Raw genomic sequence first — 57,017 nt, forward strand, 5'->3', positions numbered from 1 at the left:
CTCCCGCCATGGCATGTCGGCCTCCTCCGCCTATCCATGCCAAAACTGTCAACCATCTCCCCGAACGCTGTAAGCCATCTCCCCGGGACATACACTTGACCCGGGATGACGCCTGAGCGGGGCGTGAGGCGGCGAGCCCAACCGATGCCGTGAAGCGTCGCAAGGCCAACCGGCCGCCGGCGCTCATGCGCCGCCCCCGCGGAGCCGGCGAACGCAGTGAGCTCGGCGTGAGCGAAACATCGAGCCCGCAGGGCTCGCAAGGCCGACCGGCCGTCGGCGCCGATGCGCCGCCCCCGCGGAGCCGGCGAACGCAGTGAACTCGGCGTGAGCGAAACATCGGGCCCGACGGGCTCGCAAGGCCGACCGGCCGCCGGCGCTCATGCGCCGCCCCGTCGGAGGCTAGCGAGCGATAGCGAGCGCTCAGCCGCGAGACAGAAAAAAACCTACAACCAGGGATGCCGTTCGGCCGTCTTGGCCTCAAAGGCCGAAATGCTGTCGGCCTTTTCCAGCGTCAGGCCGATGTCGTCGAGGCCGTTGAGCAGGCAGTGCTTGCGGAACGGGTCGATCTGGAAATGGATGACGCCGCCGTCCGGGCCGCGGATTTCCTGGGCTTCCAGGTCGACGGTAACCGTCGCGTTGGCGCCGCGCTCGGCGTCCTCAAAGAGCTTGTCGAGTTCTTCCTGGCTGACCCGGATCGGCAGGATGCCGTTCTTGAAGCAGTTGTTGTAGAAGATGTCGGCGAAGCTGGTGGAGATCACGCAGCGGATGCCGTAGTCGAGCAGCGCCCAGGGCGCGTGCTCGCGGCTCGACCCGCAGCCGAAATTGTTGCCGGCGACCAGGATCTCGGCGTTCTTGTAGGCCGGCTGGTTGAGCACGAAGGACGGATCCTCGTTGCCATCGGCGTCCGTGCGCAGCTCGTGGAACAGCGCGGCGCCGAGGCCGGTGCGCTTGATCGTCTTCAGGAACTGCTTGGGAATGATCATGTCGGTGTCGACATTGATCATCTTCAGGGGCGCCGCAACGGACGTCAGGGTCGTGAACTTTTCCATCGATCGCTCATCAATTCGGGGTTCGCGGCGCCAGGGCGCGCGCCGGACGAAAGTTTGTCTACCGGATCGGCAGGCGCGGTCAAGTGCCGGGCCCCGGAATCGGTCGAATTGCGCGAGTTTTGCCGCGAGCCGTCAGCGCCGCTGCAATTCCAGGATGTCGAAACGGGATTCATAGCGCGGCAGCGGGAATTCCAGCCTGAGGCGCTTGGCGTCCGGGCGCACCAGGACGGCGACCTCGTCGCGGTCGGCGTCGGCACCGTGCGCCTTCGGCTTTTCGTCCGAATAGTGGCCGGCACCGAGATAGATCCTGCGGCCGCCGCCGTCGTCGAAAAAGCGGCCGGAGGTGCGCTGGGAGCCCGAGGTCTTTGTGAGCGTCAGCGCGCCCTTTTTCGCATCGATGCGGCACGCGAACCAGCCATAGACGACGAGCGGCAGGTTGCCGCCGAGCTTTGCCGTGCGGCAGCGCCAGCGGCCGGTGAGCCCGGCGTCGTCGAGCGGCAGGCTGCCGCCGGCAAGGATGCCGTCGAGGACGGCCACCTCGGCCGCATCGCCGCCCTTGCGGGCCTCGGCGATCGCGCTCGCCCGGGCTTCGTCGAAGGCGGCGAGCCGCTCGCGGTCGCGCTTGGTGAGCGCGTCGACCAGCCCGTCGGCGGCCCGCACCGCCGGCAGGACTGCCGAAACCGCAAGAAGGACGGCCGTAACAAAGGCAAGTGCGACTGCACGAGCGCCCCGCATCCGGCTACTCCGCCGCCGGAACGGCAAGGCTTCCAGCCTCGCTCGCCGCGGCCCCGACCGATTGTTCAGCCGCGTCGGTAGCCGTCTTCAGGCTCTCCAGCCGGGCGGCGAAGGCGGCAAGCTCGGCCGTGACCTCCGCCGGCGGCGTCTCGGCCGGCCGGGCGTCGTTGGCGCCGAGCTTGGAGAGCGCCCCGGTGAGGGCGTTGAGGGCGGCTTCTGCCTCCGCCTGCGCCTTGACGAGGTCGGCGAGCGCCCGCTGGTTGGCGAGCGCCAGGCCGCGGGCGGCGGCATCGGCCGCCGGCTCCTTCTTGACCAGCGGCTTTACCGGCAGGAAGGAGGGCACGATGATCGGCGCGGCCGTCATCGCGGCGCCGAGAATGAGGGCCAGCAGTGCGGCCCAGGTGAAGCCCCTGAGGAGGCTGACGAGAATGGTGGCGACGACGATGAAAATGCCGATGGCGACCACCGCCAGCCATTTCCATTCACCGGTTTCCAGTAATCCGACAAAATAGTTTTCCATGCCGATCTCCCGACGGCTGACAACAACTTTGCAAAGACCTTAACCGCTTACCGCCTCCACATGAAGCGGCCATGTTGTCCCGCCCGAAGCCGGCAGAAACCGTGGCGAAAACCACACAAACCCCTGCCGGTACGGATCGCCCGTCAACGCGCCTGCGCGTGGTATTCCGGGTTCGGCCGCATGTCGGTCGCCGCCGCCACCCGGTTGGTCATGTTGAAGAAGGCGGCCACCGCGGCGATGTCCCAGATGTCCCGTTCCGAAAAGCCGGCATCGCGCAGGCCCTCCCGGTCGGCATCGTCGACGTCGTCGGGCCGCTCGGTGAGGAGCACGGCGAAATCGAGCATCGCCCGGTGGCGTTCCGAAAGCTCCGCCGCCCGGTAGTTCATCACCATCTGCTCGCCGAGTTCCGGTGAGCCGGACAGCTCGCGCACCGTCGCGCCATGCGCCGTCAGGCAGTAGTAGCAGTGGTTCTGGGAGGAGACGGCGACCGCGATCATCTCCCGCTCCAGCTTGGAAAGGCCGGACGGGCCCAGCATCAGGTCGTTGTAGAAGGTGGAAAAGGCCTTCAGTTTCGCCTCGTCGAAGGCATAGGCCTTGAGGACGTTCGGGATCAGCCCGAGCTTTTCCTGGCACTTGTCGAAATAGGCTTTGGTGTCGTCGCCGAGCTCTGCCATCGGCAGGTCGAGGGCGATGACGGATTCGTCTTCCGCGTTGGTCTTGTCCATGGTCCCGTCTCCTTGCGGCGTTTCCCGAAAACTGGCTTTTTGGAGCGCTTCGAAACAGGCGAAACGCCCTAAGCCGCGGTTATATCACCTGTATCCACCCCCGATCAGTGGAAATCGCCCCGTGCGGTACTGTGCGATGCTTCATCATTCGGTTAGGGTCTTTCCCTGACAGTGGGCGTTCGTTTGGGGAAAATGCCGGTTAAAACGGCAGCATAGGAGGAAATGCGATGCCCGACAGGCGGGACAGGGAAAAGGTCGCGCGGATCGACGAGGCCTATGCGCTGCTTGCCAAGCGCAAGAAGTCCGGCGCCGAGCTTGCCGCCTTCTGTGAGGCGCTGTTCGAGCACGGCGCCGCCGAGGACGTCGTTGCCTATTCCGCTGAGGAACTGATCGACTTCACGCTGGAAAGCTGGAAATTCTCCGCCTCGCGAAAGGCCGGCGAGCACAAGGTCCAGGTCTACAATCCCGATTTCGGCGATGCCGGCTCCGCCGCGCGCAAGGTCACCGTCGTCGAGCTCGTCAACGACAACATGCCGTTCCTGGTCGATTCGGTGATGGGCGAGTTGAAGGACTCCGGCGTCGACCTGCACCTGGTCCTCCATCCGATCCTCGACGTCTCCCGCGACGGCAAGGGCAAGCTCACCGCCTTCAACGGGCCGGTCACCGCCGGCGGCTCGGTCAAGGCGATGCAGGAGAGCCACATCCAGGTCCATGTGGCGCGCATCGATTCGCGCAACGAGCGCGACGAGCTGGTGCAGAAGCTCGACACGCTGCTCGCCGAGGTGCGCCGCTCCGTCGAGGACTGGCAGAAGATGCTGGCGCGGCTGGAGACGACCATCGCCGCCTATAAGGAGACGCCGCCGCCGATCCCGGTCGACGACCTCGCCGAGGCGATCCAGTTCCTGGAATGGCTGCGCGACGACAACTTCACCTTCCTCGGCATGCGCGACTACGTCTATTCCGACGAGACGGAAGCCGGCGAGATGGCCAGCGCCGAGGTGCCCGGCCTCGGGCTCCTGCGCGACCCCAACGTCTTCGTCCTCCGGCGCGGCACCGAGATGGTGACGATGACGCCGGAAATCCGCGACTTCCTGATGCGGCCGGAAGCCCTCATCATCACCAAGGCCAATGTGCGCTCGCGCATCCACCGCCGCGTCCACATGGACTATATCGGCATCAAGACCTTCCACGACGACGGCTCGCTCGCCGGCGAACTGCGCGTCGTCGGCCTCTTCACCTCCACCGCCTATATCCGCTCCACGCGCCGCATTCCGTATCTGAGGCGCAAGGTCGACCAGATCCTGTCGCGCGCCGGCTACGGGGAAGCGAGCCATTCCGGCAAGGCGCTGCTCAACGTGCTGGAATTCTATCCGCGCGACGAGCTGTTCCAGATCGACCTTGAAACCCTTTACGACAACGCCGTCGATATCCTGGAGCTCTACGAGCGGCCGCGGGTGCGCCTCCTTGTCCGGCTCGACAAGTTCGACCGCTTCGTCTCCATCCTGATCTATACGCCGCGCGACCACTACACGACCGAAGTGCGCCGCAAGATGTCGGCGATGCTCTGCGAGGCCTATGACGGCCGGCTCTCGGCGTGGAACGTCACCTTCCTGGAAAACGGCCTTGCCCGCGTCCACATGATTGTCGGGCGCTATTCGGGCGAGACCCCGAACCCGCCGCGCGAGGAGCTGGAAGCGGCGATCACCGAGCTGGTGCGCACCTGGGCCGACAAGTTCCGCAGCGCCATCCGCGAGACCCACGATCCCGAAGCGACCCTGGAGCTGACGCGCAAATATATGGACGCGTTCTCCGCCGGCTATCGCGAGACCTATTCGATCACCGCGGCCGAACGCGACATCGAGATCATCGAGACCCTCTACGGCAAGCGCCGCACCGGCGTCGACTTCTACCGCCGCGAGGGAACGGCCGCCAACCGCATCGGCCTCAAGCTCTACAATGCGGAAAAGCCGATCCCGCTGTCGGAGCGGGTGCCGATCCTGGAGGCCATGGGCTTCCGGGTCATCAACGAGCGCACCCACGAGATCACGCCCGGCAACGGCGTGCCGGCGATCTATCTCCACGACATGATGCTGGAGCGCCGCGGCGGCGCCGACATCCACTTCACCGATGAGCTGGACGACCGGCTGGAGGCGATGTTCCTCGCCGTCTGGAACCAGGAGGCGGAAAGCGACGGCTACAACGCGCTCGTCCTCAACGCCGACCTCAACTGGCGCGACATCGCCATGCTGCGGACCCTGTCGCGCTATCTGCGCCAGGTCCGCATCCCCTATTCGCAAGGCTATATGTGGGGCGCCTTCAACCGCTATCCGGAGCTTACCCGGCGCATCGTCGAGCTGTTCCACCATCGCTTCGACCCGGAGATGGAGGATTCCGACCGCTCCCTCGGCTCGCTCCGCATCGAGCAGGAGATTACCTCGTCGCTGGAGGATGTCGCCAGCCTCGACGACGACCGCATCCTGCGCCGCTTCGTCAACCTGATCGGCGCGTGTCTGAGGACCAGCTTCTTCCAGACCGACAGCCACGGCGCGCCGAAGCCGACGATCTCCATCAAGCTCAATCCGCGCCAGCTCGAAGAGGTTCCCGAGCCGCGGCCGTTCCGCGAGATCTTCGTCTATTCGCCGCGCATCGAGGGCGTCCACCTGCGCTTCGGCCTCGTCGCCCGGGGCGGCCTCAGATGGTCCGACCGGCCGCAGGACTTCCGCACCGAGGTGCTCGGCCTCGTCAAGGCCCAGCAGGTCAAGAACGCGGTCATCGTGCCGGTCGGCTCCAAGGGCGGCTTCGTGCCGAAGATGCTGCCGGAGACGGGCAACCGCGACGAGATCTTCAAGGAAGGCACCGCCGCCTACAAGATCTTCGTCTCAAGCCTCCTCGACATCACCGACAACCTCGACGGCGACGTCGTCGTGCCGCCCTACCGGGTGGTGCGCCATGACGGCGACGATCCCTATCTGGTGGTCGCCGCCGACAAGGGCACGGCGACCTTTTCCGACACCGCCAACGCCATCGCCGACGCCAAGAATTTCTGGCTCAGCGATGCCTTTGCCTCCGGCGGCTCGGCCGGCTACGACCACAAGAAGATGGGCATCACCGCCCGCGGCGCCTGGGAGGCCGTCAAGCGGCACTTCCGCGAGATGGACATCGACATCCAGACGACACCGGTCACGGTCGCCGGCGTCGGCGACATGTCCGGCGACGTCTTCGGCAACGGCATGCTTCTGTCGCGTGCCCTCAAGGTCGTCGCCGCCTTCGACCACCGCGACATCTTCATCGATCCGAGCCCCGATCCGGAGACAAGCTTCACGGAGCGCGAACGCCTCTTCAAGCTCGGCCGATCGAGCTGGCAGGACTACGACACCAGCCTCATCTCCAAGGGCGGCGGCGTGTTCTCCCGGCAACTGAAGTCGATCACGCTGTCGAAGGAAATCCAGGACCTTCTCGGGCTCGCCAAGACCAAGGCGACGCCGCAGGAGGTCCTCAACGCCATCCTTCGGGCGCCGGTCGACCTGTTCTGGTTCGGCGGCATCGGCACCTATGTCCGCGGCTCCGGCGAGAGCGATGCGGAGGTCGGCGACCGCGCCAACGACGCCATCCGCGTCACCGCGCGCCAGTTCGGCTGCAAGGTGGTCGGCGAGGGCGCCAATCTCGGCATGACCCAGAAGGCCCGCATCGAGTTCGGCATGCGGGGCGGGCGCTGCAACTCCGACGCCATCGACAATTCCGGCGGCGTCAATTCCTCCGACGTGGAGGTCAACATCAAGATCGCGTTCCGGGCGGCGATGCGCGCCGGCAAGCTCGATTTGAGGAAGCGCAACCGGCTGCTGGTCACCATGACCGAGGAGGTCGCCGCCCTCGTCCTGCGCAACAACTACCTGCAGACCCTCTCCCTGTCGCTTGCCGAACGCCGGCGCTTCGAGGACTTTGGCTTCCAGCGCCGGCTGATGCAGCAGCTCGAATCCCGCGGCCTCCTCGACCGCGACGTGGAGCAACTGCCCGACGATGCCGCGCTTGCCGAGCGGGAAAAGGACGGCCGGCCGCTGACCCGGGCCGAGATCGCCGTGCTGATCGCCTATGCCAAGATCACCCTGTTCGACGATCTGGTGCAGAGCCGGGTGCCGGACGACGAGTACCTCGCGCGCGAGCTCGTCCGCTATTTCCCGCAGCTCATGCAGGACGACTACCGCGAGGAAATCGCCGGCCACCGGCTGCGCCGCGAGATCATCGCGACGGTACTCGCCAACTCCATGATCAACCGCGGCGGGCCGACCTTCATGGTCCGCATCGGCGACCAGACCGGCGCCGCGCCGGGCGAGATCGCCCAGAGCTTTGCCGCCGTGCGCGATGCCTTCGACGTCGGCGGCCTGATCGAGGCGATCGACGCCCTCGACAACGAGGTGCCGGGCGCCGTGCAGCTCTCGCTCTACATGGCCGTGCAGGACCTCCTCCTGGAAGAGACCGTCTGGTTCCTGCGCAACGTCGCCTGCAAGGACGGCATCGCCGCCGTCGTCGAACGCTTCTCCTCCGGCCTGAAGGCCCTGTCCGGCGAGATCGACGGCGTGCTGCCGGAGGGCGCCCTGGAAAGCGTCACCGCACAGGCGGCCGAATGGACCGATGCCGGCGTGCCGGAAGAGCTTGCCGTCAGGCTGTCGCGCCTGCCGGCGATCGCCACCGTGCCGGACATCATCCTCGTCGCCGAGGCGACGGACGAGACGTTGAAGGATGCCGCGGCGGTCTATTTCCGCGTCGGCGGCTATTTCCGCATCGGCCGGCTGGAGGAGCTGTCCCGCACCCTCGACATCCGCGACTACTATGACGGCCTTGCCCTCGACCGGGCGCGCCAGACCCTCGGTCGCGCCCACCGCAGGATCGCGGAAGGGGTGTTGACCGCAAGCGGCACCGGCGATCCCTTCGACAGTTGGGTCGGCGAGCGCCGCCACGAGGTGGAGCGCACCAACCAGACCGTCACCAGCATCACCGAAAGCGGCGACCTGACCGTTTCGCGCTTTGCCGTCGCCGCAAGCCTTTTGGCCGACCTGGCCGAACTGTGAGGATCATGGAATGAAGCCGGGACGGGGGGCGAGTCTTGCCGCGGCGCCTGTTGGCACCGCGAGCCGTCCGGCGATTGCCGGCTGGCTGTTGTTCGATCTCGCCGCCCAGCCCTGGTTCACGCTGGTCACGACCTTCGTCTACGGGCCCTATTTCGTCTCCGCGATCGCCGCGACCCCGGCCGACGGCCAGGCCTGGTGGGGACTGGCGACCGGCATTGCAGGCGCCATCATCGCGGTCCTGTCGCCCGTCCTTGGCGCGGTGGCGGACGCCGGCGGGCGGCGAAAGCCCTGGATCTTCGGCTTCTCGCTCGCCGTCGTCATCGGCGCCCTGATGCTGTGGTGGGGAAGGCCGGGCGACGAGGCCGCCGTCCTCATCGTGCTCACCGCCTTCGTCATCGGCACGGTCGGCGTGGAGTTCGCCACCGTCTTCACCAACGCCATGATGCCGGACCTGGTGCCGACCGAAAAACTCGGCCGACTGTCCGGCACCGGATGGGCCGTCGGCTATGTCGGCGGGCTCATCACCCTCGTCATCGTACTCGGCTTCATCGCCGCACGGCCGGAGAGCGGCGAGACCCTTTTCGGCCTGACCCCGATCCTCGGCCTCGACCCGGCAACCCACGAGGGCGACCGCGCCTCCGGCCCGTTCACGGCGATCTGGTACGTCGTCTTCATCCTGCCGCTCTTTCTTTTCACGCCCGACGGCAGCCGGAAGGCGGGTTTTCGGGCCTCCATCGGCATCGGCTTTCGCGAGCTGATCGGCACCGTCCGCGACCTGAAGCACTACCGCAACGCCTTCACCTACCTCATCGCCCACATGACCTACACGGACGGCCTCGTCGCGCTGTTCGCCTTCGGCGGCATCTACGGCACCGGCGTCTTCGGCTGGTCGACCATCGAGATCGGCATCTTCGGCATCTGGCTGACCATCGCCGGCACCATAGGCGCGGTCATCGGCGGGCGGTTCGACGACCTCATCGGGCCGAAGCCCGTGGTGCTGACCGCGATCGCGCTCCTCATCGTCAGCGCGATCGGCATCCTCTCCGTCGACCGCAGCCATATTCTTTTCGTGGTGGAGACCGTGCCGTCCGACGCCGTCGACGGGCTTTTCGCGAGCGTCCCGGAGATGGCCTACATGCTGCTCGGCGGGCTGATCGGGGCTGCGGCCGGACCGCTGCAGTCGGCCTCGCGCACGCTGCTGGTCCGTGTCGCGCCGCGCGAGCGGCTGACCCAGTTCTTCGGGCTCTTTGCGCTCTCCGGCAAGCTGACGAGCTTCATGGGGCCGTTCGCCGTCGGAGCGCTCACGGCGCTCTCCGGCAGCCAGCGCATCGGCATTTCCGTGCTGGTGGCGTTCTTTATCGTCGGCGCCGTGCTGCTTGTTATGGTCAGGACCGAGCCGACGGAGTAGGCCGAGGCCGGGGGCACAGCCCGCATTCAAGCGGGCCGGCCGATCTTTGCTTAGCGCGAAACCGAAATGGCGCTGCCGCCGACGGTCTGGCCGTTAAAGCGTTCGGCGCCGTTGGAATAGAGCGTGGCGATGCGCTCGCCGCCCTTGTCCTTCAGGATCACCTGCTTGCCGTTGAGGTCCCAGGCCGAGATCGTCTTCAGCGTCTCGCTGCCGCAGCCGCGGGTGCTGGCGCGGTAGCCGCCGGACCAGGTGGTCAGCGTCATGAAGAGCTGGCAGCGGTCGCCGCCGGAGGCAACGGACCAGCCGCCGAGCATGTCGGTGCGGCCGACCTCCTGGCTGCCGGCCGGCTCGGCCGGGACGACGGGGCCGGCGGAGGCGACGTCGGTGCCCTCGGCGGGCATGCCGTCCGCGGTTTCGCCGTCGACGGGCGGCAGGGGCTGGCCATTGGCGTCGGTGGCGCGATCCGGCGGCACGAGGTCGACGGGCGCGAGCGCCCCGGAGGACACCGGCTGGGTCGGGCTTGCCGGCAGCGGATCGACGCTGGAGCCCCAGCCGAGACGCTGGCAGGCGCCCAGCGAAAGGGCGAGGGCGAGAAGGACGAAAACCGGGCGCCGCATCATATTGCTCCCAAGGGCAGTCTGTGAATGACAAGTGTAGACCGCTTTACGCCGATTAAGGCAAATTTGCGGTTAACCGGAACCGGCCCGCACAATTTCCGGTCCAATCGACCGGCGACCGTTGCCCGGAGGCAACAGCCTTTCGCCTGACTTACAGCGCTGCCCGCAGACGGCAAGTGCTCCGCCGGAGGGTGCCGCCGGCGATCAACCGGGCAAAAGGACGTCGGGCGGAATCAGCTTTTGCGACCCCTGCCACGCGATCGGCCGGCCCGGAACACGGCGTTACGCAGTGTATACACCGGTGCCAATCGCAAACATTACAGCAGATCACATATGGATTTTTCGGCGCCGACCTTGCGCACCGTCCGGACCGGATCGGACCCGCGCGTGGGCCACGGGGACCGTCCGGGAGAGTCGCGCCGCGGCCGGAGGGCGTTCGTCGAGGGAACGATTCCGGTCGTTAAAACAAACGAATAGCGAATCACTCCTGTTCTCAAAGCTATCTGGCAGGGATTTCGAGGGTACCGACCGCGCAGCTTTTCGATGTTCCATTTCGAAACATGAATGCATTGAATACATAATATGCAGAAAATAAATCAGATACAATTTTTGGCGATTTTTACGGGAAAAGGTAGTTCACGATCCACAATGCGCCCATGCCGACGGCGAGCGTGCCGAAAACGCTCCTCGTGGCGACCGCGGCGATGAGCGCGAAGGCGCCGGCGATCAGGCGGTGGTTGTCGAGGGAAAAATCGATCGGCCCGTCCGGTCTCAGGATTGCCGGGACGACCAGCGCGGCCAGCACCGCCGGCGGCACGTAGCGTAGCAGCCGCATCAGCGTCGGCGGGATCTCCCGGCCGCCGAGTGCATGGATGAACGACCAGCGCAGGCCGAAGGTGAGCGCGCCGCTGGCGAGAATCACGGCCCACAGGACCGGCCCGTTATCCATTTCGCGCCTCCCTCAGCCGTTCCATGAGGTAGCCGGTGGCAATGCCGGTGAGCGCGCCGAGGCCTAGGCCGAGATTGTAGGGCAGCCCGCCGGCGATCACCGCGACGGTGCCGCCGACGGCCGCGGCCGCCACCGTCGGCCGGTCCTTCAGGGTCGGCACGAGCAGCGCCATGAACGAGAGCGGCACGGCAAAGCCGAGCCCCCAGCTCGGCGGAATGCCGGCGCCGATGACGTAGCCGGCAATGCTTGCCGGCAGCCAGGTCAGCCAGACCATCAGCCCGCAGGCGAACAGGAAAAGATGGCCGCGCTCCTCGTCGCCATGCTCCGCGGAGGTCATGCGGATGATGCTGAGGGCGTAGGCCTGGTCGGAGAGGATGTAGGCGAGCCCGGCACGCTTGGGCGCTGGCAAATGCTTCAGGTGCGGCGCCAGCGAGGCGCTGTACATGGCAAAGCGCAGATTGATGACGAAGGCCGTGGCGACGATGACCACCGGCAGGGCGTCCTGGCTGATCAGCTGGGCGATCGCGAGCTGCGCCGCACCGGCGAAGATGACGACAGCCATGGCCATCGCGGCGGCAAAGGAGACGCCGGCATCGGCCGCGGCAACACCGGAGATCATGCCGAAGGCGAACATCGGCGGCACCAGCGGCGCAATGGCCTTGATGCCGGCAAGGAACGGCCTCGATCGGAAGGCGGAAGGGAGCATGGGCAGCCGGAGAACGGGTCGAAGCAAGCGGACGCCGCGGCGACACCTGGCCGGTCGGACGTCTCTTTGGGAGTTCATCCCTTCGGTAGCGTTCCGCCGCCGTCCTGTCCAGCACCGCGCCGATTGCGGACCCGACAGTGCGCGCAGGTCAGACACGGAAAAGCCGGAGCGAGCGGCCCTTGGGGGCGATCGTTCCGGCCTTTGTCAGGGAGAACGTTAGGTTGGCAGTCGGCTTCGCTCAGCCGTTGGCGGTGGTGTCGCTGCCCTGCTGCGGGACGCCGTCGATGCTGTAGGATTCCACGAGGACGGAGTCTTCCACCGCCTTCAGCGCCAGGTTGGCCTCGTAATATTTCTTCTCGCCGAGGAGCTTCACCGCGTCCTTGACGTGGTCGAGACTGGCCTTGGCCGGGATCAGCGCGGCCGACACGGTGACGTCGATGCGGCCCTCGCGCAGAACTTCCGCGGCCTTCTTGTGGTCACCCTTGGCCAGGTGCTCATTGGCCTTCTTTACGGTCTCGGCCTTGTCGGCGGTGGGCACGAACCCCTCGGCCAGCGTCAGCGAGGAATCGAAGGGAAGGTAGGCATCGCCCTCGGCCGCCTTCTTGGTGGTGGCGACGGCAAAGTCCTTCATGGACGACTGCGCCGTCTTCAGGTCGGTCGCCGCCTTGTCGACGAATTCGGTGGCCACGTCCGGCGTGCCGTTGAAGATGGCGAGCCGCGCGGCGCGGACCTCGCGAACGCCGCGATAGGCCTCGTCGACGGTCTTGATGATCTTCTTGTCCTTGGTGTCGAGGGCCGCGGCGACGGCGTCCGCGCCGGCGGCCTTCGTCGTTGCCTCCGCCGCCTTCTGGTCGGCGGCGTAGCCGGCGGTCGCGGCGATCACCGGAAGTGCGGCAAGGGCGCCCGCAAGCGCGACGGCCGTCATGTTCCTGCGCGTTTTCATGTCTGTGATCCTTTCCTCAAGTCATTGATTTATCGGGATGTCCCCTTGGGACATCGCTGATATGGGGACCACGGATTGCGACAAAGTGTCCGGAGAATTACGTTTTCGACAGGTTTTCGAGCCGGACCGGCAAGAAACAAAAATATCCCAATTGAAACAGATGGGTAATGACCAATGGCGGCGTTGGAAGGGCGTGCGGGCACCCTGCCGAACATTGCCGGGGCGGTATCGTGGAGGAAAGGACGGAATGCCCTTTGATTGAAAGGCGTTCCGCGCCAGCCGGCTGGCCGGTGAGCGAACGGCGAAGGAGGCGGTCGCCGTCCGCTGTTAGAGCGGTTCGGGCGATTTCGAAATCGCGCGAAACGCTCCAACCATTTGTTTCGAAGCGTATTCTTATCCGAAAACCGGTTCCCACTGTTCGCTGACGCGGACCTTCGGTTCGGGAATACGCTCTAAGACTACTGGACCGGATTGCGGGTCCAGGACGTGCCGTTGCTCCACTGGATCGTCGTGCCGTCGAAGGTGCCGGTACAGCAGCCCGGGTCGTCGGTGATATTCACCGAAACCTCACCGTTGCCGGTGCAGGTGCCGTAGAAATTCGGCCGTCCTCCGTTCAGCATTTCGCCATTGAGCGTCGACCCGTCGGCCCCAAGGATGAGTGCCGCCGAGGCGTTGGAATTGTAGGTGGCGCTGATCTGATCGCAGACGCCGGCCGCCAGCGTCTCGTCGGTTTCGGCGCTGAATGCGAAGGCGCCGGCGGCAAGGGCCAGCGCAAATGACATCCCTTTGTGCATCTTCGTGACTCTCCCATTGTTGCTGGTTTGGCTGCTCGTCCAGCAATTTGAGGTCCGGAAACACAACTATAAGCAGCAAAATAAATAGAAGACACGTAATACAGATGCCGTCAACGGCATTGACGGCGCTGGAAGCCGCGTTCAAGGCAATGTGAAGAACGACAACCCGGAAACCGCCGAAGGGCGATCAGATGTCCAGATTGGCGACGCTGAGGGCGTTTTCCTGGATGAACTCGCGGCGCGGCTCCACGTCGTCGCCCATCAGCGAGGAGAACACCATTTCCGCATCCGCTTCCTCGCCCTCCTTCAGGCGCACCTGCAGCAGCGAGCGGGCGTCCGGATCGAGGGTGGTCTCCCAGAGCTGCTCCGGGTTCATCTCGCCAAGGCCCTTGTAGCGCTGCAGCGAGACGTTCTTGCCACCGGCGGCAAAGACCGCGTCGACGAGGGCCCGGGGCCCGCGAATCTCGGTCTTCAGGTCCTTGCGCGTGAGGGTGGCCGCCTTGACGTAGATTTCCTTCAGGTGGTCGGCATTGGCGTTGAGCTTGCGGGCATCGGCCGAGCCGATCAGGGCGGTGTCGATGGTCGCCACTTCCTTGACGCCGCGCACGGTGCGTTCAAAGACGAGGCTGCCGTCGTCCCGCGCTTCGCCGGTCCAGCCGCGCTCGGTCTCCTCGGAGATGATGTCGAGCCGCCGCGCGATATAGGCCGCCGCATCGCGCGCCTTTGCCGGATCGGCAAGGGCCTCCGGGTCGAGCGCGCCGGCGATCGCGGCCTGCTCCACCACGTCGCGATTGTAGCGGGAATGGAGCCCGTCCAGCACGCCCTTGAGGGAGCGGCCGCGGGTGACGACGGTCTCAAGGTCCGGGCCGGCCAGCGTCTCGCCGGTGGCGAGCTGTAGCACCGCCTCGTTGAGGCCGCCGGCGATGAGATAATCCTCGAGCGCCCGCTCGTCCTTCAGGTACTGCTCGGAGTTGCCGCGCTTGACTTTGAACAGCGGCGGCTGGGCGATATAGAGGTGGCCGCGCTCGATCAGCTCCGGCATCTGCCGGAAGAAGAAGGTGAGCAGCAGCGTGCGGATATGGGCGCCGTCGACGTCGGCGTCCGTCATGATGATGATCTTGTGGTAGCGCAGCTTGTTGACGTCGAGCTCTTCCTTGCCGATGCCGGTGCCGAGCGCGGTGATCATGGTGCCGATTTCCTGGCTCGACAGCATCTTGTCGAAGCGCGCCCGCTCCACGTTGAGGATCTTGCCGCGCAGCGGCAGCACGGCCTGGGTTCCCCGGTCGCGGCCCTGCTTGGCCGAGCCGCCGGCCGAATCGCCCTCAACGAGGAACAGTTCGGCCTTCGAGGGATCGCGCTCCTGGCAGTCGGCGAGCTTGCCGGGCAGGGACGCGACGTCGAGGGCGCCCTTGCGCCGGGTCAGCTCGCGCGCCTTGCGCGCCGCCTCGCGGGCGGCCGAGGCCTCCACCACCTTGGAGACGATGGTCTTGGCCTCCGCCGGATGCTCCTCGAACCAGGTCGCGAGCGCCTGGTTGATGACGCTTTCGACGACCGGCCGCACTTCCGACGAGACCAGCTTGTCCTTGGTCTGGGACGAGAATTTCGGGTCCGGCACCTTGACGGAGAGGACGCAGGTGAGGCCCTCGCGGCAGTCCTCGCCGGTCAGCGAGACCTTTTCCCGCTTGGCGATGCCGGAGGATTCCGCATAGCCGGTGACCTGGCGGGTCAGCGCGCCGCGGAATCCGGCAAGGTGCGTGCCGCCGTCGCGCTGCGGGATGTTGTTGGTGAAGCAGAGCACGTTCTCGTGGTAGGAATTGTTCCACCACAGCGCCGCCTCCACGGTGACGTCGTCGCGCTCCGCGCGGATCGCAATCGGGTCCGGAACGAGCGGATGCTTGGCCTTGTCCAGGTAGCGCACGAAGGCTTCCAGGCCGCCCTCATACATCAGTTCTTCGCTCTTGGACTCAACGCCGCGATTGTCGGTGAGGATGATGCGCACGCCGGAATTAAGGAAGGCGAGCTCGCGCAGCCGGTGCTCCAGCGTGCCGTAGTCGAAATCCGTCATAGTGAAGGTTTCGGTCGACGGCATGAAGGTGACCTCCGTGCCGCTCTTGCCGGCCGCGTCACCGGTCACCTTGAGCGGTGCGTCCGCGACGCCGTCGGTAAAGCGCATGGTGTGTTCGTGGTCGTTGCGCCAGATGCGCAGCTCCAGCCACACCGAGAGCGCATTGACCACGGAAACGCCGACGCCGTGCAGGCCGCCGGAGACCTTGTACGAGTTCTGGTCGAATTTCCCGCCCGCATGGAGCTGGGTCATGATGACCTCGGCCGCCGAGACGCCCTCGCCCTCGTGGATGTCGGTCGGGATGCCGCGGCCATTGTCGGTGACGGTGACCGAGCCGTCGGCGTTCAGCGTCACGGTGACCGCATCGGCCCAGCCGGCCAGCGCCTCGTCGATGGCGTTGTCGACCACCTCATAGACCATGTGGTGCAGGCCCGAGCCGTCGTCGGTGTCGCCGATATACATTCCCGGACGCTTGCGCACCGCATCGAGGCCTTTGAGAACCTTGATGGATTCGGCGCCGTAGTCGCCGCCATTGCCGTTGCCGTTCTGGTGAGCGTCCGTCATGAAACCGTCTTGGATTGTGGCACGATGATTCGCTTCCAATATAGGGGTTCGAGTCCCGGATTACACGCGAAAAAGCCCGTGAAATCCGTTATGAAAACAAAGGGTTAAAGGCGCGAATCATGGCTTTGTGTGAATTGTGGCGCATTCCTGCCGCATTTGCCCGCAGGAACGGGCGGACCGGGCTCCACCGAGCGCCCGCCCGGCGCCGCCTGGAACAGCGGAAAACGGCCCGAAACGAGGCATTTGCGGCCGCCGCCGGCCGGCTCCCGGCGCGCGGTGCCCGATGACCGGCGAGGGAAAGGTGATCGCCGTCGCCCTCAGCGCCGGCCATGACTTCTCAAAGGAGCTGCAGCCGGAGATCGCGCTCGTTGCCGGCATGGGGGTTGCCGGCGACCCCCATGCCGGGGTGACGGTCAAGCACCGCTCGCGGGTCAGGAAGGATCCGACACAGCCGAATTTGCGCCAGGTCCACCTCATCCATGCCGAGCTTTTCGCCGAACTGGCGGAGAAGGGGTTCGATGTCGGGCCGGCCGACCTCGGCGAGAACATCACCACAGCCGGCCTCGATCTCCTGGCGCTGCCGCGCGGCACGCGGCTTGCCATCGGCGCCGAGGCGGTGGTCGCGATCACCGGCCTGCGCAATCCGTGCGCCCAGATCGACGGGTTCCGAAAGGGACTGCTGAGGGCGGTGATCGGGCGTGATGGCGCCGGCCGGCCGGTCCTGAAGGCCGGCGTCATGGGCATCGTCCTTGCCGGCGGTGCCGTGCGGCCGGGCGATGCCGTGGCGGTCACCCTGCCGCCGAAACCGCATATTGCCCTTGAGCGGGTCTGACCGCGCTGACGTTGCAGGTGCTCAGCGCGAGGCGATGGTCAGCGCCGCAGCGGCCATCGCCGTGCCGGCGATGCGGTTGACGAGCCGCAGCCCACGTCCGGACCGCATCAGGTCGCGGGCCCGGTCGACCGCAAACACATAGACCGCCATGCCCGCCGGCAGCACCACGGCGATGGCGCCGCCGCAGGCGAGCGCATCGGCCAGTTCCAGCGTCTTCAGGTCGACGACGGTCGGCAGGATGGCGAGGTAGAAGACCATGGTCTTGGGATTGCCGAGCGTGATCGCGAGCGACGTGAAAGCGGCGGACAAGGACGAACCGAGAGAGGCCGCCCGCACGCTCGCCCTCGGCTGCGGCTCAGACGTCCAGGCCTTGAAAGCGAGATAGAGCAGATAGGCGATGCTCAGATATTTGATCGCCACGAACGCGGCATGGAAGGTCTGGGCGATAAGGGCTAGGCCGCCAACGGCACAGGCGAACCAGATGAGGTTCCCGGTCACCATGCCGACGACATAGGGCACCGCGTCGCGCCGCCCGTGGGCGAGCGTATGGCCGATCAGGCCGACGACGCCCGGCCCCGGCGTCATCACCGCCAGAAAATAGACGCCGACGAAAACGGCGAGCCCGAAAAAGCTCATGGCTGGGGTCCGGATGGAAGGTGAGGTTCCCGATCAGGCGCCGCCCGCGGCAAAAAGTCAATATGGCTGACCTATTGCGGTCCGATGTTGCCCGGGCCGGTCAATCGAGGAAGATCAGGGCCGTGCCGGCGATGACGAGGCCGGCGCCGACGAAGGCCCAGAGCGACGGCCGCTCGCCCGTATGGACCCAGAGCAGCGGCAGGATCAGCACCGGCGAGGTGGCGGAGAGCGTGGAGATGATGCCGACTTCCCCGCCGGAGAGCGCATAGAGCACCAGCGTCATGCCGACGCCCATGGAAACGAAGCCGGAGAGCGCGATCTGGCCGACGATGCGGGCGTTGATCGGGTTCCGCTGGCGGAATTTCAGCACCGGGAGCTGCATCAGGAGCGTGAGGCCGAGGGCGCCGATGGCGACGCGGATCGCCGAGACAGCGACCGGATCGGCGCCCGACGCCATCACCGGCCGGGCGATCAGCGAGCCGAGCGCCTGGGAGAGCGCCGAGGCGAGCCCGAGCCCGATGCCGACCCACAGCGGCCCGCGGATGGTCTCCCACTGGTGAAGCTGCGAGCGGCGCTTGCCGAAGACGATGGCCATGACGACGCCGACCACCGACAGGGCTATGCCGGTGACGGCCCGCGCCGACAGCACCTCGCCGAGCAGTAGCCAGCCGAGCAGCGCGGCGAGCGGTGCGTTGAGGGCAAAGAGGATGCCGGAGCGCCGCGGCCCGAGCCGGTTCATCGTGAGGAAGAGTGCGGTATCGCCGAGGAAGATGCCGATGAAGCCGGAGGCGAGGATGGCAAGGGTCTGGTCGCTGGAAACCGTCGCCCAGCCGCCGGTGAGCGTCGCGGCGACGGCCAGCATGACGAAGACCATCGCCATGCGCAACCGGTTGAAGGCGATGGCGCCGAGGTGCTGGGACGGGCCGGCGGAGAGGAGCCCGCCGAAGGCCCAAAGGAGCGCGGCCGCAAGGGCGGCGAGTTCGAAGGTCATGGCATCGGCCGAAGGATGGTGCGGCGGGGCCGCGAGACGGTATCAATCGGCTGATTACGCCAAGCGGCGCGCGCCGTCACGCCGTTTGTTTCGAGGGATCACGCGGCATCCGAGACCGTGCCGTCCTGGACGGCGAACCGCTGGGCGCGGTCCTCCAGGGCGGCAAAGAGGGAAAGGTCCGTGCCGGTCATCCAGGCCTGGACGCCGAGGCGGTCGAGGGCGGCAAAGAGCCCGGCCCGCCGGTGGCTGTCGAGATGGGCGGCGACCTCGTCGAGGAGCAGGAGGGGCGTCCGTCCCGTCATCTCCTCCACCAGCCGCGCATGGGCAAGGACGAGGCCGAGAAGCAGCGCCTTCTGCTCGCCGGTGGAGCAGGTCTCCGCCGCCATGTCCTTCGGCCCGTGGCGCACCAGGAGGTCGCTGCGGTGGGGACCGGTGAGCGCCCGCCCGGCCGTCCGGTCGCGCGGCCGGGCGGCGGCAAGCGTCTCGCGATAGCTGTCCTCGACCTCGACGGCCGGACGGCCGGAAACCTCGCGCTCCAACTCGCCGTCAAGGGTGAGCGCGGCATCGGGAAACGGCGATTCGGGGTCGTGGTGGGCGGAAATCAGCCGGGAGAAGCAGGCGGCAAGCTCGGCCCGTGCGGCGGCGACGGCGACGGCGTATTCGGCCATCTGCGCTTCCAGCCCGTCGAGCCAGGAACTGCGGCCGCCCTCTTCCAGCACTTTGTTGCGTTCGCGCATCGCCTTTTCGAACGAGGAGACCCGGCGGGCATGGTCGCGGTCGATGGCCAGCACCAGCCGGTCGAGGAAGCGCCGCCGGTCGCCGGCCGGGCCGGTGAAGAGCCCGTCCATCGCCGGCGTCAGCCACAGGACGCGGGCAACGTCGAGCAGCTCTTCGGAGCTCCGCGCGGTGGTGCCGTCGATGCGGATGCGGCGCTGGCGCTCCGGGTCCGGCCCGTCGGCGACGAGTCCGGTGCCGACGACGGTCTCGCCGGCAGCACCAAGGAGCGTCGCCGCAACGGCCCAGCCGCCGGCGCCGCCCTGGCGCGAAACGTCCTCAAGCCGGGCCCGCCGGAGGCCGCGGCCGGGCGAGAGATAGGACAGTGCTTCCAGGATGTTGGTCTTGCCGGCGCCATTCTCGCCGCAAAGCACCACATGGCGGCCGTCCGGCGTCAGCGACAGGCGGGCGTAGTTCCGGAAATCGGTCAGCTTCAGGGCAGTGACGGAAAGGGCACCGGGTGAGGTCATCGGCGGTGCACAAGGACCCTTTCGAGCGGCGGGAAGGCCGGTTTCGCCGTCACACCCGCATCGGCATCAGGACGTAGAGCGTGCTCTTGTCGCCCTGGTCACGGATCAGCGTCGGCGAGCCCGGATCGGCGAGGAGAAAGACGATGGTGTCGCTGCCAAGCTGGGCGGTGATGTCGAGCAGATAGCGGGAATTGAAGCCGATCTCCAGGTCCTCCGCCTCGTAGTCGACGGCCAGTTCTTCCGTGGCGCTGCCGGAATCCGGATTGTTGACGGTCAGCACGAGCCGGCCCTCGGCAAGCTGCAGCTTCACGGCCCGGCCGCGCTCCGAGGAGATCGTCGAGACGCGGTCGACCGCCTCCTTGAAGGGGTCCCGGTCGACGATCAGTTCCTTGTCGTTGTTCTGCGGGATCACCCGCGCATAGTCCGGGAAGGTGCCGTCGATCAGCTTGGAGGTCAGCACCACAGAACCGATGGTGAAGCGGATCTTGGCGTCCGACAGCTCGACCTGGACGGTCGCTTCCGGGTCTTCCACGAGCTTCTGGATCTCGCCGACGGTCTTGCGCGGCACGATGATGCCGGGCATGCCGGCGGCCCCTTCCGGCGCCCTGGTGTCGGCCTGGGCGAGCCGGTGGCCGTCGGTGGCAACCGCGCGCAGCACGGTTTCACCGTTCAGCTCGGTGGTATGGAAATAGATGCCGTTGAGGTAGTAGCGCGTCTCCTCGGTGGAGATCGCGAACTGGGTGCGGTCGACGAGGCGCTTCAGTTCGCGCGCGTCGATCTCGAAGGAGTGGCTGAAGCTGCCGGCGGTCAGATCCGGAAAGTCGGTCTCCGGCAGCATCTGCAGGCTGAAATTCGAGCGCCCCGATGACAGCGTCATCAGGCTGTCGTCGCCGGCCGTCTCCAGCACCGTCTCGGCGCCGTCCGGCAGCTTGCGGACGATGTCGTAGAGCATATGGGCCGGAATCGTCGTCGCCCCCGGCTGCTCGATCATCGCCGCCACGGTTTCCGAAACTTCCAGGTCGAGGTCGGTCGCCTTCAGCCGCATCTCGCCGCCTTCCGCGCGCATCAGCACGTTGGACAGGATCGGGATGGTGCTGCGCCGCTCCACGACGCGGTGCACATGGGTGAGGGACTTCAGCAAGTCGGCCCGCTCGAGTGTGACTTTCATGGGATCGATTCCAGACTTGGCGACTATTCGAATATCGGCCGGAAGGCGGGGTCGCGTGCCGTGGGATTGCGGCCACTACCCTCGGGTAACGGGACTGACGAAACTGCCCTTAAAGCGTCCGATATGCAAGAGGGCGCAACATCGCTGTTGCGCCCTCCAGTCCGCCGCATCTCGCCAGGCCGCGCAACGGGGTCCGGAGCGCGCCGGGAACGGGGATGTTTCAAGGGAAAGCGGCGCTTTTCGGGCGCTGCGATCTCCCTCGCGGTCAGTTGTCGAGCAGCCTTTTCAGGAGCTCCACCTCGTCGGCCACCGCCTTGTCGGTGGACACGAGATTCTCGATCTTGCGCACCGCATGCAGGACCGTCGTGTGATCCCTGCCGCCGAAATGGCGGCCGATCTCCGGCAGCGAGCGCGGCGTCAGCGCCTTGGCCAGGAACATGGCGATCTGCCGCGGCCGGACGATCGCCCGGTTGCGCCGCGCCGAGGTCAGGTCGTCGCGGGTGACGCTGTAATGCTTGGAGACGGTGCGCTGGATGTCCTCGATGCGCACCCGCCGCCGCTCCTTGGCGCGGACCAGGTCGCGCAGCGACATCTCGGCCATTTCCAGGCTGATCGGCGCGCCGGTGAGCTGGTTGGCGGCGAGCAGCCGGTTGACCGCGCCGTCAAGGTCGCGGGAATTGGCCGTGACGTGCCGGGCAACGTAGTCGAGGACGTCGTCGGGGACGGCAAGGCTGGCGCCGCCATTGCGGGCCGCCGCGATGCGCTGGGACAGGATGGACCGGCGCAAGCCGTAGTCCGGCGCGCATATCTGGGCCAGCAGCCCGCCGTTCAGCCGCGAGCGGACGCGCTCGTCGAGGGATTCCAGCTCAACGGGCGGTCGGTCGGCGGCAACCACCACCTGCCGGGCGCCGTCGATGAGGGCGTTGAGGGTGTGGCAGAACTCCTTCTGCACCTGCGGCCCGTGCAGGAACTGCAAGTCGTCGATGAGTAGGAGGTCGATGCCCCGGAACCCGTCCTTGAAGGCGATCGCCGACTGCGACTGAAGCGCCGCCACGAAGCGGTACATGAAGTGCTCGGCGGTCAGGTACAGGACCCGGCGTCCGGGCGTTGCCGCGCGCGCCTCGGCGGCGATCGCCTGCAACAGGTGCGTCTTGCCGAGGCCGACGGAAGCGCAGAGATAGAGCGGATTGTAGGTGGTCGGGGCGGCCGCCGCGATCTGCCGCGCCGCCGCCAGCGCCAGCGTGTTGGAGGCGCCTTCCATGAAGCTGTCGAAGGTCAGCCGCGGATCGAGCGGCGAGGAAAAGGCGTTGTCGGCGCGCTCGGCCGCCCGGCTGCTCTCGCTGCGCAGCGAGGCCTCGGTGCGGACTGCCGCGCCGCCGCGCTTTGCCGCCTCGACGGCCGCCGAGCGCGCTTCCGGGCCGGCCGCGGTGCGGGCAAGCGTCTGGCGCGGACGGGTGGCGCCGCGCACCGTCAGCTCGATGCGGCGGATATCTTCGCATTCGCTGCGCCACAGGCCGATCAGCCGGTCGCCGTAATGGGACTGAATCCACTGCTTCAGGAACCGCGTCGGCACCGACAGGTGCACCGTCCCGTTGGAACGGTCCTCCAGGTCGACCCGCTCGAACCAGCTCGTATAGACCTCCTCGCCGAGCTCGCTGCGCAGCCGTCGGCGCACCCGGGACCAGTCGTCCAGATCTCCCGAGGGAACCGTTTCTTCGGCTCGTGCCATATCAGATAGCCTCCATTTCATGCCTGCCGGCAGGACCGTGCGCCGCCGCGGCTGCCGGTCTGCCGTATCCGTCCTCGCCGGCTGCGGGGGCGCCTTCACGGGTGCCCGGGTCCGCCGCCTGCCGTTGCTTGTGTGCCGGGATCCGCCTCGATCTTGCCGGCTCTCAAAAGGTCGTCCGGTTACCTTTCGGCAACCATGTTTTTTGTGTCATCGTTGGTCGATAGCGCAGGGAATACCCCACGCCGGCGACAAGGTCGCACGATCCGAATGAACCGTATAAGTTGAATTCGTGACGAACCGATCCGCTGGTTAGCGGCGGTCGCGGCCCCGGGAGGAGGGCCGCCGTTCGACAAGTGTTCGATGTCTAGATTTTAGGCAATAGATATTCATTGCTCTCGACATAGGCCTCGAAAACTTCCCGATGTGTGGTTGACGCTGGAGCCCCAGCCCCGATGACTTGAAGCTAGCCAATCGGCCCCGGCGCCGCAACAGTGAGGATTCTGAAACCCGCGAAATTGAGCCATTTTGGATCACCCCGGCGATGGGACGACGGGTCGCGACGGGTCGATTTCCGCCTGTGGAGTCAACGGATTCTGGCGCGGAAAAAATGGCACGTTTACGGTATCGAATTCTTCAAAAAAAATCGCTTCCGCGGCGCCCGTGAGGAGCTCGAATCCGCCTGAATCGAAGTCCTCCAAAAAGACCGGTGCTTAACGCTTTGTTAACTTTTGGATTTTTATGACACGTCGCCCCAACCAACCGTAAGTTGAATCGTTCCAGGCCTTTTGCCGGATCACACAACTTTTCTTTCGCCCGGAAACGAAAAACCCGGCGCTGGGCGCCGGGTTTCAAACGGTTTTATGACAGTTGGGCGGGGAGGGTTCAGGCACCCACCGCCTTCACCCGCGCCGACAGCCGCGACACTTTCCGCGAGGCGGTATTCTTGTGCACCACGCCGCTGCCGGCGGCGCGCATGATTTCCGTCTCCGCCTGCCTCAGCGCCTCGTTGGCGGCGGCCTTGTCGCCGCCGGCGATGGCCTCTTCGACCTTGCGGATAAAATTGCGCATGCGGCTGCGCCGGGATTTGTTGATCTCCGTGCGCCGCGCGATTTTGCGAGCCATTTTCTTGGCCGAGACCGTATTGGCCATGCGTGTTTCCCGATTCCGTGCGATTTGCGGTTAGACGCTGCGCCGGCACCCGCAATAATGTCGATGGTCGCGGCGCAACAGGTTCCATGGGCGGCGGGTCCACCGCCACCGATCCCGGCGCTTATACTTGGCCGCATGGGGAACGTCAATCGGAACCGGGAAATCCGGCCAAAAAGCACGCGCCGGTCGCCGTTTCGGGCTGTCGGTCCGGGCCCTAGCGATTGCGGAACTGCGGCGAGCGTTTTTCCACGAACGCCTGCATGCCTTCCTTCTGGTCCTCGGTGGCGAACAGGGAATGGAACAGCCGCCGCTCGAAGCGGGTGCCCTCCGCGAGCGTCGTCTCATAGGCCCGGTTGACCGCCTCCTTGGTCATCATCACCGCCGGCAGCGAGAAGTCGGCGATCTTGGCGGCGACCGCCAGGGCGTCGTCGAGCATTTCGTCGAGCGGCAGGACGCGGCTGACGAGGCCGGAGCTTTCCGCCTCCTCGGCCGACATCATGCGGCCGGTGAGGCACATCTCCATCGCCTTCGACTTGCCTACGAAGCGGGTCAGGCGCTGGGTGCCGCCGGCGCCGGGCATGACGCCGAGGGTGATCTCCGGCTGGCCGAACTTGGCGTTTTCCGCGGCGATGATGATGTCGCACATCATGGCGAGCTCGCAGCCGCCGCCGAGCGCGTAGCCGGCGACCGCGGCGATCACCGGCTTCCTGTTGCGCGCCACCCGGTCCCAGGTGGAGATGAAATCGTCCTTGTAGGCGTCCACATAGGTCAGCGACGACATCTCCTTGATGTCGGCGCCGGCGGCGAACGCCTTTTCCGACCCGGTGATGACGACGCAGCCAACCTTCTCGTCGGCGTCGAACGTATCGAGGGCCTTGGTCAGTTCCGCGATCAGCTCCGAATTGAGGGCGTTCATCGCCTTCGGCCGGTGCAGCGTTATGAGCCCGACCTTGCCGCGGGTCTCTACGACGATGTTCTCATAGGCCATGTTTGCTTCCTCTCCGGGGTGCGCGGTTCCGCTTCTGAGTAAAGAGCTATCCGAGCCCGCATCGCGTTGCAACGCCTGCCGCGGGGGCCGGTTCCGCAAATTCGGCTCGGACGCGCGCCGGTCCTCAGCGCTGGCAGGTCGGGCAGAAGAAGCTGGAGCGGCCGGACTGGACGATGCGCCGGACGGTGCCGGTGCAGCCCTCGTGCCGGCAGGGCGTGCCCTCCCGGTCATAGACGGAAAAGGAATGCTGGAAATAGCCGAGCGAGCCGTCGGCATGGACGTAGTCCCTGAGAGATGAGCCGCCCGCGGCAATGGCATCGGCGATGGTCTCGCGGATGGCGACGACCAGCCGCTCGGCCCTGACGCTCGGCGCGCCGGCCTTGGTGGCAAGGCACGAGGCGCTGCGCTTCGGCGACAGGCCCGCTCGCCACAATGCCTCGCACACATAGATATTGCCGAGGCCGGCGATGATGCGCTGGTCGAGGAGGGCGGCCTTGAGGCTCGTCTTGCGGTGCCAGCAGGCCGCCGCCAGCGTTGCCGCGTCCAGCGAATTGCCGGTCGGCTCCGGCCCGAGCCCCGCAAAGAACGGGTGGCGGTGGAGTTCGGCCCGTGGGCAGAGCGTCATGAAGCCGAAGCGGCGCGGGTCGTTATAGATGACGGCGGTGCCGTCCGGCGCCCCCGGCCCGGCGAGATGAAAGACCACATGGTCGTGCGCCGCCGACTTGCTGCGCTCCATGTGAAAGGACCCCGGCAGGAGCGCGGTCTCCGGTGTCTCCACCCGGAACGAGCCGGACATGCCGAGATGCATGATGAGGACGTCTCCCGACGACAGGTCCGCAAGCAGGTATTTCGCCCGCCGGCCGAGGGAAACGATGGCCTGACCCGTCAGCCTGTCGACGAAATCGGTGGGGAACGGAAACCGCAGATCGGGCCGGCGCTGTTCGACGCGGACGATCCGCGCGCCTTCCATCGCCGGCTGCAGCCCGCGCCTCACCGTCTCGACCTCGGGAAGTTCCGGCACGTTTCCTCCGCCTTTCGATTGCCTCGCCGGACGTGTCTAACCCATTCCCGGCTCGCGGCAAATGACCGCCGCTGACAGCGCGCGGCGGGCGATGGCGCTCCGGGATCGCTTCGGCTATGGTCGCGGCGCATTTTGCGAAGGAAGACCCGCCATGACGATCCGCCAGAAAGACGACGCCGGCGACGACACCGCCTTCGGCTACAGGACAGTCGCGCTCGGCGACAAGCAGACCATGGTCGACGACGTGTTCCACAAGGTGGCGCGGCGCTACGACATCATGAACGACGCCATGTCCGGCGGCCTGCACCGGCTCTGGAAGGACGCCTTCATCGCCAAGCTGGCGCCGCCGCGCTCCGGCACAAGGCCCTATGAGGTGCTCGACGTTGCCGGCGGCACCGGCGACATCACCTTCCGGATCCTGAACAAGGCCCATGACCGGGCCAAGGTCACGATTTGCGACATCAACCACGCCATGCTGACCGTCGGCCGCGAGCGCGCCGAGCGGCGCGGCGTCGCTAGCCGCATCGAGTTCGTCCAGGGCAACGCCGAGGACCTGCCGATCGCCTCCGACCGCTTCAACGCCTACACGATCGCCTTCGGCATCCGCAACGTGCCGCGCATCCAGGAGGCCGTGAACGAGGCGTTCCGGGTGCTGAAGCCGGGCGGCCGCTTCATGTGCCTGGAATTCTCGCAGATGGACCTGCCGCTCGCCGACAAGCTCTACGACCTTTATTCCTTCAACGTCATCCCGGCGATCGGCAAGGTCATTGCCGGCGACGCCGAGCCCTACCGCTATCTGGTGGAATCGATCCGCGTCTTTCCGCACAAGGCCCGCTTTGCCAAGATGATCAGCGACGCCGGCTTTTCGCGCGTCGACGTCACGCCGCTCGCCGGCGGCGCCGTCGCCATCCATTCCGGCTGGAAGCTCTAGACACTCAAGAGACCCCAAGAAAAAAGAAACGGCGCATTCCCCCGATGGGCTTCAATATCGTCACCTTCGCGCGGCTCTGCCGCTCCGGCTGGACCTTCGTGCGCGAGGGCGTTCCCAATCTGCTGGCCCCGCCCGACCCGCCGCCGGGCCCGGCCTTCGTCCTTCGCGTCCTCAAGGCCTTCGAGCGCCGGCCCGAGCCCGGCGTCGATACCGGCGCGCGGCTCTCCAACGCCCTGCAACGCATGGGGCCGTCCTACATCAAGCTCGGCCAGTTCCTCGCCACCCGCGCCGACGTCGTCGGCCGCGACATGGCGCGCGAGCTCGGCAATCTTCAGGACAGCCTGCCGCCCTTCTCAGAGGACGCCGCCCGCAAGGCCGTGGAGAGTGCCCTCGGCCGTCCCATCGAGGAGATGTTCGAGAGTTTCGGCCCGCCCGTCGCCGCCGCCTCGATCGCACAGGTCCACAAGGCCGAGATGAAAGGCGACGACGGCAGCGTCCGCAGCGTCGCCGTCAAGGTGCTGCGCCCCGGCGTCCAGCACCGCTTCAACCGCGACCTGAAGAGCTTCTACATGGCGGCGCGCCTCATCGAGCGCTTCCACCCGCCGTCCCGGCGCCTGCGCCCCGTTGCCGTCGTCGACACGCTCGCCGCCTCGGTCGAACTGGAGATGGACCTTCGCATGGAGGCCGCTGCGCTCTCCGAGATGGGCGAGAACACGGCGAACGATCCGGGCTTCCGGGTGCCGAACGTGGAATGGCAGCACATCGCCAAGAACGTCCTGGTGCTGGAATGGATCGACGGCATCAAGCTGTGGAAGCATGAGGACCTCGCCGCGGCCGGCCATGACCTGCCGGCGATCGGCGCCAACGTCATCCAGTCGTTCCTGCGCCATGCCATCCGCGACGGCTTCTTCCATGCCGACATGCATCCCGGAAACCTCTTCGTGGAACCCGACGGCACGCTGGTCGCCGTCGATCTCGGCATCATGGGCCGGCTGACCAAGGCGGAGCGGAAGTTCCTCGCCGAGATCCTGTTCGGCTTCATCCGCCGCGATTACCTGCGCGTCTCAAGGCTCCATTTCGATGCCGGCTACGTGCCGCCCGACAAGGACGTGGAACTGTTCGCCCAGTCGCTCCGGGCGATCGGCGAGCCGATCCACGGCCAGTCCGCCTCCGACATTTCCATGGCAAAGCTCCTCACCCAGCTTTTCGAGAACACCGAGCGCTTCGGCATGGAGACCCGCACCGAGCTGATCCTGTTGCAGAAGACCATGGTCGTGGTCGAGGGCGTCGGCCGCTCCCTCGACGAGGAGTTCGACATGTGGCGGGTGTCGGAACCGGTGGTCCGCGACTGGATAGAAAAGAATCTCGGTCCCGCCGGCGTCCTGCGCGATACCGCCGACGGCATCGGCACCATCGGCCGCCTGGTGCGCGAACTGCCGATGCTGGCCGAACGCGCCGAGACCCTGTCGAACGAGATCCAGGAGATGGGCCGCAACGGCCTGCGCTTCGATGCGGCGACGGCAGACGCCATCGGCCGGGCCGAGGCGCGCCATACAAGGTCGGGGCGAATCGCGCTCTGGATCGGCGCCGTATCGCTCGCGGCCATTGCCTTGAAGATGGTGCTTTAACCGGAGACCGGCGTCACCCGCCGAAGCGTCAGGTTGATCCGCCCGCCCTCCGGGAAAAGGTCGCCATAGGGCGTCAGCAGCCGCGATGTCCCCGGATAGAGCCGGTCGATGCCGTGATAGGCGCGCCGGGTCTCCCCGGTCAAAAGCATGATGTCGCCGGAGGACAGCCGGAACGAGCGCGTCGGGTCCCTGCGCCGCGTCCCGCCAACGCGGAAGAGGGCCGTATCGCCGAGCGAGACCGAGAGCACCGGGGCGGAAAAATCCTCCTCGTCGGCATCCACATGGAGCCCCATCCGCGCGCCGGGCCGGTAATAGTTGACGAGGCAGGCCTCCGGCGGTCCCGGATAGCCGGAAAGGGCGTTCCAGATTTCAAGCAGGCGCTCCGGCATTGCCGGCCACGGAGCGCCCGTTTCCGGGTGTGTCGGCTGGTAGCGGTAGCCGGCCCGATCCGAGACCCAGCCGAGCGGCCCGCAATTGGTCATGACGACGGAGAACGGCTTGCCCGTGCGCGGCATGCGCGGCGTGAAGAACGGCGCGGCCGAAATCGCCGCGACGATCTCCGAAAGAAGCTCCGCCTGGTCGGCGGGGTCAAGGTATCCGGGCTTTACCTGCATGGACCGGATATGCTCTTGATGGGGTGCCCGTTTCAAGGGGCCGGCGGCGGCAAGGCCGTGGCGACCGGCGGCAGCGCATCAGGAGAGACAGACCTTGATCCCGATCATCACGCCGATTTTCGCCGGCATTGCCGCGTTCATGCTGATCTGGTTCAGCTTCCGCGTCGTCGCGCTGCGCCGTGACAAGAAGATTCTCTCCGGCGACGGCGGCGATGTCGAAATGCGCCGCGCCATCCGCGTCCAGGGCAATTTCGTCGAATATGTGCCGCTGACCCTCGTCCTCATGGGCTTTGCCGAGATGCAGGGCGCCAATCGCGGCGTCATCGTGCTGGTCGGCTGCGCCCTCATCGCCGGCCGGGTGCTCCACGCCCTCGGCATTTCCCGCGACCCGGAGCAGTTCACCTTCCGGGTGCGCGGCATGTTCTTCACCTTCACCGCGCTCGCGATCGCCGCCGTGCTGTCGATCGGCCAGTCGGTCTGGGTTCTGCTGCAGCGCTAAAAAACGCCGTCTTCGGGCCGTACACCGCGCCACCGACGGGCCGGCCGCAACCCGTGCCGGCGCGAAACCCTCAATTTGTCCAAGAAAGATCGCCCGATGATCCGTACCCTGTCTTTCGCCCTTGCCGCATTGGCGCTCCTTGCCGCCGGCGCGGCCGATGCCCAGCCGCTGCGCGCCCGCATGTGGGAAACGCCGCTCGGCCCCCAGTGCCATCTCGCCAAGGCCGCGGCCACCGGCAGCAATGCCGAACTGCTTGCCGCCATCGAGGACCTGATGACCGGCGGCGGCTCCAAGGAGGACCTGGAGCGCGCCAAGCAGCCGCTGCTGCGCCTGTTCCAGTCGCGCCGCCCGGCCGGCGCCAACGTCTACGAGCTCTATTCCTTCTCCGAGGACCTCACCGACACCCTCGTCATCGTCCGCTTCAGCGACGGCGTGCGCCTGTTCGTGCATATTTCCGTTGCCAAGGCCCGCGACGGCTGGGGCATCATGGGCCTCGTCTACAACGTCAATTGGGAAACCATCCGCCCGCGCCTTATCTTACCCCAAAGCCGGCTCGAACCGTCCAAGTGTCCGTAACGCTCCGGCCGGGCGAAAAGGACGGCGGCCGGTCAATGAAAACCAGAACCGACCAGAAGGAACCGACCAGATGAAGAAACGCCTTTCGGCCCTTGCCGCCGCCGCCTTCCTTGCCGTCTCCGCGGCGCCTGCCGCCGCTGCGCCGCTTGACGAAAGCTGCGCGCTCGTCGATGCCCTCGTTGCCGGCGGTGGTGCCGGCGGCGTCCGCCAGCTCTCCGAGATGGCGCGGAGCTGGAACGAGGCCGACCGGGCAAAGCTGGAACCGCTGATGCTGCCGGTGCTGGCAAAGTTCAACTATGCCCGCGGCGAGGTCTATTCCATCGCCGCCCTCGGCGATTCGCTGCAGGAGCACCTCATCGTCATGAACCTCGCCAGCAGCGGCTCGGTCTATATGCGCGTGCTTTACGAGGGCAACGGATCGGGGATTTCCTTCATCAATGTCGACTTCGAGGCCAAATTCCACGACATCCTGAAGAAGCCGGTCCTGATGGAACCGGTGGAGCTGCCCTGCAACTGATCGGGCACCGAGCAGACCGGCGCGCGCCATGCCCCGCGCCGGCCATCCGGCCGCGCTCCCGAAAGGCCCCGGCTTGCGAGGTCGCGGCGCACTCCTTATATACGCCACGAAATTGGCCGGACACGGATCCGGCACTTGCATTTGAACATGGGGATCGGCCGGAGCCGATAGGTTCCGGCGATGAGCGGACGCCTCGTTGAGGGTCCGACCGGTCTGCCGAAAGGAGAAGCAAATGGGTAAGGTCATCGGTATCGACCTCGGTACCACCAACTCGTGCGTCGCCGTCATGGACGGCAAGGAAGCCAAGGTCATCGAGAACGCCGAGGGTGCGCGCACGACGCCCTCCATGGTCGCCTTCACCGACGACGGCGAGCGGCTCGTCGGCCAGCCGGCCAAGCGCCAGGCGGTCACCAATCCGGAAGACACGCTGTTCGCCATCAAGCGCCTCATCGGCCGCCCGTTCAACGACCCGACGACCAAGAAGGACATCTCCATGGTGCCCTACAAGATCGTCGGCGCCGACAACGGCGACGCCTGGGTCGAGGCCAGCGGCAAGAAATATTCGCCCTCGCAGATTTCCGCCTTCATCCTGCAGAAGATGAAGGAAACCGCGGAATCCTATCTCGGCGAGAAGGTCGAGCAGGCGGTCATCACCGTGCCGGCCTACTTCAACGACGCCCAGCGACAGGCCACCAAGGACGCCGGCAAGATCGCCGGCCTGGAAGTGCTGCGCATCATCAACGAGCCGACCGCGGCGGCCCTCGCCTACGGCCTCGACAAGAACGACGGCAAGACGATCGCGGTCTACGACCTCGGCGGCGGCACCTTCGACGTCTCCGTCCTTGAGATCGGCGACGGCGTCTTTGAGGTGAAGTCGACCAACGGCGACACCTTCCTCGGCGGCGAGGACTTCGACCTGCGCCTCGTGGAATACCTCGCCGACGAGTTCAAGAAGGAGCAGGGCATCGACCTGCGCAACGACAAGCTCGCCCTTCAGCGCCTGAAGGAAGCGGCCGAGAAGGCCAAGATCGAGCTGTCCTCGACCCAGCAGACCGAGATCAACCTGCCCTTCATCACCGCGGACCAGTCCGGTCCCAAGCACATGACCATGAAGCTGACCCGCGCCAAGTTCGAGGCCCTGGTCGACGATCTGGTGCAGCGGACCATCGCCCCGTGCAAGGCGGCGCTGAAGGATGCCGGCCTGTCCGCCGGCGAGATCGACGAGGTGGTCCTGGTCGGCGGCATGACCCGCATGCCGAAGGTCCAGGAAATGGTGAAGCAGTTCTTCGGCAAGGAGCCGCACAAGGGCGTCAACCCGGACGAGGTGGTCGCCATCGGCGCCGCCATCCAGGCCGGCGTGCTGCAGGGCGACGTCAAGGACGTGCTGCTGCTCGACGTCACGCCGCTGTCCCTCGGCATCGAGACGCTCGGCGGCGTCTTCACCCGGCTGATCGACCGCAACACCACGATCCCGACCAAGAAGAGCCAGGTCTTCTCCACGGCGGAGGACAACCAGACCGCCGTGACGATCCGGGTCTTCCAGGGCGAGCGCGAGATGGCCGCGGACAACAAGATCCTCGGCCAGTTCGACCTCGTCGGCATTCCGCCGGCACCGCGCGGCGTGCCCCAGGTCGAGGTCACCTTCGACATCGACGCCAACGGCATCGTCAACGTCTCGGCCAAGGACAAGGGCACCGGCAAGGAGCAGCAGATCCGCATCCAGGCCTCCGGTGGCCTTTCCGACAGCGACATCGAGCAGATGGTCAAGGACGCGGAGTCCCACGCCGAGGAAGACAAGAAGCGGCGCGAGGTGGCGGATGCCCGCAACCACGCCGAATCGCTCGTCCACTCGACCGAGAAGTCGCTGGCCGAATACGGTGACAAGGTCTCCGAGGCCGACAAGTCGGCGATCGAGGCGGCCGTTGCCGAAACCAAGTCGGCGCTGGAAGGCGACGATGCGGAACGCATCAAGTCCGCCACCCAGGCGCTTGCCACCGCGGCCATGAAGCTCGGCGAGGCCATGTACCAGGCCAGCCAGGGCGACGAGGCCGGTGACGGCGCCGGCGCCGAAGGTGGCGCCGAGGGCCAGGACGACGTCGTCGACGCCGACTTCGAGGAAGTCCAGGACGACGATTCCAAGAAGTCCGCCTGACCGCCCGGCGGTCGCCAAGCGGACCCCGTGACGACATCGCACCTGCCCGCCCGCCTTTTCCGGCCGGCGGGCAGGTGTTCTGCGAAGATACCCGGTAAACCGGCCGGGAGGGACGGCCCGCCCGACGAAGGGCGTCGGCGGTGCGTCAGGGGACCTGCGGCCGCGTGCTCTTGCTTGGCCCGATATGGCCTGACCGTTATAGTCGCTCGCGAACCGGGGCCCGCCCGGGCCGAAATGCACCCGACGAGCGCCGGAAGACAAAGACATAGATGAGCAAGCGAGATTATTACGACGTTCTTGGTGTCTCCCGCGGTGCCGACGACAAGGAGCTGAAGAGCGCCTTTCGCAAGCTCGCGATGAAGTTCCATCCCGACCGCAATCCCGGGGATGACGACGCCGAGCACCGTTTCAAGGAAATCAACGAGGCCTACGAGATCCTCAAGGATCCGGACCGCCGCGCCGCCTATGACCGCTACGGCCATGCCGCCTTCGAGGGCGGGGCCGGGCCGGGCGGGGCCGGCTTCGGCAACGATTTCGCCTCGGCCATGTCCGACATCTTCGACGAGTTCTTCGGCATGGGCGGCCGGCGCGGCCGCTCGTCCTCGGCCAGAGGCGCGGACCTGCGCTACAATCTGGAAGTCACCCTGGAAGAGGCCTTTGCCGGCAAGACGGTGGAGATCCGGGTTCCGACCACGGTGAGCTGCGAGACCTGTTCGGGCTCCGGCGCCAAGCCCGGCACCAGCCCTTCGACCTGCCAGACCTGCGGCGGCACCGGCCGCGTGCGCGCCACCCAGGGCTTCTTCACCCTGGAGCGCACCTGCGCCTCCTGCCAGGGCCGCGGCGAGGTGATTTCCGACCCCTGCAAGACCTGCGGCGGCGCCGGCCGCGTCAGCCAGGAGCGCGCGCTGACCGTCAACATTCCCGCCGGCATCGAGGACGGCACCCGCATCCGGCTCGCCGGCGAGGGCGAGGCGGGCGTGCGCGGCGGGCCGCCGGGCGATCTCTACATCTTCCTGTCGATCCAGCCGCACCCGTTCTTCCAGCGCGACGGCGCCGACATCTTCTGCCGGGTGCCGATCTCCATGGTCACCGCCGCCCTTGGCGGCCAGATCGAGGTGCCGGTGATCGACGGCTCCAAGAGCCGCGTCAAGGTTCCCGACGGCACCCAGACCGGCAAGCAGTTCCGCCTGAAGTCCAAGGGCATGCCGGTGATGCGCTCCAGCCAGCTCGGCGACATGTACATCCAGGTCGTCGTCGAGACGCCGCGCAATCTGAGCCGGCGCCAGCGTGAGTTGCTCGAAGAATTCGACAAGGAATCCTCCGACGGCAACCACCCGGACTCGGAGGGCTTCTTCTCCAAGGTCAAGGACTTCTTCGACAATCTGGGGACATAGAACCGCCCAGATTTGCCCCGAAATTTGCTTCGAAGAATTGCGTCGAAAGATCGCATGCCGATCCTTTTGCGAAGGGCCGATTCGCCGCCGCGGCGGACCGGCGCCGGACGCCACAAAGACAACCGCTAAAAGGGCTTCAGGATGGAACCAGCACCCCAGACATCGCGACGCCGCATTGCCGGCCGGGTCTCGTCGAAGATCCTCGACGAGATGCGGTTCTTCCGCTCCTGGGTCGAAAGCCCCTTGAAGACCGGCGCCGTTAGCCCCTCCGGCCCGGCCCTTGCCGCGATGATGGCCCGCCATGCCGAGCCCGACCGGGAAGGCCCGATCGTCGAACTCGGCCCCGGCACCGGCGTCGTCACCGCCGCCCTTGCCAAGCGCGGCATTCCGCTGCGCCGGCTGGTGCTGGTGGAGTTCAATCCGGCCTTCTGCAAGCTCCTGAAGAAGCGCTTTCCGGGCGCCACGGTGATCGAGGGCGACGCCTATGCGCTGGGCGACACGCTGAAGGCCGCCCTCGGCGATCGCGCCGAGAAGCCGCTCGCCAGCATCGTTTCTAGCCTGCCGCTGTTCTCCCGTCCGCCCGCCGCCCGCCGCGACATGGTCGATGTCGGCCTCAAGCTGCTCGCCCCCGGCGCGCCCTTCGTCCAGTTCTCCTACGCCCTGGTGCCGCCGGTGCCGCCCGAGCACGGCCGTTTCGGCGTCGACAAATCGAGCTGGATCGTCAACAATTTCCCGCCGGCAAGGGTCTGGATCTACCGCCGCAGCGACGCTCCCGCGGCCTGAGACACCGTCCGCCCGGCGACCTTCACCTGACGAGGAAGCCGGCACCGTGGCACATCCGAAAGTCCTTCTCCTCTCCGGCTCGACCCGCAGCGGCTCCTACAATACGAGGCTGGTCGAGCTCGCCATGAAACGGCTGGCCGAGCGCGACGCCGAACCGACCCGCATCTCCCTCGCCGACTATCCGCTGCCGATCTACAACGCCGACCTGGAAGCCCGCGGCGCGCCGGAAGAAGCCGTGCGCCTCCACCGCCTGTTCCTCGCCCACCAGGGCATCTTCCTCGCCAGCCCGGAATACAATGCCGGCGTCTCGCCGCTCCTGAAGAACACGATCGACTGGATCAGCAAGGTCAGCGACGACAAGCACCCCCCGCTCGCCGCCTACCACAACCGCATCTTCGCCGTCTCCGCCGCCTCGCAGGACACCCATGGCGGCGTCCGCGGCCTGATCTCCTTGCGCCAAATCCTCGAAATCGGCCTCGGCGCCCTCGTCATCCCCGAACAGGTCGCCGTCCCCCGCGCCGCCGAGGCCTTCACCCCCGACGGCGAACTCACGGACGAACAGGCCGCCGGCTTCTTCGATGCGATGGTCAAACGCCTCGTCGACGAGGCGAGGCGCTATGCCGCGCCCTGAGCGGTAATGCGGCGCTGCCGGCACCGGGCCGCCGCCTACCGTAGCGTCATCCTCCTCGCAAAAATTTGCATCCGCCCCCGCGCTGCCTAAATAAGGGCGGCGCGCATCGCGATTCGGTGGGCGCCCCGCGCCGGCTGCGACCGGCGTTCGAAGCGATTTCTTTTTTCGAGTGAAAGCCTTCCCCATGCCGCTTTTGATCGTTGCCACCGTCAACGCGATCGCCGCGCTCCTTGCCCATGCGATCGCCGGCCGCAAGGGCCGCAACGCCGACGGCTGGACGTTCGCGACGGCGCTGTTTTTTCCAGCGCTGCTGTTGCTTCTGGTCCTGCCGCAAAAGCCGGCCGTGGACGAGGAGGCCGAAGACCTTGCCCTGGAGGGCGGAGCATGACCCATTTCCAATCTTCGCGTGACGCCGGCGATCCGACCGGCTGGCGCGGCACCACCATTCTCACCGTGCGCAAGGGCGGCCGCGTCGTCGTTGCCGGCGACGGCCAGGTCAGCCTCGGCCAGACGGTCATCAAGCACACGGCCAAGAAAGTCCGCCCGCTTGCCAAGGGCTCGGTGATCTCCGGCTTTGCCGGCGCGACGGCCGATGCCTTCACCCTGTTCGAGCGGCTGGAAGCCAAGCTGGAACAGTATCCCGAGCAGCTCATGCGCGCGGCCGTGGAGCTCGCCAAGGACTGGCGCACCGACCGCTATCTGCGGCGGCTGGAAGCGATGATGATCGTCGCCGACAAGTCGACCACCCTGGTGCTGACCGGCACCGGCGACGTGCTGGAGCCGGAGGACGGCGTCATGGGCATCGGTTCCGGCGGCAACTACGCGCTCGCCGCCGCCCGCGCGCTCATGGACACCGGTGAGGACGCCGAGGCGATCGCCCGCAAGGCGATGGCGATCGCAGCAGAGATCTGCGTCTACACCAACGACCGGCTGGTCGTGGAAAGCCTTGATGCGGAATAAAGCGCCCGTCGCCGCGACGGTGCCCGCAAGCAGATAACGGAACAGGTATGACCGATTTTTCCCCGCGCGAGATCGTTTCCGAACTCGATCGCTACATCGTCGGCCAGAAGGACGCCAAGCGCGCCGTGGCCATTGCACTCCGCAACCGCTGGCGCCGCCAGCGCCTGGAAGGTCCGATGAAGGAGGAGGTTCTGCCCAAGAACATCCTGATGATTGGCCCCACCGGCGTCGGCAAGACCGAGATCTCCCGGCGCCTTGCCCGCCTGGCCGGCGCCCCGTTCATGAAGGTCGAGGCGACCAAGTTCACCGAGGTCGGCTATGTCGGCCGCGACGTGGAGAGCATCGTGCGCGATCTCGTCGAGGTCGGCATCGGGCTGGTGCGCGAGGCCAAGCGCAAGGGCGTGCACGCCAAGGCCCATCTGCAGGCCGAGGAGCGGGTCGTCGATGCCCTGGTCGGCCAGAACGCCAGCCAGTCGACCCGCGATGCGTTCCGCACCAAGCTGCGCAATGGCGAGTTCGACGAGAAGGAAATCGAGATCGAGATCGCCGCGCCCGCCCAGATGCCGTCCTTCGACATGCCCGGCATGCCGGGAGCCAGCATCGGCGTCATGAACCTCAACGACATCTTCGGCAAGGCCTTCGGCGGCCAGCGCAAGACCGTGCGCACGACGGTGCGCGAAAGCTACGAGCTCCTGATCGCCGAGGAATCGGACAAGCTGCTCGACGACGACCAGGTCGTCCAGGAGGCGATCCGCGCCGTGGAGAACGACGGCATCGTGTTCCTCGACGAGATCGACAAGATCAGCGCCCGCGAGGGCCGCTCCGGCGCCGACGTTAGCCGCGAGGGCGTCCAGCGCGACCTGCTGCCGCTGATCGAGGGCACCACCGTCTCCACCAAGCACGGCCCGGTCAAGACCGACCACATCCTGTTTATCGCCTCCGGTGCCTTCCACGTCTCCAGCCCGGCCGACCTGCTGCCGGAGCTGCAGGGCCGGCTGCCGATCCGCGTCGAGCTGAAGCCGCTCGGCAAGGACGATTTCCGCCGCATCCTGACGGAGACCGAGGCCTGCCTGATCAAGCAGTACATCGCCCTGATGCAGACCGAGGAGCTGGAGCTGGAATTCACCGACGAGGCCATCGACGAGATCGCGACGATCGCCGTCGACATCAACTCCACGGTGGAGAATATCGGCGCAAGGCGCCTGCAGACGGTGATGGAGCGGGTGCTCGACGAGATCTCGTTCACCGCGCCGGACAAGGCCGGCCAGACGGTGACCATCGACGCGGACTTCGTGCGCGACAATGTCAGCGACCTTGCCAAGAACGCCGACCTGTCGCGCTTCATCCTCTGATCCCGAGTTATCCGGCGTATACGTCGCGGCCGGTCCCGGGAGTTTTCCTCGGGCCGGCCGAAAAAATCCATATTTTGTGTAGGAGATTGTGGCGCGGAAGCCGCAAAAGGCCGGTTTCTGTCGTTTTCCTGCAAATGACGCTGGCCCGCTGGCGCGGCAGCGATTATGTCAACGGCCATCCGTTCGAATCGCATGCCGGGGCCGCTGGAAGGGCAACGACAGTCGACCATGCTAGCTGCCAGTTACGCACGCTGCCGTAATGCAATTGCCGCGCCTGCCGGTCTCCGCCGGCCGGCCGCGCAGGGTGTCGTCGCGGCCGCGCTCCTTGCCCTCCTCATCGGCCTTCTGACCGCGCCCGCGCCGCTCGCCGCCGCCGGCATTGCCAAGGTGATCCCCGTCCCGCCCGGCAACCGGATGACGGTGCAGCCCGAAGTGCCCGTGGTCGCGCGCAACCGCACCCGCGAGACCAAGGACACCTTCGAGGGCAAGTACCGGGCGGTCTATGATGCGCTTGAGGACGATCGGGGTCTCATCGAGAAGATCGAGGAAGTGGCGGCGATCTACGACATCGATCCGCTGCACATGATCGGCGCCATCGTCGGCGAGCACACCTACAACGTCAACGCCATCGATACGCTCCAGACCTATTACCTGAAGGCGCTGGAATATGCCGGCACGCGCATCGTCTTTGCCCATGACGGCGAGACCGTGATGGAGTTCGTCGAGCGTCCGGAATTCGACCACTGCAAGACGCTGGAGACCAGCAACCGGCTGTGGAGCTGCCGCGAGTCGGTCTGGGAAAACCGCTTCCGCGGCCGCATCGTCGACGGCACGCGCTACGACAATGTGCGCTTCGGGCGGGCGTTCTTCCAGCCGCTGTTCGCCGGCCAGACCTTCGGCCTCGGCCAGCTCAATCCGCTGACCGCCCTGAAGATGAACGACACCGTGGTGAAGATCGGCGGCCTCGACCGGCTCGATCCGGAAAATGCCCCGGAGGTCTATCGCGCGATCATGGATCCGGACACCTCGCTCCACTATGTGGCCGCGGTGATCAAGGTTTCCATCGACTCCTACCGCGAGATCGCCCGCTTCGACATTTCCGGCAATCCTGGCCTGACCGCCACGCTCTACAATGTCGGCAACGCCCCGGAACGGGCCGAGAAGCTGCGCCGGATCAACGCCCGCCGCGCCAAGGACGGCCGCCGGCCGGTATTCCCGGTGGAGAACTACTACGGCTGGTTGGTCAACGAAAAACTCGACGAACTGCGCAAGCTCCTGTAAATCGGTCTGCCGCGGCGGCTCGGGGGACCCAAAGCGCTTTGGCGTCTCCGCCTTGCCGTGCCCGTTAATGAATGGCAGCATGAGCGCATGATCGAGAGACGCATCCAGGACGAAGGCCACAAGCGCAAATTCATGGTCGTGCTTGACGACACGCCGGAATGCGACCGCGCGGTGATGTTCGCGGCCAAGCGCGCCGAGCACACCGGCGGGTCGATGCTCATGCTCTATGTCATCGTCCCCGGCGACTTCCAGCACTGGCTGGGGGTCGAAAAGGTGATGCGGGCCGAGGCCCAGGACGAGGCCGAGGAGGTCATGTCCCGCTATGTCGACCGGGTCCGCGCCACGGCCAGCGTCGAGCCGGAACAGGTCATCCGCGAGGGCGTGAAGTCGGAAGAGATCCTGAAGCTGATCGAGGAGGACGAGGACATCGCCATCCTCGTTCTGGCCGCCGGCACCGACAAGGAAGGCCCGGGTCCGCTGGTCACCTCGTTCGTCACCCGCGGCGGCGGCTCGTTCCCGATTCCGCTGACGATCGTCCCCGGCACGCTCACCGACGAGGAAATCGTCGCCCTCGCCTGATCCCGGCGCGCGGGACAAAACACCCGCTGTGCACGCACTGTGCACCGCGTTGCCACCTTGATGTCCGGCGCAAAATCTCTAATTCCATATCCAAGGTAAGCAATGTTTGCGGGCCCGACGGCCGCAGGGGAAGACCGAAGATGTTCATTCAGACCGAAGCCACACCCAATCCGGCGACCCTCAAATTCCTCCCGGGCAAGCCGGTTCTTGCCGAAGGCACGCGTGATTTCCGCAAGGATGCCGACGCCTCGGCCTCGCCCCTGGCGATGCGCCTGTTCGGCATTCCCGGCGTCACCGGCGTCTTCTTCGGCACCGACTTCATCTCCGTCACCAAGCAGGACGGCGACTGGCAGCACCTGAAGCCGGCCGTGCTCGGCGCCATCATGGAGCACTTCGTGACCGGTGAGCCGGTGATGGCCGAAGACACTGGCGCCGGCGGCACGGGCGAGGAGTTCTACGGCGACCGTGACGCCGACACCGTCGGCATGATCAAGGAGCTGCTGGAGACGCGCGTGCGCCCGGCCGTTGCCCAGGACGGCGGCGATATCACCTTCAAGGGCTATGACGAAGGCATCGTCTACCTGTCGATGCGCGGCGCCTGCGCCGGCTGCCCGTCCTCCACGGCAACCCTGAAGCACGGCATCGAGAATCTCCTGAAGCACTTCGTGCCGGAAGTCGTCGAAGTCCGCCAGATCTGACCGCCTTGCCCGGCGCATCGGGCCGGGCAGGCGTCCCACCGAATCGTAAAGGCTTACCGGCGGGTGCTTGCATCGCCCGTCGGCTTCCGCTTTCCTGTCCTCTCCTCCCGGACCTCCCGAAACAACGGAACATCCCATGCCCACGACTGACTATCAGGCGTTCCACGAACCGCTTGCCGATGCCGCCCTCGACCAGCTCTTCCGCCAGGCGCGCACCCACAATGGCTGGCAGGATCGCGCCGTCGACGACACCACGCTGCGCGCCCTTGCCGACCTGATGAAATGGGGCCCGACCGCGGCCAACTGCCTTCCCGCCCGCATCGTCTTCGTCAAGTCCGACGAGGCCAAGGACACGCTCATCCCGCTGATGTCGGACAACAACAAGGCAAAGACCCGCGCCGCGCCGGTGACCGCGATCGTCGGCTACGACCTGGAATTCTACGAGCACCTGCCGAAGCTGTTCCCCCATGCCGACGCCCGTTCCTGGTTCGCCGGCAACGAGGAGGCCATCAACGGCACCGCCTTTCGCAACGGCAGCCTCCAGGGCGCCTATATGATCCTTGCCGCCCGCGCCCTCGGCCTCGATGCGGGGCCGATGTCCGGCTTCGACGAGGAGGGCGTCAACGCCGCCTTCTTTGCCGGCACCAAGGTCCGCGCCAATTTCATCTGCAATCTCGGCTATGGCGATCCGGAGGCCCTCTTCGACCGCCTGCCGCGGTTCGAATTCGAGGACTTCTGCAAGATCCTCTGAGCCGCCGTTCGGCTTGTGTCCGCACCGGGCGGTGTCCGATCCGCCGTCCGGTCGGCCTCCTTTTTCTTCCCGAAAACACCCGCGACAGCGCCGTTTCCGGCCGGCTATCGACGCAACACCGTCGGCGTTGGCCCCGGCGTCTTGGTCGAAAGCCCGACTCGACTTCGATCTGCCGTGCGGGTAAGGCGGTTATCATGCGTTTGTTGGCGATCGATACCGCGCTCACTGCCTGTTCCGTCGCCGTCCTCGACGACGGCGACGCCGATCGCCTGGAAACGGCGTCGGAAGCAATGGAGCGCGGCCACGCCGAACGTCTCATCGGCATGATCGGCGAGGTGCTTGCCGATGCCGGCCTTTCCTTCAACGATCTCGACCGCATCGTCGCCACGGTCGGGCCCGGCAGCTTCACCGGGGTGCGCGTCGGCCTGTCGGCGGCCCGCGGCCTGGGTCTTGTCCTGAAAAAGCCCGTCGTCGGCGTCACCACCCTTGCCGCCCTTGCCGAAAGCGTGCGCGGGGAAGACGTTGGCCCGGTCGCCGCCGTCATCGACGCCAGACGCGGCGAGATCTATGCCGAACTCACCGGCAATGGCGCGCCGGGCGGCCCGCGGGTCTGCTCCGCCGCCGACTTCGCAAGAGACCTTCCCGCCGGCACCCGCCTCGTCGGTTCGGCGGCCGAGGAGGTGGCGCGCGCGGCCGATGCCTGCGGTACGGCGGTCACGATCGTCTCGCCCGCCGGCGCGCCGCCGATCGCCGCCGTCGCCCGCCTCGGGGCCGCCGCGCCCCCGCCCGGCGCACCGCCGGCGCCGCTTTACCTGCGCGCCCCCGACGCCAAGCCCCAGGCGGATGCCCGCCTTGCGCGGGTCTGAGCCCCCATGTGGTGGCTGCTGCAGATACCGACCCTGGTCGACGCGGCGACCGAGGACGACGTCGCGGCGCTCAGCGAGATCCATTCCGAGGCCTTCGAGCACACCTGGAGCGAAGAGGAAATTGCCGCACTCCTTAGGCAGGAAAACGTGATAGGGCTTGCCGCGCGGCGGTCCAGCCTGTTTGCGGCCGTCCGTCCGGTCGGCTTCGTCATGGTGCGCACCGCCGCCGACGAGGCGGAGATCCTCACCATCGCCGTCTCGCCGTCGTGCCGCCGACGTGGCATCGGCCGGCAGCTCGTCGAGGCGGTATTGCGCAAGCTCTATGCCGACCGGATCGCCGAGTTGTATCTTGAGGTGGATGTCGGCAATATCGCCGCAGTCGGTCTATACCGGAGTCTGGGATTCCGGGAAGTCGGGGAGCGGGTCGGCTATTATGGAAACGCAGCTGGCGAACGGAGTACCGCACTCGTCATGAAACGGGAACTGCGTTAGATTAACAGTTTCGCCCCCTTGAATAGGAAGGCCGGGTCGGACGCGGTGCGGATAGACCGGCCGTGGGAATGCGGAACCGAGAGATGCGAGGTCGAGTCGACGTGGACGACAGCGGGATGAAACAGCGGATCGAGGAACAGTGCGTCGCCAAGGGCATGCGGATGACCGACCAGCGTCGCGTCATCGCCCGGGTGCTGGAATCCTCCGAAGACCACCCGGATGTCGAGGAACTCTACCGACGATCCGTCGCCGTCGATCCCAACATCTCCATCTCCACGGTCTACCGCACGGTCAAGCTGTTCGAGGATGCCGGCATCATCGAGCGCCATGACTTCCGCGACGGCCGCGCCCGCTACGAGACGGTCAGCGAGGATCACCACGATCACCTGATCAACCTGCGCACCGGCGAGGTGGTGGAATTCCACGACGAGGAGATCGAGCGCCTGCAGGAGCTGATCGCCAAGCGCCTCGGTTTCAAGGTCGTCGACCACCGGCTCGAACTCTACGCCCTGCCCCTCGATGAGGAATAGGCGTCCGGGCCGCGCCCGCCTGGTGCGGCCGGCCACCGGCAGGGGGCGGTGATGGGCACCCTTCGCGCCGTCTTCATTCTGTCCGTCCTGACCCCGGTAACGCTGCTGGCGATCCCGATGCAGTGGCTCGCCGTGCGCACCGGCTCGTTGCTGGCGCGGCGCATTCCCGTTGCCTGGCACCGCTTCGTGCGCCTGCTCCTCGGCATCAACGTGCGCATCCACGGCCGCCCGGCCGACGAGCGCCCGCTGCTGATCACCGCCAACCACGCCTCCTGGCTCGACATCACCGTGCTCTCCGGCCTGATGCCGATCTCCTTCATCGCCAAGGCCGAGGTCGCCGGCTGGCCGGTCTTCGGCCTCTTCGCCAAGCTTCAGCGCACCGTCTTCGTCGACCGCACCCGCCGCTCCCAGACCGGCGTCGTCGCCACCGAAATCGCCGGCCGGCTGAAGGACGGCGATGCCATGGTGCTGTTTCCCGAAGGCACCTCCAACAACGGCAACGAGGTGCTGCCCTTCCGCACCGCCTTGATCGGAGCGGCCCGCCACGCCATCGACGAGGAGGGCGATACCAGGGTCTGGATCCAGCCCCTGTCGATCGCCTACACCCGCCTGCACGGCGTGCCGCTCGGCCGCCGCTACCGCCCGCTCGTCGCCTGGTACGGCGGCATGGACATGGCGCCCCATTTCCTGGCGGTGTTGAAGGCCGGCCCTCTCGACGTGGAGATCACCTGGGGCGAGCCGATCGGCTACGACGTCGGCTCGGACCGCAAGGCGATCGCCCGCACCGCGGAAAAGGCCGTCCGGGAAATGACGGCCACAGCGCTCGCCGGCCGCCAGGACGACGCCCCCGTCAAGGCGCCGTCGCAGGACGCCCCGATGATGAAAGAGGCGTCCTGAGCGGGCCGTCATTAGAGGGCCAAACGCGCGCCCTATTCTCAACTGCGACAAAAAAGGGTAGAGGAGGGCTTCAGGACCCGCACATCCGCGTGCCTTTTGTGGCACCGGACACCGCCCATGGCGGCTGCGGGCCGGAACCCCCGATACCGACAAGACCGCATGCAGCGACACGGCCGACAGCGATACGAATGACAAAACCGGCGAAAGTTTTCATCAAGACCTATGGCTGCCAGATGAACGTCTACGACTCCGAGCGGATGTCGGACGCCCTGGCGCCTGCCGGCTTTGAGGAGACCGACGACATGGCAGCCGCCGACCTCGTCGTCCTCAACACCTGCCATATCCGCGAAAAGGCGGCGGAAAAGGTCTATTCCGAACTCGGCCGCGTGCGCACCGTCAAGGAAGCCCGCGCGCGCGACGGCAAGAAGACGCTGGTCGCCGTTGCCGGCTGCGTCGCCCAGGCCGAGGGCGCGGAGATCGTCCGCCGGGCGCCCGTCGTCGACCTCGTCGTCGGCCCGCAGAGCTATCATCGGCTCGGCGATCTCCTAGAAGGCGCCCGCGCCGGCCAAAAGCCGGTGGAGACTGAGTTCTTCGCCGAAGAAAAGTTCAAGGGCCTGCCGGCCGGGCGCGAATCCCGGCTGCGCGCCCGCGGCGTCACCGCGTTTCTGACCGTGCAGGAGGGTTGCGACAAGTTCTGCACCTTCTGCGTCGTGCCCTATACCCGCGGCGCCGAGCTGTCGCGCCCGGTCGACGAGATCGTCGCGGAAGCCGAACGGCTGGCCGATGCGGGGGTGCGCGAAGTGACGCTCCTCGGCCAGAACGTCAACGCCTTCCACGGTACCGGTCCGGACGGCACGACCTGGGGCCTCGGCCGGCTGCTCCATCGCCTTGCCGATATCCCCGGCCTCGACCGGCTGCGCTACACCACCAGCCATCCGCGCGACATGGACGACGAACTCATCGCCGCCCACCGCGACCTGCCGGCGCTGATGCCCTATCTGCACCTGCCGGTGCAGTCCGGCTCCGACCGCATCCTCAAAGCCATGAACCGGCGCCACAAGGCGGCCGACTATTTTGCCCTCGTGGAAAGGATCAAGACGGCGCGCCCGGACATCGCCCTTTCCGGCGACTTCATCGTCGGCTTTCCCGGCGAGACCGATGCCGATTTCGAGGACACCCTGCGGCTGATCGAAACGGTCGGCTACGCCCAGGCCTTTTCGTTCAAATACAGCCCGCGTCCGGGCACGCCCGCCGCCGATCTGGAGGCCCAGGTCGAGGAAGCGGTCAAGGCCGAGCGGCTCGCCCGCCTCCAGGCACTCCTCACCGACCAGCAGAAGGCCTTCAACGCCGCCTGCGAAGGCCGCACCATCGACGTGCTCCTGGAAAGGCCCGGCCGCAAGCCCGGCCAGCTCGCCGGCCGCTCGCCCTGGCTGCAGCCGGTGCAGATCGATGCACCCGCAGACCTCGTCGGCGAGATCGTCACGGCCCGGGTCGATGCCATCGGCTCCAACAGCCTGTTCGCCTCGCTCGTTGCGCCCGCAGCCGTAAGCGCCGGGTCCGCCCGCACCCCCCTCTCAGCGGAGAGCGTTGCTTGACCTCCGATACCCCGACCGCGGTCCCCGGCGACGTTGCCATGGCCGCTTCCGCCTCCGACATGAGCCATGTGGTGCTCGCCTTTGAGGACAACCGGCTGGTCAGCGATCTCTTCGGCCAGTTCGACCAGAACCTTGCCCTCATCGAGCAGCATCTCGGCGTCGACATCATCGCCCGCGGCAACCAGGTGACCATCAAGGGCCACCACGAGGGCTGCGAGCAGGCACGGCATGTGCTCGTCGCGCTCTACCAGCGCCTGCAGGAAGGCCACGAGGTGCATCCGGGCGACGTCGACGGCGCCATCCGCCTCGCCGTCGCCGCCGAGCAGCAGTTGCCGCTGCCGACGCTGGAGCCGAAGGCAAGGCTCAGCTTTGCCCAGGTGGCGACGCGCCGGCGCACGGTGATCGCCCGCTCGCCGGCACAGGACGCCTACCTCCGGGCCATGGACCGCTCCGACCTCGTCTTCGGCACGGGCCCCGCCGGCACCGGCAAGACGTTCCTCGCCGTCGCCTATGCCGCCGCCCTCCTTGAGAGGGGAGATGCCAGCCGGCTGATCCTGTCGCGCCCGGCGGTGGAGGCCGGCGAACGCCTCGGCTTCCTGCCCGGCGACATGAAGGAAAAGGTCGATCCCTATCTGCGCCCGCTCTACGACGCGCTCTACGAGATGATGCCGGCCGAGCGGGTCGATCGCGGCCTGCAGACCGGCATGATCGAGGTCGCCCCGCTCGCCTTCATGCGCGGCCGCACGCTGTCAAACGCGGTCGTCATCCTCGACGAGGCCCAGAACACCTCGACCATGCAGATGAAGATGTTCCTGACCCGGCTCGGCGAGAACTCCAAGATGATCGTCACCGGCGATCCGAGCCAGGTCGACCTGCCGCCGGGCACCACCTCCGGCCTGATCGACGCGCTGAAGGTGCTGCGCGATGTGCCCGGCATCGTCGAGGTGCGGTTCACCGACGTCGACGTCGTCCGCCACGAGCTGGTCGCCCGCATCGTGCGCGCCTATGACGGCGTGTCCCGCCGCGAGGTCGAGGCCCCGGCAACGCCGAAGGAGCCGCGGTGAGCGCAATGACCGCCCCGGCCGCTGAACGCACGCTCCCCTTCGAGATCGCGATCCAGGTCGAGGCCGACGACTGGACGGGCGCCGGCATGCCGGACCTTGACGCGCTCGCCGCCCGCGCCGCCTCGGCGACGACCGCCATCGTCGCCTTGGAGACGGTACCCGGCTCCGAGGTCAGCCTGCTGTTTTGCAACGATGCGACGATCCGCGACCTCAACAATCGGTTTCGCGGCAAGGATAAGGCAACCAACGTGCTGTCGTTCCCCGGCGACGAGCCGTCCGAAGGCCCCATGGGTCCGCTGATCGGCGATATTGCGCTTGCATTCGAGACGATTTGCCGGGAATCGTCGGAACTGGGTATTCCGTTTGACGACCACCTTACCCATTTGATTGTTCACGGTTTGCTGCATCTTTTCGGCTATGATCATATTTTCGACGAGGATGCGGCGGTTATGGAGCCGCTCGAAACGCGGATTCTGGCAACGCTGGGCATTGCAGACCCCTATGCGTCGGCCACTTTTGCAATGGACCAATGAACGACCCCGACCCGCTCCCTATGCCGTCGCGTGAGAGCGACACCGAGCCCGGCAGCCAACCCGACAGTAACGGCGACAAGGACCTCGCACCCGAGCACGGAACCCTGCTCGACGACGGTATCGTCACGCGCCTGCTCGGCATGATCGGCCTGCGCAACAACGGCACCCTGCGCGACAGCATCGAGGAGGCGCTGACCCGCGACGAGGCGGCCGAGGGCCAGTTCTCGCCGGTTGAGCGCCTGCTGCTGCGCAACATCCTCCGGCTCCGCGAGATCCGCATCGAAGACGTCATGGTGCCGCGCGCCGACATCGACGCCGTCGACGAGCAGACGCCGCTCGGCAGCCTGTTGCGCCTGTTCCGCGAATCCGGCCATTCCCGCATGCCGGTCTACTACGAGACGCTGGACGACCCGCGCGGCATCATCCACATCAAGGATCTGATGGCCTATATCACCGAGGCGACCGACGCCGGCGATGCGGAGAACGGCGACAACCAGAAGACCGGCTTCGACCTGGCCAGCCTCGACCTTGGAACGCCGCTGTCCGGCACCGGCCTCGTCCGTTCCGTGCTGTTCGTGCCGCCCTCCATGGGGGCGCTGGAGCTGATGGCCAAGATGCAGGCGAGCCGCATGCAGATGGCCCTCGTCATCGACGAATATGGCGGCACCGACGGCCTGGTATCGCTCGAAGACCTCGTCGAGGAGGTCGTCGGCGAGATTTCCGACGAGCACGACGAGGACGACGACGCCGAGATCGAGGTCGCCGGCGACGGCATCTGGGTCGCCGATGCGCGGCTCTATCTCGACGACGCCATCGAGGCCATCGGCGCCGATTTCGCCGTGGAGGATCTGGCCGAGGACGTCGACACCCTCGGCGGCCTCGTCTTCACGCTGATCGGCCGCATCCCCGTGCGCGGTGAACTGATCGCCTCCGACGCCCTTCCGGGCTTTGAGTTCGAGGTGCTCGACGCCGACCCACGCCGCATCAGCCGGCTGCGCATCTATCGCCGGCGCACCGGCGAGGTCCGCCGCCGCACGCGCCGCGCCGAGGCAACCGGGCAACAGGACGCTTGACCCGGCCCGCCTCCTCTTTGAATGCTCGGCCCTGATCGCTGATTCGGGTCCCGCGGCATGTTCCAGTCCATCGCCAACCATTTCGTCCTTGCCTGGGGCTGGCGCCGCGCGCTCTACGCCTTCCTTGCCGGGGCTCTGTCGGCGCTGGCACTGGCCCCGGTCAACTTCTTCCCGGTGCTGTGGCTGACCTTCCCGGTCTTCGTCTGGCTGATGGACGGCGCCGTCGACCGCACGCGCTCCGGCCGGCTTGCCCGCCTCAGGCCCGCCGCGATTCTCGGCTGGTGCTTCGGCTTCGGCTATTTTCTCGCCGGCCTGTGGTGGATCGGTTACGCCTTCCTGGTCGAGGCGGACATCTTCGGCTGGCTGCTGCCGCTCGCCGTCATCGCGCTGCCGGCCGGCCTGGCGCTGTTCTGGGCGCTTGGCGCCGCGGCCGCACGCCTGTTCTGGTCCGAATCGCCCGGCCGCATCCTCGTCCTCGCCATCGCCTTCGGCCTTGCCGAATGGCTGCGCGGCCACCTCTTCACCGGTTTTCCCTGGAACGGCCTCGGCTATCTGCTTGCCGCCAACGGCGTGCAGATGCAGGCCGCCGCCCTTGTCGGCGTCGAGGCGATGGCCGTGCTCGCCGTCGTCATCTTTGCCGCGCCGGCGCTGCTCGCGACGCCCGACCGCGCCGGTCGCGGCCAGCGCATATTCGTCGTCGCCCTTGCTGCCGTCCTCTATGGCGGCGTTCTCGCCTATGGCGTCGTTCGCCTTCAGGGTGCGACCGATGAGCGCCGTGAGGACGTACGGTTGCGCATCGTCCAGCCGGCGATTCCCCAGGCCGACAAGTGGAAACCGGAAAATCGCAAGCGGATTTTCGAAAGCTATCTGGAGCTCAGCGCCCGCGCGACCTCGCCCGACCGGATCGGTCTTCTGGGCGTCACGCACCTGATCTGGCCGGAATCGGCCTTTCCTTTTTTGCTGACCGAAAACCCGGACGCCCTTGCCGCGATCGCCGACCTGTTGCCGCCCGGAACGGTCCTCATCACCGGCGCGGTCCGGGCCGAGCCGGCCTCGGTCGGCCCGAACCGGCGCTACTTCAATTCCATCTACGTGATCAACCACGAGGGCACCATCGTCGACGCCTACGACAAGGTGCGCCTGGTGCCGTTCGGCGAATATCTGCCGGCTCAGGACTTCCTGGAGGCCATCGGCCTGGAGCAGTTGACCCGCCTGAAGGGCGGTTTCAGCGCCGGTGTCGCGCGCAAGGCCCTGACCATTCCCGGCGCGCCGCCCGCCGCTCCGTCGATCTGCTACGAGATCATCTTTCCGGGCGCCGAGCACACCGAAGACCGACCGGCGGCCTGGATCCTGAACGTCACCAACGACGCCTGGTTCGGTGATTCGCCCGGCCCCTACCAGCATTTGCAGCAGGCGCGCCTCAGGGCCGTGGAGGCCGGGATTCCGGTTGTGCGTGCAGCGAATACCGGCATTTCGGCGATAATCGACCCCTACGGGAGAATTATTGCAAAACAACCTTTAAATCTTGGCGGCGTTATCGATAACACCTTACCGTCAGCCAACTTGCATACGACCTATTCGCGACTGGGGGATATCAGTATTTTCGGGTTTTGCGCGATCCTTGCAATTTTAACGATGTTTTTAAAACGCCGACGCCTCCAGTAGTTGGATGCGTCGAATGGTTTGACTCTTTCCTAACAATGGTTTCAATATCGCGCGCGCCTGTTCTTACACGTGCAGGCGACGCAGCATGCAATGTCGATGCGGTTTTGGGGGTACGGTCACCGAGCCCGAATGAGAGACGTATCGGCATAAAAAAAACTGCGATTCCGCAAAAAAGATAAACAAACACGGTGGCCACATGCCCAGTAAGAAATCTCCCAACCCGATCGATATCCACGTCGGGAGCCGGGTCCGGCTTCGGCGTATGATGCTTGGAATGAGCCAGGAAAAACTTGGCGAGCATCTGGGTATCACGTTCCAGCAGATCCAGAAATACGAGAAGGGAACCAACAGGATCGGCGCCAGCCGCCTGCAGCATATCGCCACGGTTCTCAAAGTCCCCGTCGCCTTCTTCTTCGAGGATGCTCCGGGGACGCCGGAGGAAGCAGCAAAAGGATTCGAGGAAGGAAAGCCGGCAACTTATGTCGTCGACTTCCTGTCTTCGTCCGAGGGCCTCGCCCTCAACAAGGCCTTCGTCCAGATCAAGGATGCGAAGGTCCGCAAGCGAATCGTCGATCTCGTGAAATCCCTGGCGGACGACGAAGCCGAAAGCTGACGGCCGGCTGCTTGACCCGGCTCACAAAGGTTGTCAAAACAGCCGCGATAGTGGTGGGAGCCCCCATGTGGTCTCCCACCATAATTTTGTGACAACCAGCCAAAAAGCAGTCCCGCCGATGTCCCGCAGCAATTATCTCTTCACCAGCGAGTCCGTCTCGGAAGGCCATCCCGACAAGGTTTGCGACCGCATTTCCGACGGCGTTGTCGACGCGTTCATGGAGGCCGATCCGGTCTCGCGCGTTGCCGTGGAGACGCTGGTCACCACCAACCGGATCGTGCTCGCCGGCGAGGTCCGGGGTCCGGCCTCCATCAACGCCGACACCATGGAAGACATCGCCCGCCGGGTCGTGCGCGATATCGGCTATGAGCAGGACGGCTTCCACTGGAAGAATTCCGCCTTCGAGTGCTACGTCCACGAGCAGTCGTCCGACATCGCCCAGGGCGTCGACGCCTCCGGCAACAAGGACGAGGGCGCGGGCGACCAGGGCATCATGTTCGGCTTCGCCTGCCGTGACACCCCGGAGCTGATGCCGGCGCCGATCCACTACGCCCACAAGATCCTGCGCCTCCTGGCCGAAGCGCGCCATTCCGGCAACGAGCCGAAGCTCGGCCCGGACGCCAAGTCCCAGGTCACCGTCCGCTACGAGAACAACAAGCCGGTCGCCGTCACCTCCGTGGTGCTGTCGACCCAGCATCTCGACCCGGACCTGTCGTCCTACGACGTGCGCAAGCTGGTCGAGCCCTATATCGACCGGGCGCTGCCGGAGGGCTGGATTTCCGACGAGACCTCCTGGCACGTCAATCCGACCGGCAAGTTCGTCATCGGCGGCCCGGACGGCGACGCCGGCCTCACCGGCCGCAAGATCATCGTCGACACCTATGGCGGTGCCGCGCCCCATGGCGGCGGCGCCTTCTCCGGCAAGGACCCGACCAAGGTCGACCGCTCGGCCGCCTATGCCGCGCGCTACCTGGCCAAGAACGTCGTCGCCGCCGAACTGGCCGAGCGCTGCACCATCCAGCTTGCCTATGCCATTGGCGTGCCAGAGCCGCTGGCGCTCTATGTCGACACCCACGGCACCGGTCAGGTCTCCGAGGAGGCGCTGGAAAAAGCGCTGGCCGAGATCATGGACCTGCGCCCGCGCGGCATCCGCGTCCATCTGCAGCTCAACCGACCGATCTTCGAGCGCACCGCCGCCTACGGCCATTTCGGCCGCATTCCGGAAGGCGACGGCGGCTTTTCCTGGGAAAAGACCGACCTCGTCGACGACCTGCGCACCGCGCTGAAGGTCTGAACAGGCCCCGCTTGCGGGAAACAGGGCGCCGGCTCCTTGTCGGCGCCCGTCAAAGGTGGGGCATTCCGATGACCGGGGAGCGCCGTGCCGGAACCCTTTACGGCCGTCGCAAGGGCAAGAAGCTGGGCGCACGCCGCACCGGCCTGATGGCTGGTCTCCTGCCGCGCCTCGCCCTCGACCTGACGACACCGGCACCTGACCGGCCGGCGCTGCTGTTTCCGGGCGCCGCTGTGCGCGCCCTTTGGATGGAGATCGGCTTTGGCGGCGGCGAGCATCTCGTCGCCCGGGCCGGCGCCAACCCCGACATCGGCATCATCGGCTGCGAGCCCTTCGTCAACGGCATGGCCAAGGCCGTCAGCGCCGTCGATGCGACCGGCCTTGCCAATATCCGCCTGCACGAGGGCGATGCCGGCGACGTCCTCGACTGGCTGCCCGACGCGGCGCTGCAACGGGTGTTCCTGCTCTATCCGGACCCCTGGCCGAAGCGGCGCCACTGGAAGCGGCGGTTCGTGTCGCGGGAGAATCTCGACCGCATCGCCCGGGTGCTGCGCCCCGGCGGCGAGCTTCTGGTCGCCAGCGACATCGAGAGCTACGTCGCCTGGACGCTCGCCCATATCCGCGACCATCCCTCGTTTGCCTGGACCGCGCGCCGCGCCGACGACTGGCGCCGGCCCTTTGCCGACTGGCCGGGCACCCGCTACGAGGCCAAGGCAATCCGCGAAGGGCGCGTGCCGACCTATCTGCGCTTCCGGCGGACCGACGCGGCACCGCTGGCGGGGTGAGCACCGGCCCTTGTCCCGGCATCGGCAAGGGTGCGCGGACGCCGACCTTGCAACGGCGGCGAAAGTGCGTATATTTGCGCCGAGTTCAATTTCTCAATCAGCTTCATCGGTAAGCAGTTGAGAGTGGGCCCCCCGGGGACCCGCTCTTTTTCGTTTAGGCGCACCCCTTGCCGATGGTGCCGCAAGAGACATGAAGAGAAGGGTCGGATCTGGACGTGACCGCACACGAACCGAGGATCGTTACGGAGACAGGGCTCGACGCCCGCCTCGCCACGATTGCGGAGCCGGTGATCGAGGATCTCGGCTACCGGCTGGTTCGGGTCCGCATTTCCGGCCAGAACGGTTGCACGCTGCAGATCATGGCCGAACGGCCGGACGGCTCCATGACCGTCGAGGACTGCGAGGCGATCAGCCGGGAGCTTTCTCCGGTCCTCGATGTGGATGATCCGATCGATCGGGAGTATCATCTGGAAATCTCGTCGCCGGGCATCGACAGGCCGCTGGTCCGCGCCACCGATTTCGACCGCTGGTCCGGGCATATCGGCAAGATCGAGATGGAGGTGCCGGTCGATGGCCGCAAGCGGTTCCGCGGCACGATCCTCGGCACAAGCGACGACGGCACTGTCGGGTTGGCGCTCGCCGATCCGGCGCCGGACGGTACCGACAAGGTATGGCTTCGCCTGGAGGATATCGGCGAGGCAAGACTGGTTTTGACCGACGAACTGATCGCAGCGACGCTGAAGGCGGAAAAGAAACGCCAGAGCGAAGCCGACGACGATACCGGCGCAGGTGACGCCGGCGACACGGAGGTTTGAGGCGGCCGACCGCCCGAACGCCCCCGCGAGGAGAGACAACGACATGGCCATTAGTGCGAACAGACTGGAACTCTTGCAGATCGCCGATGCGGTCGCGCGCGAGAAGACCATCGACCGCGAGATCGTCATCGCGGCGATGGAGGACGCCATCCAGAAGGCGGCCCGCTCGCGGTTCGGGTCTGAGACGGAAGTCCGCGCCGAGATCAACCCCAAGACCGGCGAATTGCGCCTGCAGCGGCTGCTGACCGTGGTCGAGGAGGTGGAGAACACCTCCACCGAGATCTCGCTCGCCGAGGCCCAGGAGCGCAACCCGGCCGCCCGCGTCGGCGACTTCATCGCCGAGCCGCTGCCGCCGCTCGATTTCGGCCGCATCGCCGCCCAGTCGGCCAAGCAGGTCATCGTCCAGCGCGTCCGCGACGCCGAGCGCGACCGCCAGTTCGAGGAATTCAAGGACCGCATCGGCGAGATCGTCAACGGCGTCGTCAAGCGGACCGAATACGGCAACGTCATCGTCGACCTCGGCCGCGGCGAGGGCATTATCCGCCGCGACGAGCTGATCCCGCGCGAGGCGTTCCGCAACGGCGACCGCGTGCGCGCCTATATCTACGACGTCCGCCGCGAACAGCGCGGCCCGCAGATCTTCCTGTCGCGCACCCACCCGCAGTTCATGGCCAAGCTGTTCACCCAGGAAGTGCCGGAGATCTATGACGGCATCATCGAGGTGAAGTCGGTCGCCCGCGATCCGGGCAGCCGCGCCAAGATCGCCGTGCTGTCGCACGACAGCTCCATCGATCCGGTCGGCGCCTGCGTCGGCATGCGCGGCAGCCGCGTCCAGGCCGTCGTCGGCGAACTGCAGGGCGAGAAGATCGACATCATTCCCTGGTCGCTGGACAACGCCACCTTCATCGTCAACGCGCTGCAGCCGGCCGAGGTCGCCAAGGTGGTGCTCGACGAGGATGCCGAGCGCATCGAGGTCGTGGTGCCCGACGAGCAGCTTTCGCTGGCCATCGGCCGGCGCGGCCAGAACGTCCGCCTTGCCTCCCAGCTTACCGGCTGGGACATCGACATCATGACCGAGCAGGAAGAGTCGGAACGGCGCCAGAAGGAATTCGCCGACCGCACCCAGCTCTTCATGGATGCCCTCAACGTCGACGAGGTCGTCGGCCAGCTCCTGGCCTCGGAAGGCTTTTCCTCGGTCGAGGAAGTCGCCTTCGTCGAGACCGACGAGGTCGCCTCGGTCGAAGGCTTCGACGAGGACACCGCGGTGGAGATCCAGGAACGCGCCCGCGAGCATCTGGAAGAGATCGAGCGCGCCCAGGACGAGGAGCGCCAGACCCTCGGCGTCCTCGACGAGGTGCGCGAGATCGACGGCGTCACCACGGCCATGATGGTCGCCCTCGGCAAGGACGACATCAAGTCGATCGAGGACTTCGCCGGCTGCGCCACCGATGACCTGGTCGGCTGGACCGAGAAGGTTGACGGCGAGGTCCAGCGCTATCCGGGCGCCCTCAGCGACTTCAACCTGTCGCGCGCCGAGGCCGAGGCGATGATCATGGACGCCCGCATCAAGGCCGGCTGGATCACGCCGGAGGACCTTGTGGCCGAGGAAGAGAGCGAGGAAGGCGAAGGCGCCGAGGCCGCCGAAGGCGACGCGGAACGCGTCTGAGCGATGACCGACCGCTGGAGCCAGCCTTTCCGCCATGCCGCCAAGGAACGAACCGAAGGAGCGCCGCTGCATCGTGACACGCCGGACCCGGAACACCGAGGACCTGCTGCGCTTTGCGTTGGCGCCGGACGGCTCCGTCGTCCCGGATCTTAAGGCACGGCTGCCGGGCCGGGGCGTCTGGATTACCGCCGACAGGGCAAACGTTGCCGAGGCGGAAAAGAAGCGGCTGTTCGGCCGCGCCTTCAAGGCTGAGGCTCACGTTGAGCCGGGCCTTGCCGAGCGCGTCGAACGGCTGATCGAGACGGCGGCCCTGTCGAGCCTGTCCATGGCCCGCAAGGCCGGCAGCGTCGTCACCGGTTTCGCCAAGGTCGAGGCGGCGATCGGCAAGGAAGCCCTTACCGCCCTCGTCATTGCGGCCGATGCCGCGGACGACGGCGCACGCAAGATGATGGCGGCCCTGCGCCGCCGTTTCGGGGATGCCGGCACACCGCCGGTTATCCGCGTTTTCGGCTCTGACCAATTGGGTTTGGCATTGGGCCGGGCAAATGTGATACATGCAGCACTGCTCGAGGCTCGGGCGAGCGAGGCAGTGGTCCGGCGCGTCCGGGACCTGACGCGCTACCGCGACGGTGCTGATCGAACGGATGACGAGATTGGAAGCCGGCAAGCGGCTCCGCAGGACTGAAGATAGTATGAGCGATTCGAACAACTCCGGCGACAAGACCATCCACGTCGAGCGCAAGAAGACGCTGTCCTTGAAGCGTACCGAACAGGGTACGGTGCGGCAGAGCTTCTCCCATGGCCGCTCCAAGGCGGTCGTGGTCGAAAAGAAGAAGCGCCGTGTCGTGATGCCGAGCCAGGGCGAGGCCGCGGCCGAGACGGCCACCGCCGAGGCGCCCAAGCCCGCCGCAAAGCCGGCTGCCGCCGAAAAGAAGCCGGCGACGGACAGCAGCGGCAAGAAAGGCGTCGTGCTGCGCAGCCTGACCTCCGACGAGGTCGATGCCCGCGCCCAGGCGTTGGCCGATGCGCGTGTCCGCGAGGCCGAGGAGCGCCAGCGCGCCGAGGAAGAGGCCAAGCGCCTTGCCGAGGAAGAGGCGCGCCGCAAGGTCGAGGAAGAAGAGGCGCGCAAGAAGGCCGAAGAGGAAGAGGCCAAGCGCAAGGCCGAGGAAGAGGAAGCCGCGCGCCAGGCCGCCGAAGAAGAGGCGCGCCTTGCCGCCGCGGAAGTCGCCCAGCCGGTGGTGCCGGATGAGGCCGCCCCGGCGCCCGCCAAGGCGGACAAGGCTCACAAGGCTGAAAAGCCGGAGAAGGAAGAGACCGACGCCGACGGCGCCCTGAAGCCGGTGAAGCGCCCGCGCGCCGCCGAGACCAAGACCGCCCGCCGCGGCGACGAGCGCCGGCGCACCAAGCTGACCATCACCAGCGCCTTTGAGGACGACGCGGAACGCGGCCGCAGCCTTGCCGCCATGCGCCGCCGCCGCGAGCGCGAAAAGGCACGGGCCTCCCAGGCGGGCGGCGCCCGCGAGAAGGTCGTGCGCGACGTCATCATCCCCGAGACGATCACCATCCAGGAACTGGCCAACCGCATGGCCGAGCGCGCCGTCGACGTCATCAAGATGTTGATGAAGCAGGGCCAGATGCTGAAGATCAACGACGTCATCGACGCCGATACCGCCCAGCTCATCGCCGAGGAACTCGGCCACAGCGTCAAGCGCGTGTCCGAGGCCGACGTCGAGGAGGGCCTGTTCAGCGAGGATGACGCCACCGAGGACATGGCGCAGCGCCCGCCGGTCGTGACCATCATGGGCCACGTCGACCACGGCAAGACCTCGCTGCTCGATGCCATCCGCCACGCCAACGTGGTCTCCGGCGAGGCCGGCGGCATCACCC

Annotated in this window: 54 protein-coding genes (1 of these 54 running past the window's edge); 35 read left to right on the forward strand and 19 right to left on the reverse strand. The window is 66.6% G+C overall.

Annotation, left to right across the window (positions count from 1 at the left end; all coding sequences use genetic code 11):
* Nucleotides 1–443: 443 nt before the first annotated feature.
* The 4 genes from leuD to M2319_RS21990 form a co-directional block, all read right to left on the reverse strand.
* Nucleotides 444–1,049: a 3-isopropylmalate dehydratase small subunit gene (leuD, locus tag M2319_RS21975; RefSeq protein WP_264603622.1), complete on the reverse strand. Its 606-nt coding sequence runs from the start codon at nt 1,047–1,049 to the stop codon at nt 444–446.
* A 132-nt stretch (nt 1,050–1,181) separates the two neighbouring features.
* Nucleotides 1,182–1,784, reverse strand: a complete 603-nt coding sequence (locus tag M2319_RS21980; protein ID WP_264603623.1) for a DUF4893 domain-containing protein — start codon at nt 1,782–1,784, stop codon at nt 1,182–1,184.
* A 4-nt stretch (nt 1,785–1,788) separates the two neighbouring features.
* Nucleotides 1,789–2,304, reverse strand: coding sequence for a hypothetical protein (locus tag M2319_RS21985; protein WP_264603624.1), 516 nt, complete (start codon nt 2,302–2,304; stop codon nt 1,789–1,791).
* A gap of 143 nt (nt 2,305–2,447) precedes the next feature.
* Nucleotides 2,448–3,029, reverse strand: a complete 582-nt coding sequence (locus M2319_RS21990) for a peroxidase-related enzyme (protein WP_264603625.1) — start codon at nt 3,027–3,029, stop codon at nt 2,448–2,450.
* Between the two features lie 227 nt (nt 3,030–3,256).
* On the opposite strand from M2319_RS21990, the gene M2319_RS21995 reads away from it, so the two are divergent.
* Together M2319_RS21995 and M2319_RS22000 are read left to right on the forward strand one after the other, a co-directional pair.
* Nucleotides 3,257–8,095, forward strand: coding sequence for an NAD-glutamate dehydrogenase (locus M2319_RS21995; protein WP_264603626.1), 4,839 nt, complete (start codon nt 3,257–3,259; stop codon nt 8,093–8,095).
* A 10-nt stretch (nt 8,096–8,105) separates the two neighbouring features.
* Nucleotides 8,106–9,503, forward strand: coding sequence for an MFS transporter (locus M2319_RS22000; protein ID WP_264603627.1), 1,398 nt, complete (start codon nt 8,106–8,108; stop codon nt 9,501–9,503).
* 50 nt (nt 9,504–9,553) lie between these two features.
* Here the strand turns inward: M2319_RS22000 and M2319_RS22005 are convergent, their stop codons facing one another.
* From M2319_RS22005 to gyrB, 6 genes are all read right to left on the reverse strand, one after another.
* A complete protein-coding gene (locus tag M2319_RS22005; protein ID WP_264603628.1) occupies nt 9,554–10,120 on the reverse strand; it encodes a protease inhibitor Inh/omp19 family protein in 567 nt (188 codons plus the stop codon).
* A 619-nt stretch (nt 10,121–10,739) separates the two neighbouring features.
* The gene (locus M2319_RS22010; protein WP_264603629.1) at nt 10,740–11,069 is read right to left on the reverse strand and encodes an AzlD domain-containing protein; all 330 of its coding nucleotides are present in this window, start codon (nt 11,067–11,069) and stop codon (nt 10,740–10,742) included.
* A complete protein-coding gene (locus tag M2319_RS22015) occupies nt 11,062–11,775 on the reverse strand; it encodes an AzlC family ABC transporter permease (protein ID WP_264603630.1) in 714 nt (237 codons plus the stop codon). The genes M2319_RS22010 and M2319_RS22015 overlap by 8 nt, the downstream gene beginning before the upstream one ends.
* 238 nt (nt 11,776–12,013) lie before the next feature.
* Nucleotides 12,014–12,718: a YfdX family protein gene (locus M2319_RS22020; protein ID WP_264603631.1), complete on the reverse strand. Its 705-nt coding sequence runs from the start codon at nt 12,716–12,718 to the stop codon at nt 12,014–12,016.
* A gap of 458 nt (nt 12,719–13,176) precedes the next feature.
* The gene (locus M2319_RS22025; RefSeq protein ID WP_264603632.1) at nt 13,177–13,500 is read right to left on the reverse strand and encodes a hypothetical protein; all 324 of its coding nucleotides are present in this window, start codon (nt 13,498–13,500) and stop codon (nt 13,177–13,179) included.
* Between the two features lie 199 nt (nt 13,501–13,699).
* On the reverse strand, nt 13,700–16,141 hold the full coding sequence (gyrB, locus tag M2319_RS22030) for a DNA topoisomerase (ATP-hydrolyzing) subunit B (protein WP_264603633.1): 2,442 nt from the start codon (nt 16,139–16,141) through the stop codon (nt 13,700–13,702).
* 283 nt (nt 16,142–16,424) lie between these two features.
* On the opposite strand from gyrB, the gene M2319_RS22035 reads away from it, so the two are divergent.
* Nucleotides 16,425–16,973, forward strand: a complete 549-nt coding sequence (locus M2319_RS22035) for an MOSC domain-containing protein (protein ID WP_264603634.1) — start codon at nt 16,425–16,427, stop codon at nt 16,971–16,973.
* 21 nt (nt 16,974–16,994) lie between these two features.
* Here M2319_RS22035 and M2319_RS22040 read toward each other — a convergent pair whose 3' ends face one another.
* The 8 genes from M2319_RS22040 to mutM all read right to left on the reverse strand — a co-directional run bounded on the left by M2319_RS22040 (nt 16,995) and on the right by mutM (nt 25,899).
* A complete protein-coding gene (locus M2319_RS22040) occupies nt 16,995–17,609 on the reverse strand; it encodes a LysE family translocator (RefSeq protein ID WP_264603635.1) in 615 nt (204 codons plus the stop codon).
* Nucleotides 17,610–17,709: 100 nt separating this feature from the next.
* Nucleotides 17,710–18,600: a DMT family transporter gene (locus tag M2319_RS22045; protein ID WP_264603636.1), complete on the reverse strand. Its 891-nt coding sequence runs from the start codon at nt 18,598–18,600 to the stop codon at nt 17,710–17,712.
* Nucleotides 18,601–18,698: 98 nt separating this feature from the next.
* Nucleotides 18,699–19,844, reverse strand: a complete 1,146-nt coding sequence (recF, locus tag M2319_RS22050) for a DNA replication/repair protein RecF (RefSeq protein ID WP_264603637.1) — start codon at nt 19,842–19,844, stop codon at nt 18,699–18,701.
* A 49-nt stretch (nt 19,845–19,893) separates the two neighbouring features.
* Nucleotides 19,894–21,012 (reverse strand): DNA polymerase III subunit beta, encoded by a 1,119-nt coding sequence (gene dnaN / locus M2319_RS22055; protein WP_264603638.1) that lies wholly within the window; start codon nt 21,010–21,012, stop codon nt 19,894–19,896.
* 265 nt (nt 21,013–21,277) lie between these two features.
* Nucleotides 21,278–22,741, reverse strand: coding sequence for a chromosomal replication initiator protein DnaA (dnaA, locus tag M2319_RS22060; RefSeq protein WP_264603639.1), 1,464 nt, complete (start codon nt 22,739–22,741; stop codon nt 21,278–21,280).
* A gap of 882 nt (nt 22,742–23,623) precedes the next feature.
* Nucleotides 23,624–23,890 (reverse strand): 30S ribosomal protein S20, encoded by a 267-nt coding sequence (gene rpsT, locus M2319_RS22065; RefSeq protein ID WP_264603640.1) that lies wholly within the window; start codon nt 23,888–23,890, stop codon nt 23,624–23,626.
* A 214-nt stretch (nt 23,891–24,104) separates the two neighbouring features.
* Entirely contained in the window at nt 24,105–24,878 is a 774-nt protein-coding gene (locus tag M2319_RS22070) for an enoyl-CoA hydratase (protein WP_264603641.1), read from the reverse strand.
* Between the two features lie 124 nt (nt 24,879–25,002).
* Nucleotides 25,003–25,899, reverse strand: coding sequence for a bifunctional DNA-formamidopyrimidine glycosylase/DNA-(apurinic or apyrimidinic site) lyase (gene mutM / locus M2319_RS22075; RefSeq protein ID WP_264603642.1), 897 nt, complete (start codon nt 25,897–25,899; stop codon nt 25,003–25,005).
* A 151-nt stretch (nt 25,900–26,050) separates the two neighbouring features.
* On the opposite strand from mutM, the gene ubiE reads away from it, so the two are divergent.
* Complete coding sequence (gene ubiE / locus M2319_RS22080; RefSeq protein WP_264603643.1) at nt 26,051–26,830, forward strand: bifunctional demethylmenaquinone methyltransferase/2-methoxy-6-polyprenyl-1,4-benzoquinol methylase UbiE; 780 nt, start codon at nt 26,051–26,053, stop codon at nt 26,828–26,830.
* A gap of 44 nt (nt 26,831–26,874) precedes the next feature.
* Complete coding sequence (gene ubiB, locus M2319_RS22085) at nt 26,875–28,458, forward strand: 2-polyprenylphenol 6-hydroxylase (protein ID WP_264603644.1); 1,584 nt, start codon at nt 26,875–26,877, stop codon at nt 28,456–28,458.
* Here the strand turns inward: ubiB and M2319_RS22090 are convergent.
* Nucleotides 28,455–29,072, reverse strand: a complete 618-nt coding sequence (locus M2319_RS22090; protein ID WP_264603645.1) for an alpha-ketoglutarate-dependent dioxygenase AlkB — start codon at nt 29,070–29,072, stop codon at nt 28,455–28,457. The genes ubiB and M2319_RS22090 overlap by 4 nt on opposite strands.
* Nucleotides 29,073–29,166: 94 nt before the next feature.
* On the opposite strand from M2319_RS22090, the gene M2319_RS22095 reads away from it, so the two are divergent.
* From M2319_RS22095 to infB, 30 genes are all read left to right on the forward strand, one after another.
* Nucleotides 29,167–29,571 (forward strand): MAPEG family protein, encoded by a 405-nt coding sequence (locus tag M2319_RS22095; protein ID WP_264603646.1) that lies wholly within the window; start codon nt 29,167–29,169, stop codon nt 29,569–29,571.
* A gap of 96 nt (nt 29,572–29,667) precedes the next feature.
* Nucleotides 29,668–30,147 carry a hypothetical protein gene (locus M2319_RS22100; RefSeq protein WP_264603647.1) on the forward strand — a complete coding sequence of 160 codons (480 nt, stop codon included), beginning with the start codon at nt 29,668–29,670 and terminating at the stop codon, nt 30,145–30,147.
* 70 nt (nt 30,148–30,217) lie between these two features.
* Nucleotides 30,218–30,664, forward strand: a complete 447-nt coding sequence (locus M2319_RS22105) for a hypothetical protein (protein WP_264603648.1) — start codon at nt 30,218–30,220, stop codon at nt 30,662–30,664.
* Between the two features lie 232 nt (nt 30,665–30,896).
* Nucleotides 30,897–32,816 carry a molecular chaperone DnaK gene (gene dnaK, locus M2319_RS22110; RefSeq protein WP_264603649.1) on the forward strand — a complete coding sequence of 640 codons (1,920 nt, stop codon included), beginning with the start codon at nt 30,897–30,899 and terminating at the stop codon, nt 32,814–32,816.
* Between the two features lie 269 nt (nt 32,817–33,085).
* The gene (dnaJ, locus tag M2319_RS22115; RefSeq protein ID WP_264603650.1) at nt 33,086–34,210 is read left to right on the forward strand and encodes a molecular chaperone DnaJ; all 1,125 of its coding nucleotides are present in this window, start codon (nt 33,086–33,088) and stop codon (nt 34,208–34,210) included.
* Nucleotides 34,211–34,351: 141 nt separating this feature from the next.
* Nucleotides 34,352–34,993 carry a class I SAM-dependent methyltransferase gene (locus M2319_RS22120; protein ID WP_264603651.1) on the forward strand — a complete coding sequence of 214 codons (642 nt, stop codon included), beginning with the start codon at nt 34,352–34,354 and terminating at the stop codon, nt 34,991–34,993.
* A gap of 46 nt (nt 34,994–35,039) precedes the next feature.
* Nucleotides 35,040–35,624 carry an NADPH-dependent FMN reductase gene (locus M2319_RS22125; RefSeq protein WP_264603652.1) on the forward strand — a complete coding sequence of 195 codons (585 nt, stop codon included), beginning with the start codon at nt 35,040–35,042 and terminating at the stop codon, nt 35,622–35,624.
* Nucleotides 35,625–35,808: 184 nt separating this feature from the next.
* The gene (locus M2319_RS22130) at nt 35,809–36,012 is read left to right on the forward strand and encodes a hypothetical protein (RefSeq protein ID WP_264603653.1); all 204 of its coding nucleotides are present in this window, start codon (nt 35,809–35,811) and stop codon (nt 36,010–36,012) included.
* Complete coding sequence (gene hslV / locus M2319_RS22135) at nt 36,009–36,584, forward strand: ATP-dependent protease subunit HslV (RefSeq protein WP_264603654.1); 576 nt, start codon at nt 36,009–36,011, stop codon at nt 36,582–36,584. Before M2319_RS22130 ends, hslV begins: the two co-directional genes overlap by 4 nt.
* A 47-nt stretch (nt 36,585–36,631) precedes the next feature.
* On the forward strand, nt 36,632–37,936 hold the full coding sequence (gene hslU, locus M2319_RS22140; protein ID WP_264603655.1) for an ATP-dependent protease ATPase subunit HslU: 1,305 nt from the start codon (nt 36,632–36,634) through the stop codon (nt 37,934–37,936).
* A gap of 228 nt (nt 37,937–38,164) precedes the next feature.
* Nucleotides 38,165–39,217 (forward strand): DUF1402 family protein, encoded by a 1,053-nt coding sequence (locus M2319_RS22145; RefSeq protein WP_264603656.1) that lies wholly within the window; start codon nt 38,165–38,167, stop codon nt 39,215–39,217.
* Nucleotides 39,218–39,304: 87 nt separating this feature from the next.
* On the forward strand, nt 39,305–39,796 hold the full coding sequence (locus M2319_RS22150) for a universal stress protein (RefSeq protein WP_264603657.1): 492 nt from the start codon (nt 39,305–39,307) through the stop codon (nt 39,794–39,796).
* 140 nt (nt 39,797–39,936) lie between these two features.
* Nucleotides 39,937–40,494: a NifU family protein gene (locus M2319_RS22155; protein WP_264603658.1), complete on the forward strand. Its 558-nt coding sequence runs from the start codon at nt 39,937–39,939 to the stop codon at nt 40,492–40,494.
* A 136-nt stretch (nt 40,495–40,630) separates the two neighbouring features.
* Nucleotides 40,631–41,245 (forward strand): malonic semialdehyde reductase, encoded by a 615-nt coding sequence (locus M2319_RS22160; protein ID WP_264603659.1) that lies wholly within the window; start codon nt 40,631–40,633, stop codon nt 41,243–41,245.
* A 194-nt stretch (nt 41,246–41,439) separates the two neighbouring features.
* Nucleotides 41,440–42,111 (forward strand): tRNA (adenosine(37)-N6)-threonylcarbamoyltransferase complex dimerization subunit type 1 TsaB, encoded by a 672-nt coding sequence (tsaB, locus tag M2319_RS22165; RefSeq protein ID WP_264603660.1) that lies wholly within the window; start codon nt 41,440–41,442, stop codon nt 42,109–42,111.
* A gap of 6 nt (nt 42,112–42,117) precedes the next feature.
* A complete protein-coding gene (rimI, locus tag M2319_RS22170) occupies nt 42,118–42,603 on the forward strand; it encodes a ribosomal protein S18-alanine N-acetyltransferase (protein WP_264603661.1) in 486 nt (161 codons plus the stop codon).
* Nucleotides 42,604–42,719: 116 nt separating this feature from the next.
* The gene (locus M2319_RS22175) at nt 42,720–43,133 is read left to right on the forward strand and encodes a Fur family transcriptional regulator (protein ID WP_264603662.1); all 414 of its coding nucleotides are present in this window, start codon (nt 42,720–42,722) and stop codon (nt 43,131–43,133) included.
* Nucleotides 43,134–43,184: 51 nt separating this feature from the next.
* Entirely contained in the window at nt 43,185–44,030 is an 846-nt protein-coding gene (locus M2319_RS22180; protein ID WP_264603663.1) for a lysophospholipid acyltransferase family protein, read from the forward strand.
* 188 nt (nt 44,031–44,218) lie between these two features.
* The gene (gene miaB / locus M2319_RS22185; protein WP_264603664.1) at nt 44,219–45,625 is read left to right on the forward strand and encodes a tRNA (N6-isopentenyl adenosine(37)-C2)-methylthiotransferase MiaB; all 1,407 of its coding nucleotides are present in this window, start codon (nt 44,219–44,221) and stop codon (nt 45,623–45,625) included.
* Between the two features lie 38 nt (nt 45,626–45,663).
* A complete protein-coding gene (locus tag M2319_RS22190) occupies nt 45,664–46,689 on the forward strand; it encodes a PhoH family protein (protein ID WP_264603678.1) in 1,026 nt (341 codons plus the stop codon).
* Between the two features lie 5 nt (nt 46,690–46,694).
* On the forward strand, nt 46,695–47,222 hold the full coding sequence (gene ybeY, locus M2319_RS22195; RefSeq protein WP_264603679.1) for an rRNA maturation RNase YbeY: 528 nt from the start codon (nt 46,695–46,697) through the stop codon (nt 47,220–47,222).
* A complete protein-coding gene (locus M2319_RS22200; protein WP_264603665.1) occupies nt 47,219–48,295 on the forward strand; it encodes a transporter associated domain-containing protein in 1,077 nt (358 codons plus the stop codon). Before ybeY ends, M2319_RS22200 begins: the two co-directional genes overlap by 4 nt.
* Before the next feature lie 57 nt (nt 48,296–48,352).
* Nucleotides 48,353–49,960 carry an apolipoprotein N-acyltransferase gene (gene lnt / locus M2319_RS22205; protein ID WP_264603666.1) on the forward strand — a complete coding sequence of 536 codons (1,608 nt, stop codon included), beginning with the start codon at nt 48,353–48,355 and terminating at the stop codon, nt 49,958–49,960.
* A 196-nt stretch (nt 49,961–50,156) separates the two neighbouring features.
* The gene (locus M2319_RS22210; RefSeq protein WP_264603667.1) at nt 50,157–50,573 is read left to right on the forward strand and encodes a helix-turn-helix domain-containing protein; all 417 of its coding nucleotides are present in this window, start codon (nt 50,157–50,159) and stop codon (nt 50,571–50,573) included.
* A gap of 118 nt (nt 50,574–50,691) precedes the next feature.
* Nucleotides 50,692–51,867, forward strand: coding sequence for a methionine adenosyltransferase (metK, locus tag M2319_RS22215; RefSeq protein WP_264603668.1), 1,176 nt, complete (start codon nt 50,692–50,694; stop codon nt 51,865–51,867).
* Nucleotides 51,868–51,935: 68 nt separating this feature from the next.
* On the forward strand, nt 51,936–52,649 hold the full coding sequence (trmB, locus tag M2319_RS22220; protein ID WP_264603669.1) for a tRNA (guanosine(46)-N7)-methyltransferase TrmB: 714 nt from the start codon (nt 51,936–51,938) through the stop codon (nt 52,647–52,649).
* Between the two features lie 215 nt (nt 52,650–52,864).
* Nucleotides 52,865–53,464 carry a ribosome maturation factor RimP gene (gene rimP / locus M2319_RS22225; RefSeq protein WP_264603670.1) on the forward strand — a complete coding sequence of 200 codons (600 nt, stop codon included), beginning with the start codon at nt 52,865–52,867 and terminating at the stop codon, nt 53,462–53,464.
* 43 nt (nt 53,465–53,507) lie between these two features.
* Entirely contained in the window at nt 53,508–55,130 is a 1,623-nt protein-coding gene (gene nusA, locus M2319_RS22230) for a transcription termination factor NusA (RefSeq protein ID WP_264603671.1), read from the forward strand.
* Nucleotides 55,131–55,164: 34 nt separating this feature from the next.
* A complete protein-coding gene (locus M2319_RS22235; RefSeq protein ID WP_264603672.1) occupies nt 55,165–55,815 on the forward strand; it encodes an RNA-binding protein in 651 nt (216 codons plus the stop codon).
* A gap of 7 nt (nt 55,816–55,822) precedes the next feature.
* Nucleotides 55,823–57,017, forward strand: partial view of a translation initiation factor IF-2 gene (infB, locus tag M2319_RS22240; RefSeq protein ID WP_264603673.1) — the 5' end (the start) only. It continues 1,394 nt past the right edge of the window; only the first 1,195 of its 2,589 coding nucleotides appear in the window; its start codon is at nt 55,823–55,825; its stop codon lies beyond the right edge, outside the window.

It is taken from the genome of Rhodobium gokarnense (genome assembly GCF_025961475.1).
Classification (GTDB): domain Bacteria; phylum Pseudomonadota; class Alphaproteobacteria; order Rhizobiales; family Rhodobiaceae; genus Rhodobium; species Rhodobium gokarnense.

Coding starts and splice junctions, on each gene's coding strand:
- dnaK (WP_264603649.1), top strand. CDS start 30,897: ATGGGTAAGGTCATCGGTATCGACCTCGGTACCACCAACTCGTGCGTC.
- M2319_RS22105 (WP_264603648.1), top strand. CDS start 30,218: ATGAAGAAACGCCTTTCGGCCCTTGCCGCCGCCGCCTTCCTTGCCGTC.
- M2319_RS22045 (WP_264603636.1), bottom strand. CDS start 18,600: ATGACCTTCGAACTCGCCGCCCTTGCGGCCGCGCTCCTTTGGGCCTTC.
- M2319_RS22090 (WP_264603645.1), bottom strand. CDS start 29,072: ATGCAGGTAAAGCCCGGATACCTTGACCCCGCCGACCAGGCGGAGCTT.
- M2319_RS21990 (WP_264603625.1), bottom strand. CDS start 3,029: ATGGACAAGACCAACGCGGAAGACGAATCCGTCATCGCCCTCGACCTG.
- M2319_RS21995 (WP_264603626.1), top strand. CDS start 3,257: ATGCCCGACAGGCGGGACAGGGAAAAGGTCGCGCGGATCGACGAGGCC.
- M2319_RS22190 (WP_264603678.1), top strand. CDS start 45,664: ATGGCCGCTTCCGCCTCCGACATGAGCCATGTGGTGCTCGCCTTTGAG.
- dnaJ (WP_264603650.1), top strand. CDS start 33,086: ATGAGCAAGCGAGATTATTACGACGTTCTTGGTGTCTCCCGCGGTGCC.
- nusA (WP_264603671.1), top strand. CDS start 53,508: ATGGCCATTAGTGCGAACAGACTGGAACTCTTGCAGATCGCCGATGCG.
- M2319_RS22180 (WP_264603663.1), top strand. CDS start 43,185: ATGGGCACCCTTCGCGCCGTCTTCATTCTGTCCGTCCTGACCCCGGTA.
- metK (WP_264603668.1), top strand. CDS start 50,692: ATGTCCCGCAGCAATTATCTCTTCACCAGCGAGTCCGTCTCGGAAGGC.
- M2319_RS22100 (WP_264603647.1), top strand. CDS start 29,668: ATGATCCGTACCCTGTCTTTCGCCCTTGCCGCATTGGCGCTCCTTGCC.
- M2319_RS22200 (WP_264603665.1), top strand. CDS start 47,219: ATGAACGACCCCGACCCGCTCCCTATGCCGTCGCGTGAGAGCGACACC.
- hslU (WP_264603655.1), top strand. CDS start 36,632: ATGACCGATTTTTCCCCGCGCGAGATCGTTTCCGAACTCGATCGCTAC.
- recF (WP_264603637.1), bottom strand. CDS start 19,844: ATGACCTCACCCGGTGCCCTTTCCGTCACTGCCCTGAAGCTGACCGAT.
- M2319_RS21985 (WP_264603624.1), bottom strand. CDS start 2,304: ATGGAAAACTATTTTGTCGGATTACTGGAAACCGGTGAATGGAAATGG.
- lnt (WP_264603666.1), top strand. CDS start 48,353: ATGTTCCAGTCCATCGCCAACCATTTCGTCCTTGCCTGGGGCTGGCGC.
- dnaA (WP_264603639.1), bottom strand. CDS start 22,741: ATGGCACGAGCCGAAGAAACGGTTCCCTCGGGAGATCTGGACGACTGG.
- rimI (WP_264603661.1), top strand. CDS start 42,118: ATGTGGTGGCTGCTGCAGATACCGACCCTGGTCGACGCGGCGACCGAG.
- M2319_RS22210 (WP_264603667.1), top strand. CDS start 50,157: ATGCCCAGTAAGAAATCTCCCAACCCGATCGATATCCACGTCGGGAGC.
- M2319_RS22155 (WP_264603658.1), top strand. CDS start 39,937: ATGTTCATTCAGACCGAAGCCACACCCAATCCGGCGACCCTCAAATTC.
- M2319_RS22235 (WP_264603672.1), top strand. CDS start 55,165: ATGCCGCCAAGGAACGAACCGAAGGAGCGCCGCTGCATCGTGACACGC.
- rpsT (WP_264603640.1), bottom strand. CDS start 23,890: ATGGCCAATACGGTCTCGGCCAAGAAAATGGCTCGCAAAATCGCGCGG.
- hslV (WP_264603654.1), top strand. CDS start 36,009: ATGACCCATTTCCAATCTTCGCGTGACGCCGGCGATCCGACCGGCTGG.
- tsaB (WP_264603660.1), top strand. CDS start 41,440: ATGCGTTTGTTGGCGATCGATACCGCGCTCACTGCCTGTTCCGTCGCC.
- M2319_RS22000 (WP_264603627.1), top strand. CDS start 8,106: ATGAAGCCGGGACGGGGGGCGAGTCTTGCCGCGGCGCCTGTTGGCACC.
- M2319_RS22130 (WP_264603653.1), top strand. CDS start 35,809: ATGCCGCTTTTGATCGTTGCCACCGTCAACGCGATCGCCGCGCTCCTT.
- M2319_RS22145 (WP_264603656.1), top strand. CDS start 38,165: ATGCTAGCTGCCAGTTACGCACGCTGCCGTAATGCAATTGCCGCGCCT.
- M2319_RS22150 (WP_264603657.1), top strand. CDS start 39,305: ATGATCGAGAGACGCATCCAGGACGAAGGCCACAAGCGCAAATTCATG.
- M2319_RS22175 (WP_264603662.1), top strand. CDS start 42,720: ATGAAACAGCGGATCGAGGAACAGTGCGTCGCCAAGGGCATGCGGATG.
- gyrB (WP_264603633.1), bottom strand. CDS start 16,141: ATGACGGACGCTCACCAGAACGGCAACGGCAATGGCGGCGACTACGGC.
- miaB (WP_264603664.1), top strand. CDS start 44,219: ATGACAAAACCGGCGAAAGTTTTCATCAAGACCTATGGCTGCCAGATG.
- M2319_RS22120 (WP_264603651.1), top strand. CDS start 34,352: ATGGAACCAGCACCCCAGACATCGCGACGCCGCATTGCCGGCCGGGTC.
- M2319_RS22160 (WP_264603659.1), top strand. CDS start 40,631: ATGCCCACGACTGACTATCAGGCGTTCCACGAACCGCTTGCCGATGCC.
- M2319_RS22015 (WP_264603630.1), bottom strand. CDS start 11,775: ATGCTCCCTTCCGCCTTCCGATCGAGGCCGTTCCTTGCCGGCATCAAG.
- trmB (WP_264603669.1), top strand. CDS start 51,936: ATGACCGGGGAGCGCCGTGCCGGAACCCTTTACGGCCGTCGCAAGGGC.
- ubiB (WP_264603644.1), top strand. CDS start 26,875: ATGGGCTTCAATATCGTCACCTTCGCGCGGCTCTGCCGCTCCGGCTGG.
- ybeY (WP_264603679.1), top strand. CDS start 46,695: ATGACCGCCCCGGCCGCTGAACGCACGCTCCCCTTCGAGATCGCGATC.
- M2319_RS22070 (WP_264603641.1), bottom strand. CDS start 24,878: ATGGCCTATGAGAACATCGTCGTAGAGACCCGCGGCAAGGTCGGGCTC.
- dnaN (WP_264603638.1), bottom strand. CDS start 21,012: ATGAAAGTCACACTCGAGCGGGCCGACTTGCTGAAGTCCCTCACCCAT.
- M2319_RS22010 (WP_264603629.1), bottom strand. CDS start 11,069: ATGGATAACGGGCCGGTCCTGTGGGCCGTGATTCTCGCCAGCGGCGCG.
- M2319_RS21980 (WP_264603623.1), bottom strand. CDS start 1,784: ATGCGGGGCGCTCGTGCAGTCGCACTTGCCTTTGTTACGGCCGTCCTT.
- M2319_RS22005 (WP_264603628.1), bottom strand. CDS start 10,120: ATGCGGCGCCCGGTTTTCGTCCTTCTCGCCCTCGCCCTTTCGCTGGGC.
- leuD (WP_264603622.1), bottom strand. CDS start 1,049: ATGGAAAAGTTCACGACCCTGACGTCCGTTGCGGCGCCCCTGAAGATG.
- M2319_RS22025 (WP_264603632.1), bottom strand. CDS start 13,500: ATGTCATTTGCGCTGGCCCTTGCCGCCGGCGCCTTCGCATTCAGCGCC.
- ubiE (WP_264603643.1), top strand. CDS start 26,051: ATGACGATCCGCCAGAAAGACGACGCCGGCGACGACACCGCCTTCGGC.
- M2319_RS22035 (WP_264603634.1), top strand. CDS start 16,425: ATGACCGGCGAGGGAAAGGTGATCGCCGTCGCCCTCAGCGCCGGCCAT.
- M2319_RS22040 (WP_264603635.1), bottom strand. CDS start 17,609: ATGAGCTTTTTCGGGCTCGCCGTTTTCGTCGGCGTCTATTTTCTGGCG.
- M2319_RS22020 (WP_264603631.1), bottom strand. CDS start 12,718: ATGAAAACGCGCAGGAACATGACGGCCGTCGCGCTTGCGGGCGCCCTT.